Consider the following 56,801-nt stretch of genomic DNA (forward strand, 5'->3'; position numbering starts at 1 on the left):
GCTTCGACGATGGGCATGATCTGGTTGGGGTGAATGCTCCACATGCGCAGATAGCCGAACTCCCGGCGGGCACGGCGGGCGTCGTCGGCCGCCACGGTCGAGTCCTTGATTTCGGTGGTGACATTGTGGGAAGGCACCACGCCGTTGGCCAGGGCGGCGGCGGCGATGTCGGCCTTGGCCCGGGCCACCAGGGGGTGGTCGAACTGGCCGGGGCTCTTCATGGCACTGCCGGGAATGGCGCCGTGGTGGCCGGAGACGAAGTCCATGAGGCCGAAGTCCAGGCTTTCGACGCCGGGCAGGGCGGCAATTTCCCAGGCGTCCTTGAGGGCGCCGTGGGTTTCGATCAGCACGTGGACCGGAATGGGGCGGCTGATCCGGCACTGGGCCTCGATGCTGCGCAGGGCATCGATCTGGGTCCGCGCATCGTCGACGGAGCGAACCTTGGGAATGGTCAGGAAAGCGAGGTGCTGGCCGGCGTGGTAGACCAGGATTTCCAGATCCTGGCGCCAGTGGGGGTGGGTGATGTCGTGGATGCGCGCACCGACCCGGCCGAAGCGGTTGTCGCTGCCGCTGATGAGGCCGGCGGCCATTTCCGCATGTTCGGCTTCGGCACCGGCGTGGGCACCGTCTTCGCAGTCGCAGGTGATGTCGAAAACGGGTTGGTTGTTATGGGCCAGTTCCTGCTGCAGCTGCAGGGCCTTCTTCATGAGCTTTTCCGATCCGGCGTAGTGGTCCACCACAGGCAGGACGGGGAAGGGCTTTTCACCGGCGAAGAGAACGTCGTTGGGATGACGCAGGGTCATGGGCAAAGCTCCAAAGAAAAAGGCCGCGGCATTTTACCGCGGCCTTTGCAGCAAGTGGCTTGCTGTTGCTTACAGCATGGAAGCCACGGCAGCGCGCTCTTCTTCGAGCTCGGCCAGGGTGGCGTTCATCTTGCCGCGGCTGTACTCGTCGATCTCCAGGCCCTGGATGATCTTGTAGTCGCCGTTCTTGCACTCGCAGGGGAAGCCGTACACGACGCCTTCGGGAATGCCGTAGGAACCGTCGGAGGGCACGCCCATGGTGACCCATTCGTCGGAGCCCAGGACCCAGTCACGCACGTGGTCGATGGCGGCATTGGCAGCGGAAGCGGCGGAGGAGAGGCCCCGGGCTTCGATGATGGCGGCGCCGCGCTTGCCCACGGTGGGCAGGAAGACGTCGTTGTTCCACACGGCATCGTTCACCAGGTCCTTGACGTTGTCGCCGTTGGAGGTGGCGAAACGGTAGTCGGCGTACATGGTGGGGGAGTGGTTGCCCCAGACGACCATCTGCTTGAAGGAGGAAACGGCGCGGCCGGTCTTGGCAGCCAGTTGGGACAGGGCGCGGTTGTGGTCCAGGCGCAGCATGCCGTGGTAGTTGCGGGGGTTGGTGCGGCCAACCTTCTTGGCGGCGGAAGCGGCGATGTAGGCGTTGGTGTTGCAGGGGTTGCCCACCACCAGGACCTTCACGTCTTCCTTGGCGTTTTCAGCGATGGCCTTGCCCTGAACGGTGAAGATGGCACCGTTGGCGGTCAGCAGGTCGGCACGCTCCATGCCCTTGCTGCGGGGACGGGCGCCCACCAGCAGACAGACGTCGGCGTCCTTGAAGGCGACGTTGGGGTCGTCGGTGGCAACCATGCCGGCCAGCAGCGGGAAAGCACAGTCTTCCAGTTCCATCATCACGCCCTTGACGGCCTGCTGGGCTTGCGGCAGATCGAGCAGCTGCAGAATGACGGGCTGGTCTTTGCCGAGCATTTCGCCGGAGGCGATGCGGAAGAGCAGGCTGTAGCCGATCTGGCCGGCGGCGCCGGTAACGGCTACGCGCATGGGGGCTTTGGACATGGTGCGACTCCTGTGAGTACAGTCGTTGAACAAAATTCGTGAATTCGTCGCCGGCGCAGGCTCTCCGCGCCAAGCTTTGAAATAGTATGCCCTCGTTTCCGGGGTGTCAATGTTGCAACTTATGTCTTATATAAGATGTAAGTATTAGAATAGACTATTGACGTTTTTTGTGCTGAAATAACCAGATTATGACCCGCCAAGTTACGTCACTGTCGCCCACCTTCAGCCCTTTGTATCGTCAGATCAAGGAGTTGATGATGAGTAGCCTGGAAGCGGGGGAATGGGGTCCCGGCGATGCCATTCCCAGCGAATCCGAGCTGGCGTTGCGCTTTGGTGTGAGTCAGGGAACGGTGCGCAAGGCCATCGACGAGATGGCTGCCGAAAATCTCCTGGTGCGCCGTCAGGGCAAGGGCACTTTCGTCGCCACCCACAACGACCCCCGTTCCTTCTTCCGTTTTTTGCGCCTCGTTCCCAACGAAGGCGGCCTGCAGCAATCCCACAGCGAACCCATCGAATGCTGGCGTGCCAAGGCCGGTCAGGATGTGGCGCGGGTTCTCGGTCTCGAAGTCGGCAAGCCCATCACCATCGTCCGCCGGTTGTTGAGCTTTGATGCCGAGCCGGTGGTGCTGGACGAAATCTATGTGCCCAGCGATCTCTTTCCCGATCTCTCCCTGGAAATCCTCAAGGGCAGCGATCAATCCCTCTACAGCATGTACGAGTCCCGTTACGGCGTGCGCATGATCCGCGCCGAAGAGCGCATTCGTGCCGTGGCTGCGGACAAGAGCAATGCGGATTTGCTGCGGGTGCCGGAAGGTAGTCCCCTGCTGCTGGTGGAGCGAGTGGCATTTACCTACGGCAACAAGCCGGTCGAGTGGCGTCGCGGCTTTTACTCGACCCAGAAACACCATTATCTGAATGAACTAGGCTGAGGCAAGGAGGTCGGCGGCAACGGAAATTCGGAAACAAAGGGAAGTCGAAAAACACTATAATTTATAACTTTCATAAGGGTGCGGTGGCAGTTCAGTCGCCGTTTCGCAACAAGCAAGAGGGATGACGTTCATGGCAGAACTCAGTATCAAAAAGAAGCGTCCGAAAAATCTGGACCTGACAACGATCCGCCTGCCCCTACCGGGTATTCTTTCCATTCTCCACCGCGTCAGCGGCGCCGGCCTGTTCCTGTGTCTGCCCCTGCTGCTGTGGCTGTTCCAAAGCAGCCTGGCGACGCCCGAGTCGTTTGCCACCTTCAAGGCCGTCGCAGCCCATCCCCTGGTCAAGATCATCCTGCTGGGCCTGCTGTGGGCCTTCTGTCACCACTTCTGTGCCGGTATCCGCTACCTGTTCCTGGATGTGCACATGGGTGTTGATCTCGAATCCGCCCGTCTGACCAGCAAGATCGTCTTCGCCGTCAGCATCGCGCTGACCGTCATCCTGGGAGTTGCCCTGCTATGGTAAATCGCATTGTTGTTGGCGCCCATTACGGCCTGAAGGACTGGATTGCCCAGCGCGCCACGGCCGTCATCATGGCCGTCTATTCCGTCATCCTGTTGGCCGCCGTCGGCGCTATCGGCCCCAACACCTACGAAGCCTGGCGCGGCCTGTTCGCCAACGGCTTCATGAAGTTCATTACCTTCCTGTTTTTCCTCTCCCTGTTCTACCACGCCTGGATCGGCGTGCGTGACATCTGGATGGACTACGTCAAGCCCACCGGCATCCGCCTGGTGCTGCATGTCCTGACCATTTTCGCCCTGCTCGGCTACGCCGGCTGGGCCACTCAGATTCTGTGGAGACTGTAAGTAATGACTATCCCCGTGCATAAGTATGATGTGGTGATCGTGGGTGCCGGCGGTGCCGGTCTGCGCGCCGCTCTGCAAGTTTCCGAAGCCGGCCTCAAGACCGCCGTGCTGTCCAAGGTGTTCCCCACCCGTTCCCATACGGTTGCCGCCCAGGGTGGCGTGGCCGCCTCCCTCGGCAATGTGACCGAGGACAACTGGCACTGGCACATGTACGACACCGTCAAGGGTTCCGACTGGCTCGGTGACCAGGACGCCATCGAATTCATGGTAAAGAAGGCCAACGAAGTGGTCGTGGAACTGGAACACTTCGGCATGCCCTTCGACCGTCTGGACAGCGGCAAGATCTACCAGCGCCCCTTCGGCGGCCACTCCCAGAACTATGGCGAGAAGCCGGTGAACCGCTCCTGTGCCGCTGCCGACCGTACCGGTCATGCCATGCTGCACGCCATGTACCAGCGTAACGTCAAGGCCAACACCCAGTTCTTCGTGGAATGGATGGCCCTGGACCTGATCCGTGACGAAGATGGCGACGTGCTGGGCGTGACCGCCATGGAAATGGAAACCGGCGAAGTTCACATCTTCCACGCCAAGGCCACCATTTTTGCCACCGGCGGTGCCGGTCGCATCTACTACTCTTCCACCAATGCCTTCATCAACACCGGTGACGGCGTCGGTATGGCTGCCCGTGCCGGCATCCCCCTGGAAGACATGGAATTCTGGCAGTTCCACCCTACCGGCGTGGCCGGTGCCGGTGTGCTGATCACCGAAGGCGTGCGCGGCGAAGGCGGCATTCTGCGCAACGCTTCCGGCGAGCGCTTCATGGAACGCTATGCCCCCAACCTGAAGGATCTGGCCTCCCGCGACGTGGTGTCCCGTTCCATGGTGACCGAGATCAATGAAGGCCGCGGCTGCGGTCCCGACAAGGATCACGTGCTGCTGGACATTACCCACCTGTCCCCCGAGACCATCATGAAGCGCCTGCCCGGCATTCGTGAAATCTCCATCCAGTTTGCCGGTGTGGATCCCATCAAGGCCCCGATCCCCGTGGTGCCGACCTGCCACTACCAGATGGGCGGTATTCCGACCAACTATAAGGGCCAGGTCATTGTGCCGAAGGGCGACGAGAAGTCCGTTCCCGTGGGCGGTTTCTACGCTGCCGGCGAGTGCGCCTGCGCTTCCGTGCATGGCGCTAACCGCCTGGGCACCAACTCCCTGCTGGACCTGCTGGTCTTCGGCAAGTCCTCCGGCGAGTCCGTGGTGGAAGACCTGAAGGGCAATCCCCGCGCCCACAAGCCCCTGCCGGCCAACGCCGCCGACGTTTCCCTGGCCCGTATCGCCCGTCTGGACAACCAGAAGAACGGCGAGAGCGTGCACGAGGTTCGTCTGGCCATGCAGCGCACCATGCAAAAGCATGCCGGCGTGTTCCGCTTCAACGACCTGCTCAAGGCTGGCGTCGAGGAAATCAAGAAGGTCGCCGAACGGGCCAAGACCACCGAGATCAAGGATAAGTCCAAGGTCTGGAACACCGCCCGTACCGAAGCCCTTGAACTGGACAACCTGATCGAAGTGGCCAAGGCCACCATGATCTCCGCCGAAGCCCGCAAGGAATCCCGCGGCGCCCACGTGCGGGACGATGCCCTGGATACCGCCGAGACCCCGGCCGGCCGCGACGACAAGAACTGGCTCAAGCACACCCTGTGGTACTCCGAAGGCAACCGCCTCGACTACAAGCCGGTGAACCTGCAGCCGATGTCTGCCGACGTCGAGTCCATCGCTCTCGCCAAGCGGACCTACTAAGGCCAGGAAGGAATTACGCAAATGAGCGCCAATACCAAACGTACCGTTCAATTCAAGATCTATCGCTACGATCCGGATAAGGACAACGCACCTTACATGCAGGACATCACCGTCGAACTGGAACAGTCCGACAAGAAGCTGCTGGATGCCCTGGTGCGCCTGAAGGTCAAGGACGATTCCCTGGCTTTCCGCCGCTCCTGCCGCGAAGGCGTGTGCGGTTCCGACGCCATGAACGTCAATGGCAAGAACCGTCTGGCCTGCCTCACCGACGTGGACGAGCTGCCCCAGCCCATCGTGCTGCGGCCCCTGCCCGGTCTGCCCGTGGTGCGCGACCTGATCGTGGACATGACCCAGTTCTTCAAGCAGTACCACTCCATCAAGCCGTACCTGATCAACAACGATCCTCCTCCTGAGCGCGAGCGTCTGCAGTCTCCGGAAGAGCGTGAAGAGCTGAACGGCCTGTACGAGTGCATCCTCTGCGCCTGCTGCTCCACCTCCTGCCCGTCCTTCTGGTGGAACCCCGACAAGTTCGTCGGTCCGGCCGGCCTGCTGGCTGCTTACCGCTTCATCGCCGATACCCGCGACCAGGCCACCAATGAACGTCTGGACAACCTGGAAGACCCGTATCGCCTGTTCCGTTGCCACACCATCATGAATTGCGTTGATGTCTGTCCGAAGGGCCTGAACCCCACCAAGGCCATCGGCAAGATCAAGGAAATGATGGTTCGGCGTGCTGTTTAATGGATCGTGCTGAATACGAGCGCCTTCGCTGGCGCTGCATCCGCCGCGGCCTCCTGGAGCTGGACCTGACGCTGACCAAATTCCTCGACCAGGAATTCGACAAGCTGACGGAACCGGAGGTCGAAGCCTTCAAAAAGCTGGCGGAATTAGAAGATTGGGATTTCCTTGGCCTGATTGTTGGGGGCAAGGAACTTTCCGACCCGCATGAGGCTGCCGTACTGGCCAAATTGCGTAAGTGCTGAGTAAGGAAGGGGCGCCACCATGGCGCCTCGTCCTTCGCTAAAAAAGTAGTGATGACAACCACCACCACAGGGGCTGCAAAATGAGCGAACGCAAGGCTACTCTCAATATCGAAGGCCAAGGGCCGGTCGATTTCCCGATCATGTCTCCCACCCACGGCAACGACTGTATCGACATTCGTACCCTGGGCGGCAAAACCGGTCTCTTCACCTACGATTCCGGCTTCCTGTCCACTGCCAGCTGCAAATCCAAGATTACCTTCATCGATGGCGACAAGGGCGAGCTGCTGTACCGCGGCTATCCCATCGAGCAACTGGCCGAAAACTGCAACTTCCTGGAAGTCGCCTACCTGCTGAAGAACGGCGAACTGCCGAACGCTTCCCAGAAGACCGCTTTCGAAGACACCATCAAGAACCACACCATGGTGCACGAACAGCTGGCCAAGTTCTTCAGCGGCTTCCGCCGCGACGCCCACCCCATGGCCGTGATGGTCGGTGTGGTCGGTGCCCTGTCCGCCTTCTACCATGAAGCCATGGACTTCTCCGATGCCGAGCATCGCAGCATCAGCTTCAACCGCATCATCGCCAAGATGCCCACCATCGTTGCCATGGCCTACAAGTACACGACCGGTCAGCCGTTCATGTACCCGCGCAACGACCTGGACTACACCGCCAACTTCATGCACATGATGTTCGGCACCCCCTGCGAGACCTACAAGCCGAACCCCGTGCTGGTCCGTGCCCTGGACATCATCTTCACCCTGCACGCCGACCACGAGCAGAACGCCTCCACCTCCACCGTGCGTCTGGCCGGCTCCTCCGGTGCCAACCCCTTCGCCTGCATCTCCGCCGGTATCGCCTGCCTGTGGGGCCCTGCCCACGGCGGCGCCAATGAAGCCTGCCTGCAGATGCTGGAAGAGATCGGCGACGTCTCCCGCGTCGGCGAATACATCGCCCGCGCCAAGGACAAGAACGACTCCTTCAAGCTGATGGGCTTCGGTCACCGCGTCTACAAGAATTTCGACCCCCGCGCCAAGCTGATGCGCCAGGTGTGCAACGACGTTCTGAAGGAACTGGGCCTGGAAAACGATCGCCTGTTCAAGCTGGCCATGGAACTGGAAAAGATCGCCCTGGAAGATCCCTACTTCGTCGAGAAGAAGCTCTACCCGAACGTGGACTTCTACTCCGGCATCGTGCAGAAGGCCCTCGGCATCCCCACCTCCATGTTCACCTGCATCTTCGCCCTGGCTCGTACCGTGGGCTGGATGACCCAGTGGGAAGAGATGATCACCGATCCGGAATACAAGATCGGTCGTCCGCGTCAGCTGTACATCGGCGCCGCCAAGCGCGACGTCGCGCCGCTGGCCAGCCGTAAGTAAGACGAGAAAAGGGGCGGCGTGGCCGCCCTTTTTTTCAATGGTCGGCGGAAAATTCGCCGATTGCAGTGAGAGACAGACGTTCCAACAATAAAACCACACCACAGGTGATTGCCATGATGATGCAAAACTTCGGCACCTCCTACCTCTTCGGCGGCAATGCCCCGTTCGTGGAGGAGCTGTACGAGAACTACCTCGACAATCCCGCGTCCGTTCCCGACGAATGGCGCGAATACTTCGACAAGCTGGCCCAGCAGCCGGGTGCCGCTGCCCGCGATGTTCCCCACTTCCCCGTGATCGCCGCCTTTGCCGAACAGGGCAAGCGGGGTCCGGTGCGTACCGTGGTGGCCGCCGGTGACGACAAGAAGCAGGTTGCCGTCCTGCAGCTGATCAATGCCTACCGCTTCCTGGGCAACCGCTGGGCCAATCTGGACCCGCTCAAGCGCCAGGAACGCCCCGAAATCCAGGAACTGGAGCCGTCCTTCTACGGCTTCACGCCCGCCGACCTGAACGAGCCCTTCAATACCGGCTCCTTCCAGTTCGGCGCCGATCGCGCTCCCCTGGGCCAGATCATTGAGGCGCTGAAGGAAACCTACTGCGGTTCCATCGGCGTCGAATACATGTACATGAGCGACATTGCCCAGAAGCGCTGGCTGCAGGAACGCCTGGAACCCAGCCGCGGCAATGGCAACTACACGCCCGAGCGCAAGAAGCGCCTGCTCGACCGCCTCACCGTGGCCGAGACCCTGGAACGCTACCTGCACACCCGCTACGTGGGTCAGAAGCGCTTCTCCCTGGAAGGCGGCGAGTCCCTCATCGTCGCCATGGACGAAGTGATCCGCACCGGTGCCGCCACCGGCGTCCAGGAAATCGTCATCGGCATGGCCCACCGCGGCCGCCTCAACGTGCTGGTGAACACCCTGGGCAAGGCGCCCAAGATGCTGTTCGACGAGTTCGAAGGCAAGAAGGCCCAGGACCTGTCCTCCGGCGACGTGAAGTACCACATGGGCTTCTCCTCCGATGTGTCCACCGACCACGGTCCGGTGCACCTGACCCTGGCCTTCAACCCCTCCCACCTGGAAATCGTGAACCCGGTGGTGGAAGGCTCCGTCTATGCCCGCCAGCGTCGTCGCGGCGGTGACGATGCGGCCAAGGCCCAGATCCTGCCCGTCCTGATCCACGGCGATGCCGCCGTTGCCGGCCAGGGCGTGAACCAGGAAATGCTGAACTTCTCCCAGACCCGCGGCTACGGCACCGGCGGTACGGTGCACGTCGTGGTGAACAACCAGATCGGCTTCACCACCTCCGATCCCCGGGACTACCGTTCCTCCCTGTACTGCTCCGACATCTTCAAGATGGTCGAAGCCCCGATCTTCCACGTCAATGGCGACGATCCGGAAGCCGTGGCCCTGGTCACCCAGCTGGCCCTGGAATTCCGTCAGACCTTCAAGAAGGACGTGGTCATCGACATCATCTGTTTCCGCAAGCTCGGCCACAACGAGCAGGACGAGCCGATGGTGACCCAGCCCCTGATGTACAAGAAGATCCAGGCCCACCCCGGCACCCGCAAGCTGTATGCGGACAAGCTGGTGGCCCAGGGCGTGCTCTCCGCCGACGGTCCCGACCAGATCATCAAGGACTTCCGCGCCGCCCTGGACCAGGGCAAGCTGCTGTCCGACCCCGTGCTGTCCAACTACAAGCGTCAGCACGCCAACGACTGGGCGCCCTACACCAACAAGAAGTACACCGAGCTCGGCAACACCAAGGTGCCGAAGAAGGAACTGCAGCGTCTGGCCAAGCGCCTGACTGCCATTCCCGAAAACTTCACCATGCACTCCCGCGTCAAGAAGATCATCGAAGACCGGGCCCAGATGGGTGAGGGCAAGCTGCCGGTGGACTGGGGCATGGCCGAGAACCTGGCCTACGCCACCTTGCTGGCCCAGGGCTACGGCGTGCGCATCTCCGGCGAGGACGTGGGTCGCGGCACCTTCTTCCACCGTCACGGTGTGCTGCACGACCAGAACCGGGAAAAGTGGGACGCCGGTTCCTACATCCCCCTGGCCAACCTGCAGGAAGACCAGGGCAATTTCCAGAGCTTCGACTCCGTGCTGTCCGAAGAGGCCGTGCTGGCCTTCGAATACGGCTACGCCACCGCCGAGCCCAATGAGCTGGTGGTGTGGGAAGGCCAGTTCGGCGACTTCGCCAACGGCGCCCAGGTGGTGATCGACCAGTTCCTCTGCTCCGGCGAGGCCAAGTGGGGTCGTGCCTGCGGTCTGACCCTGCTGCTGCCCCACGGCTACGAAGGCCAGGGTCCGGAGCACTCCTCCGCCCGCCTGGAACGCTACATGCAGCTCTCCGCCGAGTTCAACTGGGAAGTCTGCTACCCCTCCAACGCCGCCCAGATCTTCCACCTGCTGCGTCGCCAGATGGTGCGCAAGCAGCGCAAGCCCCTGGTGGTGATGACGCCCAAGTCCCTGCTGCGCAACCCCAGCGCTTCCTGCTCCCTGGACGAGTTGGCCAACGGCACCTTCCAGACCATCATCGGCGAAACCGAGAAGCTGGAAGCGAAGAAGGTCACCCGTGTCATCGCCTGCGCCGGCAAGGTCTATTACGACCTGGTGGCCGCCCGCAAAGAACGCAAGCTGGAGAACATCGCCATCCTGCGCGTCGAGCAGCTGTATCCGTTCGACGACAAGCGCTTCGATGAGGAACTGTCCAAGTTCCCCAACGCCAAGGAACTGGTGTGGTGCCAGGAAGAGCCCCTGAACCAGGGTGCCTGGTACGCCAAGGCTCACCGCCTGCAAGTTGCCCTGAAGAAGGGTCAGACCCTGCACGTGGTGGCCCGTCCTGCTGCTGCTGCGCCGGCCGTGGGTTACCTGGCCAAGCACGTGGAGCAACAAAAAGCCCTGCTGGAAGAAGCACTGGGCAAACTGAACTAAAACCGAGAGACAAAGGAAACGTAGATCATGATTATCGACGTCAAAGTCCCGCAACTGTCCGAATCCGTTGCCGAAGCCACCCTGGTGTCCTGGCACAAGAAGGCAGGCGAAGCTGTCAGCCGCGATGAGAACCTCATCGATATCGAAACCGACAAGGTGGTCCTGGAACTGCCCGCTCCCGATGCCGGCGTGATCGTCAAGATCATCAAGGGCGACGGCGACACCGTGGTTTCCGGCGAAGTCATCGCCCAGATCGACACCGAAGCCAAGGCTGCCGCCGGCGCCGCTCCGGCTGCCGCCGCTGCTCCCGCCGTTGCCGCGCCGGCCCCGGTGGCTGCTGCCGCTGCTCCGGCTGCTGCTGCCGGCACCGCCAGCCCCGCCGCCCGCAAGATCCTGGACGAGAAGGGCATCGCTGCCGCCGACGTCTCCGGCACCGGCCGTGGTGGCCGTGTCACCAAGGAAGACGCCGTGGGCGCCCAGGCCAAGGCCGCCGCGCCCGCCGTGGCTGCCCCTGCCGTGTCCATCCCCCTGGGTGACCGTCCGGAGCAGCGCGTTCCCATGACCCGCCTGCGCGCCCGCATCGCCGAGCGCCTGCTGCAGTCCAAGAACGAAAACGCCATCCTCACCACCTTCAACGAAGTGAACATGGCCCCGGTCATGGCCCTGCGCAAGCAGTACGGCGACAAGTTCGAGAAGGAACATGGCGTGCGTCTGGGCTTCATGGGCTTCTTCGTCAAGGCCGCCGTGGCTGCCCTGAAGAAGTACCCGATCCTGAACGCCTCCGTCGATGGCAACGACATCGTCTATCACGGCTACATCGACATCGGTATCGCCGTGGGCTCCCCCCGCGGTCTGGTGGTGCCCATCCTGCGTGATGCCGACCAGATGTCCATCGCCGACATCGAGAAGAAGATTGCCGAATACGGCCAGAAGGCCAAGGACGGCAAGATCTCCATCGAAGAACTGACCGGTGGCACCTTCTCCATCTCCAACGGCGGCGTGTTCGGCTCCATGCTCTCCACCCCCATCATCAACCCGCCCCAGTCCGCGATCCTCGGCATCCATGCCACCAAGGACCGCGCCGTGGTCGAGAACGGTCAAGTGGTGGTGCGCCCCATCAACTACCTGGCCATGTCCTACGACCACCGCATCATCGACGGCCGCGAAGCCGTGCTGGGTCTGGTGACCATGAAGGAAGCCCTGGAAGATCCCGCCCGCCTGCTGCTCGGCGTTTAATGCGCATTGACTGACTGATCCAAGGAACGCAGAGCCGCGGGGCCACCAGCCTTCGCCCTCTGCGTTCTTTTCATGAACGAAAGGTTCTGACCATGTCCAAACAATTCGACGTTCTCGTCATCGGCGGCGGCCCCGGCGGCTATGTGGCTGCCATCCGCGCCGCCCAGCTGGGCTTCTCCGTCGCCTGCTGCGAATCCAATCCCTACGCCGATCCCAAGGGCGAACCCCGCCTCGGCGGCACCTGCCTGAACGTGGGTTGCATCCCCTCCAAGGCCCTGCTGCACACCTCCCACCTGTTCGAGGAAGCCGGCCACGCCTTCGCCGCCCAGGGCATCCAGGTGAGCGCACCCAAGATCGACGTGCCCACCATGATCGGCCGCAAGACCGCCGTGGTGACCCAGCTCACCTCCGGCATCAAGGGCCTGTTCAAGAAGAACAAGGTCACCCAGCTCAATGGCCACGGTTCCTTCGTCGGTCAGGGCGGCGCCGGTTGGCAGGTCAAGGTCGGCGACGAAGTCGTCGAGGCCAAGCAGGTCATCGTCGCCACCGGCTCCAAGGCCCGTCATCTGCCCGGCATCGCCGTGGACCAGAAGATCGTGCTGGATAACGAAGGCGCCCTGGAACAACAGTCCGTGCCCAAGAAGCTGGCCATCATCGGCGCCGGCGTCATCGGCCTGGAAATGGGTTCCGTGTGGCGTCGTCTGGGTTCCGAAGTGACCATCCTGGAAGCCTCTCCCGACTTCCTCGCCGCCGCCGACCAGGACGTGGCCAAGGAAGCCCTCAAGCTGTTCACCAAGCAGGGCCTCAACATCCAGATGGGCGTCAAGCTGGGCGAGACCAAGGTCAGCAAGAAGGGCGTTTCCATCGCCTACACCGACAAGGACGGCAAGGAACAGAAGCTGGATGCGGAGCGCCTGATCGTCTCCGTCGGCCGCGTGCCCAACACCGACGGCCTCAACGCCGAAAAGATCGGCCTCAAGCTCAACGAGCGCGGCCAGATCGAAGTGGACGGCCACTGCCGCACCAACCTGCCCGGCGTCTGGGCCGTGGGCGACGTGGTGTCCGGCCCCATGCTGGCCCACAAGGCCATGGAAGAGGCCGTCATGGTTGCCGAACTGATGGCCGGCCAGGCCGGTCACTGCAACTTCGACACCATCCCCTGGGTCATCTACACCAGCCCCGAGATTGCCTGGGTCGGCAAGACCGAACAGCAGCTCAAGGCTGACGGCGTGGCCTACAAGGCCGGCAAGATCCCCTTCCTGGCCAACGGCCGGGCCCTGGGCATGGGCGACCCCACCGGCTTCGTCAAGATGCTGGCCTGCGCCAAGACCGACCGCATCCTGGGTGTGCACATCATCGGCCCCAATGCCTCCGAACTGATCGCAGAAGCCGTGGTGACCATGGAGTTCGGCGGCGCCTCCGAAGACCTGGCCCGCATCTGCCACGCCCACCCGACCCTGTCGGAAGCGGTGCACGAAGCCGCCCTGGCCTGCGACAAGCGCCCGCTACACTTCTAAGCGGAAAGCATCCGGGCTGTGGCCCGGTGCAGACAAAAAAGGCGAGGATTGCTCCTCGCCTTTTTCTTTTTATATCAACCACATTAGTCGTGATCAGGAATTTCACCAGTATCTAAAAGGACCCTGAATTGCTCTTCATCAAGGGCAACTACACCTTGATTCCGAGCTTTCTCTATTTTCTTCGGGCCGGCGTTGTTCCCACAGCAGAGATATGAAAGATTTTTGGTGACTTCGGTACGGACAAGCATTCCATTATCGGATGCTAGTTTGCTAAGAATGCTTTTGCTTTCTTCCTTAAATCCGGTGAAGCACACCTCAGGTTTTCCGAGAGCGTTTATCTCTCGTTTGAAACGTCGACTGAGAGAGGGGCCTATGGGGGATGGGTGCAAGGATTGGTGATGCCTTAGTCTATTTTCGATCACGGCCTCGTCTGAAACGTATTCAAGTACGCGGCTCTTAAGAAATGTTCTTAGCTCTTTTTTGTTTTGACATATGCCTTGTATGTACTTGTCCGTTTCTGAAATGTTAAGGAGCACTCTTGCCGTTATATGGCCTTTGCTGTCTTGATAAATGAATTTGAGGGATTCCATTCGTCCTGGGCTCCACAATGACAAAAATGATTTTTGCATACTACCAGTGTCGTGGCGCATAGGACGTTATTGGGCTATTGCTTTAAAATTACACCTAGGCCAATTTTTAGAAGTTTGGCCATAACAACATCGCACCCCCGGTGCTCCCGACGGATTCCCCATGCCCCACCGTACTCTCAATGTTCCCGAGCGCGGCATGCTCGATGCCTATGAGGCCCTGCTGGCCTCCCGTGGATTCACTGCCGATGCGGCCCAGAAGGCGGCAGCCGAGCGGCTGCAGAAGCTCTATTACGAGCTGGTGGCCTTCAAGGCGGCGCGGCGCAACAAGCTCTACAAGATGTTCAATTCCCGCCTGGAAGTGCCCCGGGGCGTCTATTTCTGGGGTGGGGTGGGGCGGGGCAAGAGCTTCCTCATGGACTGCTTCTACGATTCCGTGCCCTACAAGCGCAAGAAGCGCATTCACTTCCACGGCTTCATGCAGCAGGTGCACAAGGACCTGGAAAGCCTCAAGGGTGAGACCGATCCCCTGGCCATCCTGGCCGGGCGCATTACTGCCGAGACCCGGGTGCTGTGCTTCGACGAGTTCCACGTTTCCGACATCGCCGATGCCATGATCCTGGGGCGGCTGCTGGAGAAGCTCTTTGCCAAGGGGGTGGTGCTGGTGATGACCTCCAACTACCCGCCGGAGAACCTCTACCCCAACGGCCTGCAGCGGCAGAACTTCCTGCCCACCATCGCCTTGCTCAAGCAGCAGTTGGACGTGGTGCAGGTGGAGGCGGGCATCGACTACCGCCTGCGTACCCTGGAGCAGGTGGAGATCTACCACTATCCGGCCGACGACGCGGCGGAAGCCAAGATGGCCGACTACTTCCGGGAGCTGGCCGGCGGGGAAGGGCAGGCCGGCGGCAGCATCGAGGTGCTGGGCCGGGAGATTCCGGTGCTGCGCCGTTCCGCCGGGGTGGTGTGGTTCGACTTCCAGGCCCTGTGCGACGGTCCCCGTTCCCAGAACGATTACCTGGAGCTGGCCCGGGCCTATCACACGGTGCTGGTCTCCCGTCTGCCCCGCATGAATTCCACCCAGCGCGACATGGCCCGGCGCTTCACCTGGCTGGTGGATATCTTCTACGACGCCAAGGTTAAATTCATTGCCACCGCCGAGTGCGAGCCGGAAGGGCTGTACACCGAGGGCACCCACGCCGGCGAGTTTTTCCGCACCGTCAGCCGCCTGGTGGAAATGCGTTCCCGGGACTACCTGGCCTTGCCCCATCTGGCTTGAGTTTTCGGGAGGGCGGGGCGACACTGGTGCCGCCCCTTTCCTGCCGTGCCGATCATTGGAGGTCTGCCGTGAAGCGTCTGCTGCTGGTTCCGTTGCTCGCCCTGGGCCTGTTCCTGGGGATGTTCTCCATGGCCTGGGCCCAGCAGGAAGTGGAGATTGTGCCCCTCAAGAGCCGCACCGTGGACCAGGTGCTGCCGGTACTGCAGCCCCTGGTGGAGCCGGGCGGCGCGGTGTCGGGCATGAACAACCAGCTCATCATCAAGGGCAGCCGGCGCAACCGGGAGCAGCTGAAGCAGGTGCTGGCCTCCATCGACACGCCGCCGCGCATGCTGCGCATTCGGGTCACCCAGAACCGGGACCTGGACAGCCGGGGCCGGGACGTGGGCGTCTCCGGCAACGTGGGCCTGGGCGGCAATGTGCGCATCATCCAGTCCCCCGGGGCCGCCGGCACCCTCAACGGCAGCGGCAGCCTCGGCCATAGCGGCGGCGGCAGCGTGCAGATCCAGCGGGGCGGCTCCAGCGTGACCACGGAGATCGTGGACACCCGCAGCACCCGCAGCAGTTCCGCCGGGCAGATGGTGCAGGTGATGGAAGGGGGCCGGGCCTTCATCCAGATGGGCCAGTCCGTGCCGGTGCCCCTGCGCCAGGCCGTGCTCGGTCCCAATGGCGTGGTGGTGACCGAGAGCACGGTGTACCGGGACCTGGGCCAGGGCTTCTATGCCGAGCCCCATCTGGCGGGGGATCGGGTGACCCTGGAAATCAGCCCCCAGAACGACACCCCGGGCAGCTACGGCCCCGGCAGTGCCAATATCCAGCGCCTCAGCACCACCGTCTCCGGCCGCCTGGGCGAGTGGATCGCCCTCGGCGGCATGGGCCAGGAATCGAGCGGACGCGACCGGGCCAACAGCACCCTGTCCACCCAGGACGTACGCGACAACCGGACCGTCTGGCTGCTGGTGGAAGAGATCAAGTAGTCCCGGCTTTCCTTTTTTTCCGCAGCCCCGGCGGCGGAACACAACAACCAAGAAGAACATGACCGATTTTCGCCAACATCCCTGCCGCCTGCCTCCGGAGCGCCTGTTCACGCCCTGTCCCGAGAGCCTGCTGGAATTCGCCACCACCGCCGAACTGGACGATCTGGCCGAGGAATTCGCCCACCCCCGGGCGGTGGAGGCCTTGAGCTTCGGTCTCGACATTCCCCGCCACGGCTACAACCTGTTCGTCCTCGGCGAGCCGGGCAGCGGCCGCCACGCCCTGGTGCACCGGGTGCTGGACACCCAGTTCCGCCATCGCGGCAACGGCGATGCCGCCTGGGACTGGTGCTATGTGCACAACTTCCAGGAGCCGACCCGGCCGCGCCTGCTGAGGCTGCCCGCCGGCCGCGGCAGCAAGCTGCGGGAGGACATGCAGAACTTCGTCTCCGGCCTGGCCCCGGCCCTCACCGCCGCCTTCGAGAGCGACGACTACCGGCGCCGCCTCAATGCCCTGGAGAGCGAGGCCAAGAAGCGGGAGGACACGGCCCTGCGCACCCTGGGCCGGGAGGCCATGAGCAAGGGAGTGGCCCTGCTGTCCACCGAGGAAGGCTTCACCTTCGTCCCCGCCAAGAGCGAGGACGAGACCATGAGTGAGGAGGAGTACGACGCCCTGCCCAAGGAGCGCCAGGAGGAGCTGGACGCCATCATCGAATCCTACGAGCCGCGCCTGCAGGACCTGGTCAGCCAGTTCCCCCGCTGGCAGCGGGAGCTGCAGGCCAAGGTCAAGGACATTTCCCGGGAGGCCCTGCGCCTGGCCGTGGGCCACGAGATCGAAGAACTCAAGCCCGCCTATGCCGACCTCGCGGAGGTGAGCGCCTTCCTCGACGCGGTGCTGCACGACGTGGTGGAAACCGGCGACAACCTGCGGGAATCCCAGAAGGGCGAGGGGGAGATGGAAACCCTGCTCTTCTCCGGCAGCATTTCCCTGCAGCGCTACCTGGTCAATCTGCTGGTGGACAACAGCGGCACCAGCGGCCGGCCGGTGGTGTGCGAGAGCCTGCCCACCTTCCAGAACCTGCTGGGCCGGGTGGAACACACCGCCCACATGGGCATGTGGGTTTCCAACTTCACCCTGATCCGGGCCGGCGCCCTGCACCGGGCCAATGGTGGCGCCCTGGTGCTGGATGCGGGCAAGCTGCTGACCCAGCCCTACGCCTGGGAAGGACTCAAGCGGGCCCTGCAGGCCGAGCGCCTGCGCCTGGAATCGCCGGAGGACCTCTTCGGCCTGCAGAGCACCCAGCAGCTCGAGCCGGAGCCCATGCCCCTGGACGTGAAGGTGGTGCTGGTGGGCGATCGCAACACCTACTACCTGCTCTCGGAAATGGACCCGGAATTCGGCGCTCTGTTCAAGGTGGCGGCGGACCTGGAAAACGACGTGGTGCGGGGCCCGGAGAATGCGCTGCTCTACGCCCGCCTGCTGGCCACCCTGGCCCGCCGCGACCAGCTGCGGGCCCTGACCCGGGCCGCCACGGCCTGGACCATCGAACGGGCGGCCCGCCTGGCCGAGGATTCGCGCAAGCTCACCACCCGCACCCGGGTGCTGGCCGACCTGCTGCGGGAGGCGGACTGGATGGCGGAGAAGGACGGCGCCCCCGACATCGACCGCCAGCATCTGGAGCGGGCCCTGGCGGCCCAGGTACGGCGCGCCGACCGGGTGCGGGAGCGGCAGCAGGAGGCCATCCTCAACGGCGAATTCATGATCGCCACCGAGGGCATGGAAATCGGGCAGATCAACGGCCTTGCCGCCATTGACATGGGCGAGCTGACCTTTGCCCACCCCATGCGGGTCACCGCCGCGGTGCGCATGGGCGACGGCGACGTCATGGACATCGAACGGGAAACGGAACTGGGCGGCCCCCTGCACAGCAAGGGCATGCTCATCCTCTCCGGCTTCCTCTCCAACCGCTTCGGCCGCCTGGCGCCCCTCTCGGTCAATGCCAGCCTGGTCTTCGAGCAGTCCTATGGCGAGGTGGACGGGGACAGCGCCTCTCTGGCCGAGCTGTGCGCCCTGCTGTCGGCCATCGGCATGCTGCCCCTGCACCAGTCCCTGGCCATGACCGGCTCCCTCAACCAGCTGGGCCAGGTCCAGCCCATCGGCGCCGTCAATGAGAAGATCGAAGGCTTCTTCGACATCTGCCAGGCCCGGGGCCTGACCGGCAAGCAGGGGGTGATCATTCCCGCCGCCAACGTCTCCCACCTCATGCTGCGTGCCGACGTGGTGGCGGCGGTGCGCCGCGGCGACTTCCACGTCTTCGCCGTGCGCCATGTGGATGAGGCCATGGCCCTGCTCACCGGCCTGCCGGCGGGCACTCCCGATGCCAAGGGCGAGGTGGCGCCGGACAGCGTCAGCGGCAAGGTGGCCACCCAGCTCATGGAACTGGCCCAGCAGCGCCACGGCCCGCCGGAAAAGCCCAAGGCGCCGCGCAGGAGCAAGGCCAAGGAAAGCCCGGCCAAGCCCAAGCCGGGCAAGGAGCCGGTGGAAGACGTGGCCGGCCACGGGGAGCGCGGGGCAGGGGAGGCCTGAGCCCATGGGCGATCCGGGGCAGGGGATGGAGCCCCTGGTGGCAGAGGGTGCGGTCACCCCGGCGGAACTGCAGGCCGCCGCCGAGGTGGTGGAACATGCCTCGCCTCTGGTGCGGGGCCTGCTCATCGCCGCCGGCAGCCTGTGCGTCGTGCTGGGGGTGGTGGGCCTGTTCCTGCCCCTGCTGCCGACCACGCCCTTCATGCTGCTGGCTGCCGCCTGCTACGCCCGGGCGTCCCTGCGTTTCTACCGCTGGCTCACCGGCCATCGCCTGTTCGGCCCGCCCATTCTGGAATGGCGGCGGCACCGGGCCATTCCCTACCGGGCCAAGCGGGCCGGAGTGCTGCTGATGGCCCTGACCTTTTCCACCTCCATCCTGCTGGTGGTGAAAAATCCCTGGGCCCAGGCCGGCCTGGGCGCGTTCGGCCTTTTCATGTGCCTGTGGCTGTGGCGCCTTCCCTCCCGGGACCGGCCGGGGGCCTGAGTGCCGTGGGCCGCCAGGGCCGGCGGATCGTGCTTTCCCTCCTGCAGGGGGCGTGTGGGCAGGCCCACAGGCCGGCGATGCAGGCCGGCTATAAGGACTATTTCCCGATTCAATTGGCTTGTGCCGCCGCCCCTTGCTAAGGTGGATTCACGTTTGATGCCACCACCGTGAAGGAGCCAGCCATGACCCGGATGATCGAAGAAGCCCGTTGCATCTTCACCCGGCTGTGGGCCGATGCGGTGTGGGGGAACCGGCCGGCCGCCCTCTCGTTCCGCCCCGCCAGACCGCGTCGCGCCGCGCGGCCCATGCCCCACCCCCAGCCGGCCCCCTGAGGCCGTCCCCGCGGCCCCATGGCGCCGCCAGAAGCCGCGCCAGATAAGCCTCTCCAGGTGGTGCCGTGGGGTGGCCGGCAAGGTGGCCATGCCTGGAGGCGGTGCCGCTGACAGGCACGGCCGGGGCCGGTCCCGGCCGGCTATCCCCGGTGCCACTTTTTTCATCGGCCGGCGGCTGCGCTAGACTGGCGGGAAATTCCCTTTGCATGAAGGTTCGGCCCATGGTTATGCCCCTGGTGGTGGCGCCCCATCCGGAACTGGCTCCCTGGATCTACCACATCCTGGTGATGCCCCTGGACGGCTGTCTCTCCCGTCTGCCCTCGGCCCTCAGCCCCGGCCTGCTGCTGTTCGCCCGGGGCGGTGCGGCGCAGCCCCTGGCCGACGGCAGCTGCCGGGCCGTGCCCCGTGCCAGCCTGACGGGGCCCTATCTGGGCCCCCGGGAGTCCCGGGCGGCGCCGGGCAGCGTCTTCCTTTCCGTCATGTTCCGCCCCGGCGTCATGGCCGAAGCCCTGGGGCCCGGCGTCGGCGAGCTGCGGGACCGCATCGTGCCCCTGGATGAAGTGCTGCCGCCCCTGCTGGTGCGGCAGATGCTGGAAACGGTGGATGCCAGCGACTCCCCGGCCGACTGGGTCGCGGCGGTGCAGGGCCTGCTGCGCCGCTGCCTGCGTCCGCGGCGCGACCCGGCGCGGCTGGCCGACCTGCTGGGCGCCTCCACCCACCTGTTTTCTCCCGCCGGCCAGATCGCCGCCCACCTGGGCATCGGCCTGCGCCAGCTGGAACGGCGGGTGGCCCACGGTTACGGCGCCAATCTGCGGGAGCTGCGGCGGGTGGCCCGCTTCGGCTTCTCCCTGGCCCGTCTCCAGGCCCAGCCGCCCCGGCGGGGCGAATTGACCCGCATCGCCCAGGACTTCGGCTACTACGACCAGGCCCACATGGACCGGGATTACCGGGACATGGCCGGCGCCTCCCCGGGGGAGCTGCTGCGCGCCGTCGCCGATGGGGCTCCCGGATACTGGTGGTACCGCCTGGGGCAGCGGGACTTCCGCGACCTCTTCCTGCCCGACGATGTCGACTCCGTACAAGCCGGACTCTTTTCCCCCGCCTAGACTGGCCACCGTTTCCCTTGTCTGGAGAAAACGGTGCAACACGCTCCCACCCTGTACGGCGACGGCTATCTGCTGACCCAGGTCGACACCCTGACCGAAGCGGTGCGCAGCAACAGCCTCTGGTATCTCAGTTTCGGCCTCGCCTGCTGTGCCGTGGAAATGATCCACGCCGCCGCCTCCCGCTACGACATGGACCGCTTCGGCATGATGCCCCGGGCCAGCCCGCGCCAGGCGGACCTGATGATCGTCGCCGGCACCGTCACCAACAAGATGGCCCCGGCCCTGCGCAAGCTCTACGACCAGATGGCCGAGCCCCGCTACGTCATCTCCATGGGCTCCTGCGCCAACGGCGGCGGCTTCTACCACTACTCCTACTCCGTGGTGCGGGGCTGCGACCGCATCATTCCGGTGGACATCTACATCCCCGGCTGCCCGCCCACCGCCGAGGCCCTGCTCTACGGCCTGACCCAGCTGCAGAACCTGGTGCAGCGGCGCAAGCGCCTCATCCACCGGGCCGAGGAGGCGCGGGCCGCGGAGGCAACGAAAGGCGCCTAGGGCGGCCCGGGCGGCCATGAAAAAGGCCGGCTCCGGGGAGCCGGCCTGGCAGCAGTTGCCCTGGTACTGGCGCGGCTAGATGTTGAGCACGATGCGGCCGTCGATGTGGCCGGCCTTCATGCGGCCGAAGATGTCGTTGATGTTCTCGATCTTGTCGGTGCTGTAGTGGGTCTTCACCTTGCCTTCGCCGGCAAAGGCAAGGGCTTCTTCCAGGTCCTTGCGGGTGCCGACGATGGAGCCGCGCACGGTCTTGGCGTTGAGCACCACGTCGAAAATGGGCAGGCCGAAGTCGCCGGGGGGCAGGCCCACCAGGGACATGGTGCCGCGCTTGTGCAGCATGCCCAGGGCCTGGCTGAAAGCACTGCGGGAGACGGCGGTGACCAGGATGCCGTGGGCGCCCTTGATCTGCTTCTGGATTTCCGCCACCGGGTCCACCTGGGCCGCGTTGAGGGTGACGTCGGCGCCCAGGGTCTTGGCCAGGGCCAGCTTTTCGTCCGCCACATCGACGGCGATGACGTGGAAGCCCATGGCCTTGGCGTACTGCACCGCCATGTGGCCGAGGCCGCCGATGCCGGAGATGGCGACCCAATCGCCGGGCTTGCATTCGAGCACCTTGAGGCCCTTGTACACCGTGACGCCGGCGCACAGCACCGGGGCGGCGGGGGCGAATTCCAGGGTGTCGGGCAGCTTGCCGACATAGCCCGGATCGGCCAGCACGTATTCGGCATAGCCGCCGTTCACCGTGTAGCCGGTCATCTGCTGGGAATCGCAGAGGGTTTCCCAGCCGGTGATGCAGTGTTCGCAATGGCCGCAGGCGGTGTGCAGCCAGGGGACGCCGACCCGGTCCCCTTCCTTGACGTGGGTGACGCCGGCGCCGACGGCGGCCACGTAGCCGACCCCCTCATGGCCGGGGATGAAGGGCAGGGAAGGCTTCACCGGCCAGTCGCCGTCGGCGGCGTGGAGGTCGGTGTGGCAGACCCCGGAGGCCACCACCTTGACCAGCACCTGCCCTGGCGGCACCTCGGGCACGGGCACTTCCTCGATCACCAGGGGCTTGCCGAATTCGTGGACGACGGCGGCTTTCATCATCTGGGCCATGACGCTTCTCCTCAATGGATGGACGATGTCTCCATCATAGGCCTTGGCGCCGCCGGTTTTCTGATGCGGGTCAAATCTCGATGCCGCACAGGGCCAGCACCGCCAGGAGCCCGGGGCTCAGGTGCCGGTCGGCATGGACCAGCACCTGCAGGTCCCGCTCCAGGTTGAGGAAAGGGGCTGCCACCGGGGCCAGCCAGCCGGCCTGGAAGGCATCCTCCAGCTCCAGGCGGGAAAGGCAGCCCAGGCCCAGGCCGGCCCGCACGCACTGGCGGATGGCCTCCGGCTGTTCCAGTTCCAGGGCCACCCGGGGCGTCAGGGTGGCGTTGGCCAGGGCCCGGTCGAACACCTCCCGGGTGCCCGAGCCCCGCTCCCGCAGCACCCAGCCGGCCCCGGCCAGGTCCGCCGGCGTGGCGGTGCCGCCGGCCAGGGGGTGGCCCGCCGGGGCAAAGACCTGGAGCCGGTCCGGGCGCCAGGAAAAGCGCCGCAGGCGGGGCTCCTGCACCGGCCCTTCGACGAAGCCCAGGTCGATGCGGAAGGCCAGCAGGTCGGCCCGCACCTGTTCCGTGTTGTGCAGGGAGAGGCGCACCCGGCCCTGGGGATGGCGCCGCTGCAGTTCCGCCACCAGGGGCGGCAGCAGGTGGTTGCCGATGGTCAGGCTGGCCCCCAGGTGCAGGTCGAAGGCGGCGGACCCGGCGGCACCGGCCTCGATCTCCCGCACCTGGTCCAGCACCTGCTGGGCCCGGGGCAGCAGCTGCCGGCCCGCCTCGTTGAGTAGCAGCTGGCGCCCCACCCGGTCGAAGAGCTGCACCGAGAGCTGCCGCTCCAGGTCCGCCAGGGCCATGCTGGCGGCGGACTGGGTCAGGGCCACCGCCTCTGCGGCCCGGGTGACGTGGCCGTGGCTGGCCACGGCGGCGAAGACTTCCAGCTGGCGCAGGGTGATTCTCATCGGCTTGGCTGATGTATTGAATAAGAATTATCGGTTTTACCTATTGTATGAGCGGGGGCTAATGTTCGCCAGGTTCGTTTTCGAGAAAGAAATTCATGGCAAACCTGCGGCAGTGGAGACAGTGGAGGCAGTGGATTCCCGGCCTGGCCCTGGCGGCCGCCATCAGCGTGGCGGCCCTGGGACTGGCCCAGGGCGCCGGCCTGGTGCGCTACGGCGCCAGTTCCCTGACCCTGGCCATCCTCATCGGCGCCGTGCTCGGCAACGGCTGGCCGGCCCTGGCCCAGGGCGCCCGCCGCGCCGGCCTGGGGCTGGCCCAGCGCAACCTGCTGCGGGCCGGGGTGGCCCTTTACGGCTTCAACCTCTCCTGGCAGCAGATCGTCGCCGTGGGCAGCGCCGGTCTGCTGGCGGACGTGCTGCTGGTGGCTTCCACTCTGGCCCTGGGCTGTTTCATCGGCATCCGCCTGCTCGGCCTGGACCGGGAGACGGCCCTGCTTACTGCCGCCGGCAGCGCCATCTGCGGCGCCGCGGCGGTGGTGGCGACGGTGCCCGTGCTGCGCCTGGACGAAGCCCGCACGGCGGAAAAGACGGCGGTGGCGGTGGGCACGGTGGTGCTCTTCGGCACCCTGGCCATGGGCCTCTATCCCCTGCTGTATGCCTGGATCGGCCCCCAGCATCTGGACTTCGGCCGCTACGTCGGCTCCACCGTGCATGAAGTGGCCCAGGTGGTGGCCATCGGCGATGCCCTGGGGCCGGAGGTGGCCCGTGGTGCGGTGGTGGTGAAAATGATCCGGGTGCTGCTGCTGGTGCCCTTCCTGCTCCTGCTCGGCGCCTATCTGGCGCGGCGGGGCGGGGCCGAGGCGGAGGGGGCGTCCCGCCGCAGTTCGGTGGCGGTGCCCTGGTTTGCCGTGGCCTTCATCCTGCTGGCCGGGGTCAATTCCCTGCAACTGCTGCCCGAAGGGGCGGTGGCGGCCCTGCGCCAGTGCGGCATGGTGCTGCTAACGGCCGCCATGGCCGCCCTGGGCCTGGAGACCACCCTGGCCCGCATGGGCCGGGCCGGCCTACGGCCGCTGCTGCTGGGTGCCGCCCTCTTTGTCCATCTGGTGCTCGGCGGCGGCCTGCTCAACTGGCTCCTGGGCTGAGGCGGCCCGGGTCAGGCGGCGGTAAACCAGCCCCGCCGCCAGGGTCAGCAGGCCGCAGGCCGCCAGGGTGGGGCGGATGCCCACCTGATGGGCAACGCTGCCGACGATGAAGCTGCCCAGGGGGGCGATGCCGAGGAAGGCCATGGAGAAGATGGCCATGACCCGGCCCCGGTAAGCGTTGTTCACCCGGGTCTGGATCAGGGTGTTGCTGCCGGCGATGGTGATGATGACGCAAAAGCCGATGCTCATGATGATGGGGTAGGCCACCTGCTGGGAGGGGCTGAGGGCGAAGCAGGTGAGGGCGGCCCCCACCGCTGGGGCGGCCAGGGCCACCTTGCCTTCCAGGCCGCCCGTGTCGCGCCGGCTGGCGAGGAAGAAGCTGGCCACCAGGGAGCCGGCGCCGGCGCAGCCCATGAGCAGGCCGAAGGTGCCCGCGTCGCCGCCGAAAATCTCCTTGGCGAAGAGGGGCATCATCACCGCATAGGGGGTGGCCAGGAAGCTGATGCAGGAGACCAGCAGCAGGGAACGCCGGATCGGGCCATGCCCGCGCACATAGCGGATGCCCTCCTTCAGCGCATCCAGGGCCGGCGCCGGCCGACTGGGGCCCTGGGCCGGCAGGCGGATGGCCGAGAGAGCCAGCAGCACCGCCAGGTAGGAAAGGGCATTGAGCAGGAAGCACACCGCCTCCCCCATCAGCACCACCAGATACCCCGCCAGGGCCGGGCCGACGAAGCGGGCTGAGTTCATGAGGAAGGAATTGAGGGCGATGGCGTTGGGCAGGTCCTCCTTGTCGTCCACCAGCTGCACCGCGATGGCCTGCCGCGCCGGCACGTCCAGGGCATTGATGCAGCCCAGGCAGAGGGCCATGAAAATCAGCAGCCCCGGCGTGATCCACTCCATCCAGGCCAGCACCGCCAGCACCAGGGCCTGCACCATGGAAAGGCTCTGGCTCAGCAGAAGCAGGCGCCGCCGGTCTACCCGGTCGCTCCACACCCCGGCGAAGGCGGAAAAAAAGAGGATGGGAATCTGGCTGGCAAAGCCCACGCTGCCCAGCACGAAAGCCGAATTGGAAAGCCGGTAGGCCAGCCAGGCCATGGCGATCTGCTGCATCCACGTCCCTGCCAGGGAAATCAGCTGGCCGACGAAATAGAGCCGGTAATTGCGGGAATTGAGGGCGCGGAGAAAGGCAGGCATGGCGGGGCGTCAGGGGAGCGTGCCCGACATGCTAACGAAAAGGGGCGGGGGAGGTTGTGACGAATGGTAAAGCGGGAGGAGCTAGCGACCAAGAATGGATAGCCGAATCGTTGGAACGTGGAACCAACAAGCAAAGCTCTTATTGACTGTCCTGTTCGACTGCAGGGTTAAGTATACGGTGAGCTCAAGTCAGCAACTTCAAATGCCTCGTCATACAGATCATCTGTCATGAAGAAGGTTTTTGCGAGATTGTGCATATGTTCGACCTCAATCATTCCATCTAGTCGGAAAAACTTCTCGTAGCTGTCGCCTTTAACCTTTCTCGACTTCTGAAGAAACAATTCAAGGTCTTCATCTGAGAACTCGATCATTGCTCCATCAAGGTGACAAACGTGGGTCTTGAAGTCATGCGATAGGGCATGAAGATAGTGAGCATGTCGAGTACCTGGGGTGTACTGCCATGTTTGAAGCTGTAGCAACTCTCCACTCGAATCATTCGTTTTGTCGAGCTGCATCAGTAGGGTTTCGTAGTGCCCATTCTCCATGCGCTTCGGAAAATAAAACTTGCTTCGCATCAGCCCCTTGCTCAGTGCTATGTTGACTGCCTTTCGAAAAGGTACGCCGAATATAGGTGCGCTGCCGCATATGGGAGAGTAGTAAGTTACCCGGAGAGCCGCCAGTTCCCACAGTGATGCATGACTAGCAAGATAGTTTGCAGTCATTAGGTTAAAAGGTGCGGGAAATAGTGGGAGGTTGTCGCCTGCTAAGAATAGATTGTGGCGTTCCCCATGCTTGCTAACGGTGATGTTCTTGCAGGGAAGAAGACCGTCTTGTGTAAGCAACGGTTCAACTAACGATGCAAAACGAGCTTTACTTTCGAGATGAGCATTCATGCGAGGGCCCACTGCTCCATTCTTATGCATAGCATCCCTTCGGAGCGATGGGTTCCGTGGCGATGGAATGAAGGTAAGTATTGGGCGACATTAATGAGCAGCACCTTGCGGTGGTATAGCTTCAAATTGATCGGTTGCATCAAGAGCGGCTAAAGCCTTTGATACTTCTGATGAAATATTCCTTAAACCCTTCTGATAATTTTCAGGGAGTCCACCAGCCTCAATTTCTTCAGCAGTCTCGGTCGATATTTTTTCAAAAATTTTTCGTAAAGCTTTTGGGTTTGGGTGAGTTGTCGCGATGGCTAGGCAAAGGTCGAGCATTCCTCGAAGCTGACCAGAAAGCCAAGCAAAAATGTCTTTGTCTGACATGCGGGACTCCGTATGATGATGAGATAAAAATGGAGTGGCTAGTAAATAGTTAGATGGTAAAACTGCCATACAGCTGGTAGAACGCCACATAAGTCAGAACTAAATCGGCGGCAATATTCGAGGGGATAGATGGTAGTCATACGCGGCACTCGTTCAATGTCGCGGTCATTTTGCCAGTCGTTAAGCCAAATGTCATGCGAGCAAGCCTTGCGACTGCTTGCACATGAAAAAGGCCCGGGGCAACGCCGCCGGGCCTTGGGTTAGAGCACCCACCGGCCACCCAGGCGGGCGGCGGCGGGGTTGGTGCTTCAGTTGAGATCGAAGCGGTCGGCGTTCATCACCTTGGTCCAGGCGGCGATGAAGTCGCGGACGAACTTTTCCTGGTTGTCGTCCTGGGCGTAGACCTCGGCGTAGGCGCGCAGGACCGAGTTGGAGCCGAAGACCAGGTCGGCCCGGGTGGCGGTGAACTTGGTGGCGCCGCTGTGGCGATCGACGATGGCGTAGCTGTTGCGGCCCGTGGGTTTCCAGGTGTAGGCCATGTCGGTCAGATTGACGAAGAAGTCGTTGGAGAGCACGCCGATCCGCTCGGTGAACACGCCGTGCTGGCTGCCACCGTGGTTGGCGCCGAGAACGCGCAGGCCGCCGACCAACACGGTCATCTCGCTGGCGGTGAGGCGCAGCAGTTGGGCCTTGTCGAGCATCATCTCTTCCGGCGTCACCACGTAGTGGGTCTTCTGCCAGTTGCGGAAGCCATCGGCCAGGGGTTCGAGCACCTCGAAGGATTCCACGTCGGTCATGGCCTGGGTGGCATCGCCACGGCCCGGGGCGAAGGGCACGTCGACCGGGAAGCCAGCGGCCTTGGCGGCCTGTTCCACGCCCACATTGCCGGCCAGGACGATGACGTCGGCGATGCTGGCGCCGGTCTCAGTGGCGATCTTTTCATAGACCGCCAGTACCTTGGCCAGGCGGGCCGGTTCGTTGCCTTCCCAGTCCTTCTGCGGCGCCAGGCGGATGCGGGCGCCGTTGGCGCCGCCCCGCTTGTCGGAGCCCCGGTAGGTGCGGGCGCTGTCCCAGGCGGTGGCCACCATCTCGCCGACGGAGAGGCCGGCGGCGGCGATCTTGGCCTTCACCGCGGCCACGTCGTAGTCCCGGCGGCCGGCGGGGATCGGGTCCTGCCAGATGAGGTCTTCCTGGGGCACGTCCGGGCCGAAGTAGCGGGCCTTGGGGCCCATGTCCCGGTGGGTCAGCTTGAACCAGGCCCGGGCGAAGGTCTCCGAGAAATAGGCCTGGTCGTCGCGGAAGCGCTCGGCGATCTTGCGGTATTCCGGGTCGAACTTGAGGGCCATGTCGGCGTCGGTCATGATGGGCTTGCAGCGGATGCTGGGGTCTTCCACATCCACCGGCATGTCTTCTTCCTTGATGTTGATGGGCTCCCACTGGTGGGCGCCGGCGGGGGACTTCTGCAGCCACCAGTCGTAGCCGAGCAGCAGCTTGAAGTAGCCGTTGTCCCACTGGGTGGGGTTGGTGGTCCAGGCGCCTTCGATGCCGCTGGTCACGGTGTCGCGGCCGATGCCGCGGCTGCTGTGGTTGTTCCAGCCCAGGCCCTGTTCTTCCAGCTCCGCCGCTTCCGGGGCGGGGCCCAGGTTGGCGGCGCTGCCGTTGCCGTGGGCCTTGCCGACGGTGTGGCCGCCGGCGGTGAGGGCCACGGTTTCTTCATCGTTCATGGCCATGCGGGCAAAGGTGGTGCGCATGTCCCGGGCGGTCTTCAAGGGATCGGGCTTGCCGTCCACGCCTTCGGGATTCACATAGATGAGGCCCATCATGACGGCGGCCAGGGGGTTTTCCAGGTCCCGCTCGCCGGAATAGCGGCTGCCTTCGGCGCCGGTGGGGGCCAGCCATTCCTTCTCGGAACCCCAGTAGATGTCTTTTTCCGGATGCCAGATGTCTTCGCGGCCGAAGGCGAAGCCGAAGGTCTTCAGACCCATGGATTCATAGGCCATGTTGCCGGCCAGGATCATCAGGTCGGCCCAGCTGATCTTGTTGCCGTACTTTTTCTTGATCGGCCAGAGCAGGCGGCGGGCCTTGTCCAGGTTGGCGTTGTCGGGCCAGGAATTGAGGGGGGCGAAGCGCTGGTTGCCGGTGCCGGCGCCGCCCCGGCCGTCGGCGATGCGGTAGGTGCCGGCGGAGTGCCAGGCCATGCGGATCATGAGGCCGCCGTAGTGGCCCCAGTCGGCCGGCCACCAGGGCTGGCTGTCGGTCATGAGGGCCTTGAGGTCATTCTTCAGGGCAGCCACATCCAGCTTCTTCAGTTCTTCACGGTAGTTGAAGCCGGCACCCATGGGATTGGTCTTGGCATCGTGCTGGTGCAGGATGTCCAGGTTCAGGGCCTTGGGCCACCATTGCATGGTCTGGCTGCCGGCGCTGGTCTGGGCACCGTGCATGACCGGGCATTGGCCGGCGGGCTTGGTTTGATTCGTGTCGTTTGCCATTTTTTCCTCCTTGGGTGAACCGTTGATGATCGGATATGAGGCAGTCTAGTGAATCGGTTGTAATTATTAAAATTGATTAATTGAATATTCGAAATAGCCAATGACTATGGTGAAGGATGGCGGAAAAAGCGACTGCCCGGGCCGACCTGTCCGGGCAGTATAGTCCGCCGCCCAAAAAGAAAACGGCCGCATTGCTGCGGCCGTTTTGGCGTCTGCAAGCGGCGGCATCAGGGCCGCCACGGGATGGCCGGGAGTCGGCCTTATACCTTGACGAACAGGGTCACCAGGGGCTCGTCGCCCACCTGGCAGCTCCAGTGGCCGTGCACCTTGGGATCGAAGGTGGCGCCGGCGGGCAGGGTGTCGGCGGAATAAAAATGCTCGCCGGCCTTGAAGTTGCGGCTGCTGCCGTCCTGCAGGCCGATCTTCATTTCGCCGCCGAGCACGAACAGCCACTGTTCTTCGGTGGTGCAGTGGAACTGGCTGCGGAAACCCACCGGGCTCTGGCGGAACTGGCAGGCCTTGGCCGGGGTGAGGGCGGAGAGCATGGCCTGGGGCGTGCCTTCGCTGAGGGGCACTTCTTCCTCGCGGAAGCGGGCGTAGCCGTCGTGATCGGTATACAGGGTGACTTTGGTGAAGGTGCTCATGGCTGGCTCCGGCGGAGTGGAGGGAATGGAAAGTGGTGGGGGAGTAGTGGGAGAGTGGTGGTAGAAGCGGGCGCCGTCCGGCGCGGTGGCTCCGTTCAGCGCTTGGGTCCGTGGAAATAGGGGAGCAGGGCCTTGGCCGCCTCGATGCGCTGCTCGGTGCTGGCGCCGGCGTCGTTCATCACCGCCAGGAGAAAGTCCCGGGGATCGCTGAACTGGCTGCCCAGGCTGGGAGCGGCCAGGGACGCGGCTGTCGCGGCAGGTGCCGTGGAGAATGGCTTGGCTGTTGGCTGTGCGGGCGGTTCGGCCAGCGGCTCGTTAGCCACGGCCGCAGCGGACTCCGCCTGCAGTTGTGCCAGGGCCCGTTGGAAATCCGTGGTGCTGATGCTTTTCAGGGCGGCCAGCATGTCCGCCTGCTTGTCGGCGTTGGGGGCCATGGGCAGCCAGGTCTCGTCGGCGAACATGGCGCCCATGGTGGGGTCGATGAAGGCGCTCCAGCCCTCGTTGGCCAGCCGGGCCGGAGGCAGGTGGGGGCAGTCGTTGCCCTCGCCACCGTCGACCGGGTAGCAGCGCCGGGCGGCGGCGGGCACGTCGGCCAGATACTTGTGCACCAGGGCCTGGAGGAAGGCATGCAGCGCGGCAACGGGCTGGGGCTCGGCCAGGGACAGCCACAGCTGGTAGCCCGCCGGACCGCCGACGGCCACGGCCGGGGCCGGCAGTTCCAGCTCCTCGGTGAGGGCCTGGCAGAGGGCGGCGGCCTGGGGCCAGTGGGCGCTGCGGGCAAATTCGATGACCAGGGCCCGGGCGTAGCCTTCCGGGCTGGTCAGGTGCAGGGCGATGGCGGCCTCGCCGGCCGGGGCCCGTTCCAGGTCGGCGGCGGCGAGGCGGCGGGCCGGGGCGGTGACGGCCGCGCCCGGAGGCAGGACGTGGCCGCGCTGTTGGGGCAGGCAGTAGAGGCGTTGCAGTTGGTCGATCAGTCGCATGGCGGATATCGGTTGGAAGGCGGTTGGTGTGCAGGGCCTGGGGCAGAGTGCGATTGTCAGTCCACCTGCCGGCGCGGGTCCAGCACCGCGGCCAGCCGGTCGGCGGCCAGGGTGATGGCGGTGACCGCCAGGGTCAAAAGCAGGCCCGGATAGAGGCTGATCCAGTACTGGCCCGAGAGCAGGTAGGCAAAGCCGTTGGCGATGAGGCGGCCGAGGGAGGGCTCGGTGGCCGGGGCCCCCAGGCCGAGGAAGGAAAGGGTGGCTTCCAGGGAAATGGCGGCGGCCAGCTGCAGGGGCAGGATCACCAAGAGGGGCGGCAGGCAGTTGGGCAGCAGATGGCGCCACAGCAGGCGGGCGTGGGAGAGGCCCTGCAGGCGGGCGGCGGCCATGTAGTCCTTGCCCGATTCCACCAGGGCGGCGGCCCGGGCGCTGCGGGCGAAGTAGGCCCATTGGGAGGCGGCCAGGGCCAGGGCCACCTTGGGCAGGCCCGGGCCGGATAGGGCCAGCAGGGCCAGGGCGATGAGCAGGGCGGGGAAGGACAGCTGCAGGTCGGCCAGGGCCAGCACCAGCCGCTCCCAGCGGCCGCCGAAGTAGCCGGCGGTCAGGCCCAGGGCGGCCCCCAGGAGGCAGGCCAGGCCGGTACCGGTGCCCGCCACCAAGAGGCTCAGGCGCAGGCCGTAGACCATGGCCGAGAGCAGGTCCCGACCCTGTTCGTCGCTGCCCAGGAGATAGGTGCCGCCGGCTGCGGCGGCGCTGCCCGGGGGCAGGCGGGCGTCCAGGATGTCCAGGGCCGCCGGGTCGTAGGGGTTCTGGGGCGCCAGGAAGGGGCCGGCGAAGGCAGCCAGCAGGGTCAGGGCGAGCAGGAGCAGGGCCAGCTTGCCGGCGGGGTTGGCGGCGAAACGGGCGAGGAAAGTGCTAGAGCGGCACCCCGCGAGGCGGGCCAGAGTGCGGGCCGCAACGCCGCCGCCAGCGGAAGTGGAAATGGGAGTGGAATCGGGACGGGACTCGCTCATTGCCGCCCCTCCCGCACCCGGGGGTCGAGCCAGCCATAGAGCAGTTCCACCAGCAGGTTGAGGACCACGAAAAGGGCGGCAGCGAAGAGCAGGTAGGCCACCACCACGGGGCGATCCAGGGCGTTGATGGCGTCCATCAGCAGCTTGCCCATGCCGGGCCAGCCGAACACCGTCTCGGTGACCACGGCGAAGGCGATCAGGGCCCCCAGTTCCATGCCCAGCACGGTGACCACGGGAATGAGGGTGTTGGGCAGCACATGGCCCGTCACCACCCGGCTTTCCGTCAGGCCCTTGGCCCGGGCGAAGCGCACGTAGTCCTGGGCCAGGGCTTCCCTGCTGCCGGCCCGCACCAGGCGCACCACCAGGGCGGCCTTGTAGAGGGCTAGGTTGAGGGCCGGCAGCAGCAGGTGCCGCCAGCCGTCCAGGGTGAAAACCGACAGGGACAGGCCCAGCACTTCCCGGGTCTCGCCCCGGCCCCCCGGCGGCAGCCATTGCAGTTGCACGGCGAAGACCAGGATCAGCATCAGCCCGACCCAGAAGGCGGGCAGGGCGAAGCCCAGGGTGGAGGCGGCACCGATGAGGCGGCCGGCGAGGGAGGTCGGCCGGAGGCCGGCCCACAGGCCCAGGGGAATGCCCAGCAGCAGGGCCAGGAGGAGGGCGCTCGCGGCCAGTTCCAGGGTGGCCGGCAGGCGTTCCAGAATCAGGGAGAGGGCCGGCACGCCGTGGATGAAGGAGGTGCCCAGGTCGCCCCGGGCGGCGTTGCCGAGGAAGGTCAGGTACTGGCGCCAGAGGGGCTGGTCCAGGCCCAGGGCGGCGATGGTGCGGGCCGTGTCCGCCGGGTCGGCCTGGGGATCCACCAGCAGTTCCACCGGGTTGCCCACCACGTAGAGGGCGGCGAAGACCAGGGCGGAGACCGCCAGCAGGACCCAGGCCCCGTGCAGCAGACGGCGGAGGATGAAGGTCACGGTGCGGGTCTCGTCCGGGGTTGGGGCAGCTCGGCGTGCCTGCCGGCCTAGCGGGGCCGCACCTGGGCGGCGAAGGTGAATTCGTCGATGCGGGCCGGGTAGGCGAGGCCCGCGCGCAGGGCCCAGGTGGCGACCTGATGGTGCAGGGGGATTACCGGCAATTGCTGCATGGCCTGATCCATGGCCGTCTCGGCGGCACGGCTGCGGCGGGCCGGGTCGGTGCTGGCCAGGGCGCTGCGGATGTCCGCATCCACCCGGGCGTCGCTGAAGCGGCCCCAGTTCCAGGCGCCCCAGCCGCTCTTCTCGTCCGGGGTGCCGAGCAGGGTGCGCAGGGCGAAGTCGCCGGAGAGGGAGCCCCAGCCGAGCAGGGCGGCGCTGAAATCGGCATGGCGCAGACGGCCGAAATAGGCGGCCAGGGGCAGGGTTTCCACCTTGGTCTTGACCCCGATGCGGCCGAAGAACTGGGCCAGGGTCTGCAGGATCTGTTCGTCGTTGAGGTAGCGGTTGTTGGGGCCGTGCAGGGTCAGGGCGAAGCCCTGGGGGTAGCCCGCTTCGGCCAGCAGGCGCTTGGCCCCTTCGGGATCGTAGGGCTCCGCCGCCGGCTGCTGGCCGTGGCCGGGAATGCCCGGCGCCACCAGGCGGCTGGCGGGCACGCCGAGGCCGTCCAGGGTGCGGGCGGCGAGGGCCTCCCGGTTGATGGCCCGGGAGAGGGCCTGGCGCACCTTGAGGTCTTTCAGGGGATTCTTTGCCAGGGGCTTGCCGGCCAGGTCGGTGACGAAGGGCGAGGCGTCGCGGAAGAGGTCCAGTTGCAGGAACAGGGTGCGCCAGGAGACGCGCTGCTCCAAGCGGAAGCGGGCGTCCTTCTTCAGCCTGGCCACATCGGTGCCGGGCACGCCTTCGATCATGTCCACCTGGCCCGCCAGCAGGGCGGCGAGGCGGGCGGCATCCGCCGGCAGGATGCGCAGGGTGAGCGTATCCCACGCGGGCTTCTCGCCCCAGTAGCCGTCGAAACGGGCCAGTTCCACCGCCTCGCCGCGGCGGAACTTGACCAGGCGGAAGGGGCCGGTGCCCACCAGGGCCTTGCCGCTGTTGAAGTCATCCGTCGTTGCCTTGGCCGCGGTCTTCTTCGAGACGATGAAAATGGAGGCCAGGTCCAGGGGCAGGGGGCCGTAGGGCTGGGCCGTGGTCAGGCGCAGGGTGTGGGCGTCCACCACCTTCTTGCCGCTGATGGCCCTGGTGAAGCCGGTGAAGGGGCCCGGGCTCTGGGTGAGGCTGGCGGGGCGCTCCAGGGAGAAGACCACGTCCTCCGCCGTGAGGGGGCTGCCGTCGTGGAATTTCACCCCGGGGCGCAGCTTGAACTCCCAGGTGGTGGGATTGATGGCCTGCCAGGACTGGGCCAGGCCGGGCACCAGCTGGCCGTCCTTGTCCACCGCCACCAGGGTCTCGAAGAAGTGGCTGGCCACGGCGATGTTGGGGGCGGCGTTGAGGTAGTGGGGGTCCAGGGAGGAAACGTCGGCGGCCAGGCCCACGCTGAGTCCGGCCGCCCGCAGGGCCGGGCTGGCGAGGAGCAGCAGGGGAAGCAGGAGGAACAGCAGCAGACGACGGGCCATGGGGTTTCTTCGGGGCGTAGGAATGAAGCGCGTTGGATGAGGCCGACAACGGAATGATGGGGCCATGGAGGCGCCAGTCTACCGAGGCCGGCGGCTGGGGGAAAGGACGGCGGCCATCGCGGAGCGGCGTTGCTGCGGCATCAGCCGGCGGTGGTAAGTGGTGGAAGGCGACAGTCGCCGGGCGCTGCCGGGTGTGGGGGCAAGGTGCGGCGGATGAAAGGGACCGGCTGGCTGGCGGGGAAGGCGGCAGCAAAGCGGGCGAGATAGATGGGAAAACAACACGGGCGCCAGTCCCGGGGTTGCTGCTTCCAGACTATCGGCCTGGAAGCAAGTAGGGACGGACATTCCGGCCTGTCGTGGCTGAAGAATGGCGTCCTGCCTGCCTCCCAGGGCATGCCATAAAAGCATTCCGCCCCGCCCGGAGCCGGCTGCCGGCAGGGGCGCCGGCAGGCCGGGTGTCAGCGGCGGCTCAGCAGCAGGCCGCACTCCAGGTGGTCGGTGTAGGGGAACTGGTCGAAGGCTGCGGCCGCGGCGATGCGGTGGGTGTCGTGCAGGGCCGCCACGTTGGCCTTGAGGGTCTCCGGGTTGCAGGAGATGTAGAGGATGTGGTCGAAGCCCCGCACCAGTGCCAGGGTGCCGTCGTCCAGGCCGGCCCGGGGCGGGTCCACGAAGACGGTGGAGAAGCGGTAGCCCTTCAGGTCGATGCCGGCCAGGCGGGTGAATTCCTTGGTGCCGCTGTAGGCTTCGCTGAATTCCTCGGCGGAAATGCGCACCACCTTGACGTTTTCCACCCGGTTGGCTTCCAGGTTGTACTGGGCGGCATGGACCGAGGTCTTGCTCATTTCCGTGGCCAGCACCCGCTCGTAGTGGGGCGCCAGGGCGATGGTGAAATTGCCGTTGCCGCAATACAGCTCCAGCAGGTCGCCGCCCAGGGTGTCGGCCTGGGCACAGGCCCAGGCCAGCATCTGCCGGTTTACCTCGCCGTTGGGCTGGGAGAAGGCGCCCTCGATCTGCTGGTAGCGCAGCTGGCGGCCTTCCAGTTCGAAGCTTTCCTCGACCCAGTCCCGGCCCAGGACCAGTTTCTGCCCGCGGCTGCGGCCGATGAGCTGGATGTTGAGCCGCTGCGCCAGGTCCCGGGCGGCCGCTTCCCACAGGGGGCGCAGGGGCCGCTTGTACACCAGGGTCACCAGCAGTTCGCCGCTCAGGGTGGAGAGGAAGTCCACGCGGAACAGGTAGTCCTTGAGCAGTTCGCTGGCCTGCAGTTCGTCCCGCAGCCGCGGCATCATCTCGCAGATGGTGGCGGAGGCCACGGGGAAGGTTTCCAGGGGCACCGCTTCCCGGGGATTGTCCGGGTTGAACATGGCGTAGGCCACCTGGCCCTCGCGGCGGACGATCTGGAACTCGGCCCGCAGCCGGTAGTGCAGGGGGGCGGAGCGGGCGATGTGGGGCTCGGGCAGATCGAAGGGGGCGAAGTCGGCCCGGTAGCGGGCGATCTTTTCGGCCAGCAGGGCGTCGTAGGCGGCGGGGTTGATTTTGCGTAGCGGCATGGTCTTGGCAGGGCGGCAGTCACGGTGCGCCGGCGGCATGACAGGGGGCGTGACCGGGTGGGTGTTCGGGTCGGGCGGGCCGGCGCAGCCGCAATATACACAACTCGCCGGGGCCTTTCAGGATTTTGTGCCGGGGCGGCGGGGGCGGCCCCGGGGCCGCCCTAGAGCTTGAGCCGGTGGCTTGCCGCCAGGGCCTGCAGCCGGGCCTGGGCCTGGGTGAAGTCAAAGTCGCGCACGGCCCGGGCCAGGGGCGGGAAGTCCTCGCCCAGGGCGCCGTGGAGCAGGGCCTCGTGTTCGTCCAGGAGCTTTTCGCAGGCGAAATCGTCGTTCGCCAGCTGCTGGGCCAGGCGGGCGCAGACTTCCTCCACCTGCATCCAGTTCACCGTGGCCTTGGCCGCCGGCACTTCCTGGGTGGCCAGGACGGCGGCGATGGCGTCCACCAGCGGGGGCAGGCTGTCGGCGATCTTGCCCAGCAGGTCCTGCAGCAGATCCGGGGGGTTCCGCTGGCGGATGGCGTGCTCCAGCCTTTCGGCCAGGTCGCGCAGGGGCATGGCGCCGATCTGGGCGCTGACGCCCTTGAGGGTGTGGGCCTCCCGTTCGGCCCCGACCCAGTCCCCGGCATCGATGGCCCGGGCCAGCCGTTGCGGGGCGTCGCGCTGGCCGCTGACGAACTTGTCCATGAGGCGCAGGTAGAGGCCTTCCCGGTCCAGGGCCTGGTGCAGGCCCAGGGTCGCATCCAGCCCGGGGATGCCGGCGAAGGGCTGGCGGTCGGCCTTGGCTGGGGCCGCGACCGGCGGCGCCGGCGTGACGGTGCCGGGCAGCGGCGCGGCGGCCTGCGGGGCCACGACGGGCGCGCCGGGGGCCAGCCACTTGAGCAGCTTGCCCAGCAGGTCCCTCGGGTCCACCGGCTTGGCGATGTGGTCGTTCATGCCCGCCGCCAGGCAGCGTTCCCGGTCCTGCTCCATGGCGTTGGCGGTCATGGCCAGGATGGGCAGGACGGCGGCGGGGAACTGCCTGCGGATTTCCCGGGTGGCGGCGATGCCGTCCATGACCGGCATCTGCATGTCCATCAGGATCACGTCGTAACGCTGCTGGCGCACCTTTTCCAGGGCGCTGGCGCCGTCGTCCGCCACATCCACCACCATGTTGGCGCCGGCCAGGAATTCGCTGGCCACTTCCTGGTTCAGCTGGTTGTCCTCCACCAGCAGTACCCGCAGGCCGGCCAGGGGCGCCAGGTCGGGCAGGGCCTCCGGGTCGGCCACGCTGTGGGGGCCGTCCTCGTGGTCGAGGATGCGCATCACGGTGTTGAACAGCTGGGAAGGACTGACCGGCTTGATGAGGATTTCCTCGATGCCCTGGAGGCCGCTCTCGCCGGCGCTGCGGGCCAGCTCATCGCGGCCGTAGGCGGTGATCATCAGCACCAGGGGCGGCTGGGGCAGCTCCAGGCGGCGGATTTCCCGGGCCGTGGCGAGGCCGTCCATTTCCGGCATCTGCCAGTCGAGGAAGACGATGTCGTAGGGCTCCCCGGCGGCGCTGGCCCGCTGCAGTTCGGCCAGGCAGCGGTTGCCCGAATCGGTGTCGCTGACCTGGAAGCTCATGCTGCGCAGCATGTCGCAGACCACGTCCCGGGCATGGTCGTGGTCGTCCACCACCAGCAGGCGGCGGGTCCGCAGGTCGGGCCGGGGCTGGGCCCGGTGGCGGGCGGTGCTGCTCCGGCCCAGGCGGGCGGTGAACCAGAAGGTGGAGCCCCGGCCCGGCTCGCTCTCGGCCCCCACCTGGCCACCCATCAGTTCGGCCAGGCGCTTGGCGATGACCAGGCCGAGGCCGGTGCCGCCGTACTTACGGGTGGTGGAACTGTCGGCCTGCTGGAAACTGTTGAAGAGGGTGGGCAGTTCCCCGGCTTTGATGCCGATGCCCGTGTCGTGCACGGCAAAGCGCAGCAGCACCTCCTGGCCCTGGTCTTCCTCCAGGCCGACGTGGATGGCCACCTCGCCCCGTTCGGTGAATTTCACCGCGTTGCTGGCGTAGTTGATCAGCACCTGGCCGATGCGCAGGGGGTCGCCCACCAGGTGGCGCGGCACCTCGTCGGCCATTTCGATGACGAACTCCAGTCCCTTGCTGGTGGCCCGCTCCGACATCAGGCTGGAGACGTCCTCCAGCACCTTCTCCAGGTCGAAGTCGATCTGCTCGATGTGCAGCTTGCCGGCCTCGCTTTTCGAGAAGTCCAGGATGTCGTTGATGATGCCCAGCAGGTGCTGGCTGGAATGCTGGATCTTGCGCAGGTATTCGCGCTGGCGTTCGTCCAGGTCGGTCTTCAGGGCCAGGTGTGTCATGCCGATGACGGCATTCATGGGGGTGCGGATTTCGTGGCTCATGTTGGCCAGGAAGTCGGCCTTGGCCTGGGCCGCCGCTTCGGCCAGGGCTTTGGCCTGGGCCATCTCCGCCAGGATGCGGCGCTCCTCGCCGATGTCTTCCACGGTGCCGGCCATGCCCTTTTCCGGGGCGTTGCGGTCGATCACCTGGGCCATGATGCGGCCCCAGAAGCGGCTGCCGTCCTTGCGTACCAGCTCCAGTTCCTCGCGGAAGTAGCCGTGGCGGGCCAGGCCCTCCCGCACCCGCTCGCCCACGGCGAGGAAGGTGGCCTCGTCCGGGTACCAGATGCGGGTGCTCTGCTCCAGGATTTCCCCCGGCTCGTAGCCGAGAATTTCCTCGATGGTGCGGTTGCAGCGGCGGATGATGCGGTCCCGGGTGAGGATGATGCCGATGCGGGCGGCGTCGAACACCGCCTGCTGCTCCTGGTTGGCGTCCCGCAGGGATTTGGCCAGCCCCACCAGCTCGGCGGTGCGCTCCTCCACCAGCACCTCCAGGTGGTCCCGCTCCTGCCGGATGGTCTCGTTCTGGGCGGCGATGTGCTGCTGCAGCAGGTTGAAGTTCTGCAGCAGCATGCGGATCTCGCCGCTGCCCTGGACCTCCACCGGCTCCAGGGGAATGTGGCCGGCCCCGGTTTCGCCGATCTGGCGGGCGGCCCGTTCCAGGGGCGCCAGGGAGCGGCGCACTCCCAGCCACACCAGCAGGGCCACCAGCAGGGTGATGAGGGCGGCGCCGCTGTAGATGCGCGTGGTGGCCCGCTCCAGGGGAGCGAAGGCTTCCCGGGTCGGCAGGTAGGACACCACCATCCAGTTGGCGGTAGGCACCATGGTGGCGGCGCTGATGATTTCCAGGCCCTTGGAATCCACGGTCTGGCCCGGGCCGGTGTAGCCCTTGAGGCGCCGGTCCAGCAGGGGGTTGATGCCGGGAGCCGGCAGCTTTTCCAGGACCCGGGTGGGGTCGGTGCTGGCGGCGAAGATGCCCTGGTCCAGGGCGTAGACGTGGAAGCCGCCGCTCTGGCCGTTACGAACTTCGTCGGTGAGGTGCAGGGGGCTGCCCGGGGCGATCACGTCGGCACCGCAGAGGGCGCCGAGGAAGGTGCCGTCGGCGGCGATGACGGGTACCGCCACCAGCAGCACCGGCTTCTTGGCGAAGCGGCCGAACCAGACCCGGATGGCCGGCTTGCGGGTGTCCCGGATGCTGATGAAATAGCTGCTGTCGTTGTAGGGCGTGCCGACGTGGCCCCGTTGCGGATACTCGGCGGTGCGGATGCCGTTGGCGGCGATGAAGTAGATGTCCCGGGAAAAGATGCGGCTGGCCACCGTCTGCTCATTGAGGAAGGTCTGGATCTGCCGGGGCGAGTTGAGGGACTGGGCAACCAGGTGGCGGGCCAGGCCGTCGATGACGTCCAGGCGCAGCCGCAGTTCCGCTTCCAGGGTCCGGGCGAGGAAGTCGGCGCCGGTCTTCTGCTCCTGGCCGATGAGGACCACCGAATCCCGGCGCAGGGCGTCGGCCACGTAGTAGGCGAGGGAACCCATGCCCAGGGCGAAAATGAGGGCGCAGAAGAGGGCTGCCTTGATCTTCAGGGGCAGGCTTTCGATTTTTCGGCGCATCCGCGTTGCTAAATTGCCCATCCGCACTCCCGCTCAGGCTCGATCCTGGTTCCGTCCGCCATTCGGACAGCGGCGGCGGCCTTTGATTCACCAGGCATGGCCGGGCCGGCTCGCCGCCCATGGTTCCAGTGTCAAAAATTCGGGGGCGTCTTGTCAATCGGCATATGCCGAATGCGAGGCGGCGATTGTCCCGGGGGGCGCCGGGAGCAAAAAAAAACGGGGCCTGGGGCCCCGTTTCGTGGTTGCGGCAGGTTTGGCTCAGACGGCGGCCAGGGCCTGTTCCAGGTCGGCGATGAGGTCGTCGATATGCTCGATGCCGATGGACAGGCGCACCGTATCCACCGTGACGCCGGCCTTGGCCAGTTCTTCCGGGTTGAGCTGGCGGTGGGTGGTGGAGGCCGGGTGGCAGGCCAGGGACTTGGCGTCGCCGATGTTCACCAGGCGGGTGAACAATTGCAGCGCGTCCTGGAAGCGGGTGCCGCCCTCGATGCCGCCCTCGACGCCGAAGGTGAGGATGCCGGAGGGCTTGCCGCCCAGATATTTCTTGGCCAGGGCGTGGTCCGGGTGGTTTTCCAAGCCGGCGTAGTTCACCCACTTCACCTTCTTGTGGCTCTGCAGGTATTTGGCCACGGCGATGGTGTTGTCGGTGATGCGCTCCATGCGCAGGGCGGCGGTCTCGATGCCCTGCAGGATGAGGAAGGCGTTGAAGGGGCTGATGGCGGCGCCGGTGTTGCGCAGGGGTACGACCCGGGCGCGGCCGATGTAGGCGGCGGGGCCCAGGGCTTCGGTGTACACCACGCCGTGGTAGGAAACATCGGGCTCGTTGAGGCGCTTGAAGCGGGTCTTGTGCTCGGCCCAGGGGAATTTTCCGCTATCGACGATGATGCCGCCGATGGAATTGCCGTGGCCGCCCAGGTACTTGGTCAGGGAATGCACCACGATGTCGGCGCCGAACTCGATGGGACGCAGCAGGAAGGGGCTGGCCACGGTGTTGTCCACGATCAGCGGAATGCCGTTGCGGTGGGCGATCTCGGCCAGCTTCTCGATGTCGGTGATGTTGCCCAGGGGGTTGCCGATGGTTTCGGCGTAGATGGCCTTGGTCTTGCCGTCGATCAGCTTCTCGAAGGAGGCCGGGTCCCGGTAGTCGGCGAAGCGCACCTGGATGCCCAGCTGGGGGAAGGTGTGGGCGAACAGGTTGTAGGTGCCGCCGTAGAGGGTGGCGGTGGAGACGATGTTGTCGCCGGCTTCGGCGATGGTCTGGATGGCGTAGGTGATGGCAGCCTGGCCGGAAGCCAGGGCCAGGCCGGCGATGCCGCCTTCCAGGGCGGCGACGCGCTTTTCCAGGACGTCCTGGGTGGGGTTCATGATGCGGGTGTAGATGTTGCCCGCCACCTTCAGGTCGAACAGGTCAGCCCCGTGCTGGGTGTTGTCGAAGGCGTAGGAGGTGGTCTGGTAGATGGGTACCGCCGCCGCCTTGGTGGTGGGATCGGGGGAATAACCGGCATGTACGGCCAGGGTTTCGAGCTTCGGCATCAGGAGTCTCCCTTGTTTGGATGATCGGTGGGGCGGCCCCTCGGTGGCCGCCATGACAGTGGATGAGAGTCTAGCACTAAAAAAGCGGTTTTCTAGATCGATTGGGTATATGCAAACTACGAGTTGGTTCCTAGGGACTTTCCCGGGAAGTACCTAGGACGAACCCTGGGGGCGCCGAATATTACTTTCGTTTTATGCGCAAAGGCATAAAATTAAATCAAGCCAACCACTATAAGAAAAGAGGTGTGCCATGCGTCCCCTCGACCTTATCCGAGCCTTCTTCAGCGGTAGTCCCTTCTCCCGGCGGGAACGGGAGGAAGTGCGCAGCCAGATCAACTTCTGCCGCGTGGCGGCTGAATGGACGGCGGTGCGCCGCGAAGTTACCGCCTGGGTGGTGGACGGGCGTACGCCCGGGCCCATGTGGTGCGAGCGCCTGCCCCGGCTGGAAGAACGGCCCCTGGGCCGCTGGATCGCCAGCGGCGCCCGGCGCAACTTCGGCGATCTGGGTTCCTTCTCCGATTTCGCCCGCATCCACCGCCAGGTGTGCGAGGACGTGCGGACCATCGCCCGGGCCCAGGCCCAGGGTGACGAGCAGGAGGCCAGCCGCAGCTTCCACCACGACTTCGAGCCTCACTACCGGGAGTTGCGCAGCTGGCTGGTGCATCTGGCCGACCTGTTCGACGCCGGCTGCGCCCAGGGCATGGAGGAAGAGTTTCAGTTCACCCAGCCGGCGATGATGCGGTAGAGGGCGGCGGGCAGGCCGACGCAGAGCAGGGCGAAGACGGTCAGTTTCAGTTCGGCCCACTGGCCGTCCCAATAGCGGCCCTGGAACCAGGCCCACCAGTCGGGGAGGGCGGCCAGTCTCAGGTCTTCGGCAAAGTCGGCAGCGTCGTCGAACATCATGCGCCAGATGTCCCGCAGGGGCGGCACCGACAGGGCCAGGCAGGCCAGCAGCAGCCAGGGATGGTCCACCCAGGGGATGAGGCTCTGCAACACCCGCGCCTAGCCCCGCTGCAAGGTCTTCAGTTCGTACAGCAGGTCCAGTGCCTCTCGCGGCGAGAGGCTGTCCGGATCGATCTCCCCCAGCCGCTCCAGGGCCGGGTGGGCCGGAGCTTCCGGCCCCTCGTCGGGCGCCGGGACGGCGGCGAAGAGGTCCGGCTGCAGCGGGTCCACCGCGGCACGGGTTTCCAGCTGCCGCAGTTCCTTCTTGGCGGCCCGCACCACCGCATTGGGAATGCCGGCCAGGGCCGCCACCTGAATCCCGTAGCTCTGGTTGGCCGGGCCTTCTTCCACGGCATGGAGGAAGACGATGCGGTCGCCGTGTTCCACCGCGTCCAGATGCACATTGACCAGGGCCGGGTATTCGTGGGCCAGGCGGGTCAGCTCGAAATAGTGGGTGGCGAACAGGGTCAGGCTGCGGTTCTTTTCCAAGAGGTGGCGCAGGATGGCCATGGCCAGGGCCATGCCGTCGAAGGTGGAGGTGCCCCGGCCCACCTCGTCCATCAAGACAAGACTTTGTTCCGTGGCGTTGTGCAGGATGGCGGCGGATTCGGTCATTTCCACCATGAAGGTGGAGCGGCCCGAAGCCAGATCGTCGGAGGCGCCGATGCGGGTGAAGATCTGGTCCATGGGCCCCAGGCGGGCCGCCTTGGCCGGCACGTAGCAGCCGACGTGGGCGAGCAGGGCGATCAGCGCCGTCTGCCGCATGTAGGTGGATTTACCGCCCATGTTGGGGCCAGTGATGAGCAGCAGGCGGCGTTCCGCTTCTTCGCTTTCCCCCAGGTCCAGGTCGTTGGGGATGAAGGTGTCGCCCTGGGTCTGCAACTCGTTTTCCACCACCGGGTGGCGGCCCGCTTCCAGCCACAGGCCGGGCCGGTCGGTGAATTCGGGGCGGCACCAGTTGCGGGCCACGGCGGTGTCGGCGAAGGAGGCCAGCATGTCCAGCTGGGCCAGGGCCCGGGCCACCGCCTGCAATTGGGGCACCACCGGCTGCAACTGATCCAGCACCTGCTCGTAGAGCCACTTTTCCCGGGCCAGGGCCCGGTCCTGGGCGGAGAGGGCCTTGTCCTCGAAGGCCTTCAGTTCCGGGGTGATGTAGCGTTCGGCGTTCTTCAGGGTCTGGCGCCGGCGGTAGTCGTCCGGCACCTTGTCGGTGTTGGCGTGGGTGACTTCGATGTAGAAGCCGTGCACCCGGTTGTATTCCACCTTGAGGGTGGCGATGCCGGTGCGTTCCTTCTCCCGGGCTTCCAGGTCCACCAGGAAGGCGCCGCAGTTGTCGTTGAGGGCCCGCAGCTCGTCCAGCTCGGCATCGAAGCCGGTGGCCATGACGCCGCCGTCCCGCACCATGGCCGCCGGTTCCTGGGCGATGGCGCGCATGAGCAGGTCGATGGCCTCCACCGGCGCTTCCAGCTGGCCCCACAGCTCACCCAGCAGGGGCGAGGGATGGCCGGCCAGGGGGCGGCGCAGTTCCTCCAGGCAGGCGAGGGAGTCGCGCAGGCTGGAGAGGTCCCGGGGCCGGGCGTTGCGCAGGGCGATGCGGCCGGCGATGCGCTCCACGTCGGCAAAGCCCTTCAGGCCGGAACGCAAATAGCTGGACAGGGCCAGGTGGTCTTCCAGCAGGGCGCCGATGGCGTCGATGCGGGCCGCCGGCACCGCCCGGTCGCGCCGGGGGTGGTGCAGGGCGTGGCGCAGGTAGCGGGCGCCCATGGCGGTGATGCAGGAATCCAGCAGGGAAAACAGGGTGGGGGAGGCTTCGCCCCGCAGGGTCTCGGTCAGCTCCAGATTGCGGCGGGTGGCGGCGTCCAGCCCCAGATAGGCGGACTCCCGCTCCACCATGAGGCCCTGGACGTGGGGCAGGGCCTGGGTCTGGGTGGCCTGGGCGTACTGCAGCAGGGCCCCGGCGGCCCCCAGGGCGGGGCGCAGGTCTTCGGCGGCGAAGGCGGTGAGGCTCTGCACCTTGAAGTGTTCCAGCAGCAGGCGCTTGGCCGCTTCGGCGTCGAAATGCCAGTCGGGGCGGCGGGTGGTGGCGGCGCTGATGTTCACTTCCGGCACCAGAGAATCGGGCAGCAGCACTTCGGCCGGGCGGATGCGTTCCAGGGTGGCGGCCAGCTTTTCCGTGGCCACTTCGCTGACGCGGAATTCACCGCTGGCCAGGTTGAGCCAGGCCAGGCCCCAGACGCCGCGGCCGCCGGTCAGGGCCATGAGCAGGGTGTCCCGCTTCTCGTCCAGCAGGGCGGCGTCGGTCAGGGTGCCGGGGGTGACGATGCGGGAGACGGCCCGCTCCACCGGGCCCTTGCTGGTGGCCGGATCCCCCACCTGTTCGCAGATGACCACGGATTCGCCCATCTTCACCAGCTTGGCCAGGTACTGCTCCACGGCGTGGTAGGGCACCCCGGCCATCTTGATGGGCAGGCCGGCGGACTGGCCCCGGGTGGTGAGGGTGATGTCCAGCAGGCGGGCGGCCTTTTCCGCATCCTCGAAGAACAGCTCGTAGAAATCCCCCATGCGATAGAAGAGCAGGGTGCCCGGATGCTGGCTCTTCAGCGCCAAATACTGCTGCATCATCGGGGTGTGGCCGGAGGGATCGCTGTTCTTCTTGGTTGCCATGGGCTTCGAAAAAATGGATGGGCGCGGCAGGGGCCGCCGAAGGGGCGGATTATCCCGTGTCTGGCGGCGGGGGGGAAGGTCGGGGGGAGAAGTCTGGCCGAATTTCCCTTGGGGCGGGAGGGGGACTTAAGGTTGGCTTAATCCTGGCTGCCAATACTGCCTCCCGTATTCACTTTGGGAGACCCAAATGTATTTCCCCAGACCCCTGGCCATGGGCGTCGCCCTGGCGCTCCTGGCCGGCAGCACCCTGGCCGCATCGCCCACCTCGCCTGCCGAACTGCAGGCCGCCTGGCTGGCGGAGGCCCGGCAGTCCAATCCCGCCTTGCGCGCCTTTTCCGCCGAGCGGGGCCGCAGCTTCTTCAGCACTACCCATGGCAGCGACTGGAGTTGCGCTTCCTGCCATACCAGCAACCCGGGCCAGGGCGGCGCCCATGCGGTGACCCGCAAGCTGATCGAGCCCCTGGCCCCGGCGGCCAATCCCCGTCGTTTCAGCGATGCCGCCAAGGTGGACAAATGGTTCGGCCGCAACTGCAAGGATGTGCTGGGCCGGGCCTGCACGCCCGAGGAGAAGGGCGACCTGCTGGCCTATCTGCTGACCGTCAAACCCTGAGGATCCATGCCATGAAAACACTACAGAGCCTGTCCCTGGCAACGCTGCTGCTGGCCGGCGGCGCCTGGGCCGGCGACCATCGTTATGCCCTGTCCCCTACCTACGCGGCGGAGTGCGGCAGTTGCCACGTCGCCTATCCGCCGGCATTGATGGATGCTGCCGGCTGGAAAGTGACCCTGCAGCAGCTGGAGCGCCATTTCGGCAGCGACGCCAGCCTGGAGCCCCAGGCCCAGCGGGAGATCGCCAGCCTGCTGCAAGCCCAGGCCAGTACCCGCAGCGCCCATGAGGGCAAGGGAGCGGCGCCGCGTCTGACCACCACCGCCTGGTTCCAGCGCAAGCATCGGCCCGAGGAGCTGCGCGGCTACCCGCTGCCCAAGGTGCCGGCCGGCGCCAAGGCCACTCCCATGGCCCAGTGCCAGCAATGCCATCGCCGGGCTGAACAGGGCGATTTCGGCGAAGGCTCCCTGCAGCCGGCCGATGGCCGTCGATGAGGAACCGCCATGACTATCCATGAGCAACAACGTATTACCGCCGCCAACGCGTCGGATTCCTTCCCCGGCAGAATCCTGGTGTGGGATATGCCGGTGCGCCTGTTCCACTGGAGCCTGGCCCTGGCCTTCACCATCGCCTTCATCACCAGCGAGTCGGAACGCTGGCAGCTGATTCACATCGCCAGCGGCTACGTGGTGGCGGCCCTGATTGTCTTCCGCCTTCTGTGGGGGCTGGTGGGCAGCCGTTACGCCCGCTTCAGCCAGTTCGTCAGGGGCCAGGCGGCGATCCGCGAGTATTTGCTCGGCATGCTGCGCTTGCGCCCGCCGCACTACACCGGCCACAATCCCGCCGGCGCCCTGGCCGTGCTGGCGCTCCTGGGCCTGGGCCTGCTGACGGCCGCCACCGGCTGGATGACCTTCAACGAGGTGGCCGGGGACTGGCTGGAAGATTTCCATGAAGGCGTGGCCTCGGCCATGCTGGGGCTGGTCTTCGTTCATGTGGCAGCCGTGCTGTGGAGTAGTCTGCTGCACCGGGAAAACCTGGTCGCCGCCATGTGGCACGGTTACAAGCAGGGCCGGCCGGAAGACGGCATTGCCCGCCGTCACCTGCCGGTGGCCGTGGGGCTGCTGGCCCTGATCGGCGGCGCCATTGCCCTGGCGCTGGCGTGATTGGATAGGGCGCACAATAGAGAGGTCCGGCAGCAATCATGCGAATTCTCATCGTGGAAGACGACCAGGCCCTGGGGGAAGGCATCCAGATGGGCCTGCGCCAGGGCGGCTGGCAGGCCGACTGGGTGCAGGATGGCGAGGCTGCCGGCCACGCCCTGGCCAGCGAGCCCTTTGCCGCCCTGGTGCTCGACCTGGGGCTGCCCAAGGTGTCCGGCCTGGAGGTGCTGCGCCAGCTGCGGGCCCGGGGCGATGCCATGCCGGTGCTGATCCTCACCGCCCGGGATGCGCCGGATGACGTGGTGGCCGGCCTCGATGCCGGGGCCGACGACTACATGATCAAGCCCTTCAACCTGCAGGAACTGGGCGCCCGCCTGCGGGCCCTGACCCGCCGCCGCGGCGGCCGCGCCGTGCCGGAAATCGTCCATGGCAATCTGCGCCTGGACCCGGCCGGGCGGCGGGTGACCCTGGCGGGGCAGGCGGTGGAACTGTCGGCCCGGGAATTCGACCTGCTGCACGAACTGCTGGCCCAGGCCGGCCGGGTGCTGACCAAGGCGCAGATCGAATCCCATCTCTATGCCTGGGGCAGCGAGCTGGAATCCAATGCCATCGAAGTGCACATCCATCACCTGCGGCGCAAGCTGGGGGCCGACCTGATCCGCACCGTGCGCGGCGTCGGCTACCTGATCCCCGAAGCCGGCCGGAGCCCGGCGCCATGATGCGCACCTATTCCCTGCGCCTGCGCATTCTCTTCGGCATCCTGGCCGCCGTTGCCCTGGTGTGGAGCGTGGTCGGGGCCATCGCCTACCGGGAGGCCCGGCACGAGGCCGAAGAACTGCTCGATGCCCACCTGGCCCAATCGGCCACCCTGCTGTTCGCCTTTCTCGGCGACGAGGCCGACGACATCGGCGAACGACTGCCCCGGCACCGTTACGACAAGAAGGTGGCCTTCCAGGTGTGGGATGGCGAGCGTCTGCTGACCCGGTCCCACCGGGCGCCCGACAGCCGTCTGTCGCCGCGGGAGGAGGGCTTTTCCGATGTGCATATCGACGGCAAGGCGTGGCGCGTCTTCAGCGTGCGCGATGCCCGCCGCCACTACCTGATCCAGGTTGCCGATGCGGCCGAAAGCCGGGCGGAGATCAGCAACGAGGTGGCCAGCCATCTGCTGCAGACCATGGGCGTGGGCCTGCCGGTCCTGGGCCTGGTGCTCGGCATTTTCGTCCTGCTGGCATTCCGCCCCCTGTCCCGTCTCGCCGATTCCATCGGCGCCCAGGCGCCCCAGCGCCTCCAGCCCATATCCCTGGCCGAGGCCCCGCGGGAAGTGGTGCCGATTCTGGAACGTCTCAACCGTTTGTTCGAACAGGTCCGGCGTGCCCAGGACGATGAGCGCCGTTTCACCGCCGATGCGGCCCACGAATTGCGCACGCCCCTGGCCGTGCTGCAGACCCATGCGGAAGTGGCCCAGGCCGCCGGCGACGACGAAACCCGGCAGCGGGCCCTGGCCCATCTGGTCAGCGGCAGTCGCCGGGCAGCGCGGCTGGTGGATCAGCTGCTGACCCTGGCGCGGCTGGACGCCCAGGCCGAATTGCCGGACCAGGAAGCCTGCCCCCTGCGCCGCCTGGCGGTGGAAACCGTGGCCTCCCTGGCCCCGGCCGGCTTCGACAAGGGGGTGGAGCTGGAGGTGGAGGAGGGGCCGGAAATCAGCGTCACCGGTTCGCCCCTGCTGCTGCAGGTGCTGCTGCGCAACCTGCTGGATAACGCCATCCGCCATACGCCCGCCGGTGGCCGGGTGCTGGTCTGCTTCCAGGCGCAGGGGGACGGCGGCGCTGATGCCGTCCTGCATGTGCGCGACAGCGGCCCGGGCATTCCCGCGGAGCAGCGCCAGGAGGCCCTGGCCCGCTTCCGCCGGCTCGATCCGGGCGCCGGTGACGGCCACGGCCTGGGCCTTTCCATTGTCACGCGGATCGCCGAACTGCATGGCGCCCGCCTCAGCCTGGGAGCCGCCGCCGATCTGGGGGGGCTGGACGTGGCGATTGCTTTCCCGGGCCGTGCCCGGCAGCCGTTTCCTCCCCTGGGTGATTGACTAGCTGACTTGAACCAGTGCGTCATGCACACTGAGTGGTCCCGTCCCATTCCCGCAAGGATGACTGTGAATACCTCGCCCATTGCTGCCTCCTATATCGATGTGGACCTGCGCCAGGTCATCTACGCCCTTTCCGACGCCCTCGACCTGGTGGGCATCGACGACGTGGCCCACGGCAAGCGGGTGGGCATCATGGCGGCGGCCTGCGCCCGGGTCATGGGGCTGGACCGGGGCGACACCACCTTTCTCTTCGACCTGGGGCTGCTGCACGACATCGGCGTTTCCTCCACCCGCACCCACAATCACCTGGTCAGCGAATTCGACTGGCAGATGTCCCAGGAACACTGCAACGTCGGCTGCGAGCTGCTGCGGGACTTCGGGCCCCTGGCCGCCATGGCCGAGCCGGTGCATTACCACCACACCCACTGGCAGGACCTGCAGGGGCGGGCCGACGTCTCCCGCCAGGTAGCCGAGCAGGCCAACCTGATCTTCCTGGTGGACCGGGTGGATGCCCTGACCGCGCCCTACTACAGCAGCGGCAACGTGCTCATGCAGGCGCCGGCCATCCGCCAGAAAATTCGCGACAGCGCCGGCACCTTCTTCGCCCCGGAGCTGGTGGAAGCCTTTCTCCAGGCCTCTGCCGCCGAGGCCTTCTGGCTGCGCCTGGAGCCCCGGGGCATCCAGTCCGCCCTGGAGGACATGCTGGCCCAGGGTCAGCCCTGCCGCGCCTCCCTGGCCCAGCTGAAGCAGCTGGCCGGCATCTTCTCCCGCATCGTCGATGCCAAGAGCCCCTTCACTGCCGAGCATTCCCTCGGTGTCGCCCGTCTGGCCCGGCACCTGGCCGAAGCCATGGGCGTACCCCAGGCCAACTGCGAGCGCCTGGAAATCGCCGGCCTGCTGCACGACCTGGGCAAGCTGCGGGTGCCCGACGAGGTGCTGGACAAGCCGGGCCAGCTCGACGAGCGGGAACGCAAGATGATCAACGCCCACAGCTTCGAGACTTACCAGATCCTGCACCGCATCCGGGGCTTCGAGGAAATCGCCGCCTGGGCCTCCTATCACCACGAGGAGCCGGACGGCAGCGGCTACCCCTTCCACCTGACCGTGGACGCCATGTCCCGGGAGGCCCGCATCCTGCGGGTGGCGGACATTTTCCAGGCCATGGCCCAGGACCGTCCCTACCGGGCCGGCCTCTCGGCCGATGCCGTGCTGCAGTTCCTCCAGGAACTGGCGCACCAGGGCCGCATCGACGCCGAGGTGGTGGCGGTGGCGGCCCGGGACATGGCGGCCGCCATGCGGGCGGCCCGGCCTGCCGCCGCCTGATGCCGTCGGAGAGCGGCTCCGGTGCTTGGCCCGAAGGGGCCTGGAATGCGACCATGACGCCATTGCGGCGTCGTTAGAAAAGGTGAATGACGATGGATGTGGTCTATCTGGTCTACGGCCTGGCCTTCCTCCTCATGGGCGTGGTCATCGTCGTCCGCTACGACCACCGCAGCCATCTGCAGCTGTCCCGCATCCTGTGGATGCTGGCGGCCTTCGGTTTCGTCCACGGCTTCCTCGAATGGACCGACCTGTGGCGCGAAGTGCGGGGCGACGTGCCCTGGCTGGCCGCGACGCGCCCCTTCCTGCTGCTGCTTTCCTACCTTTTCCTGTTCGAGTTCGGCCGCAACCTGGTGCTGGCCTCCCTCGCCCCATCGCCCTGGCAGGCCCGTGTACGCTGGCTCCTGGGGCCCTGGCTGTATTTCCCCATGCTCCTGGGCGTCGCCCTCGGCGCCGGCCTCAGCGCTGCGCCGCTCCTGGGCATGACCATCTGGTCCCGCTACCTGGGCGGCTTTCCCGCCAGTCTGCTGACCGGCATCGGCTTCTACCTCTACTGCCGGCAGGTCCTGCTGGAGACCATGCCGGCGGCGGAGCAGCGCTCCATCCGCCTGGCCAGCAATGTGGCGGCCGGGGCCTTCATCCTCCATGCCGTGCTGGGGGGCATCGTGGTGCCCCGGGCCGACTGGTTCCCGCCGTCCCTCATCAACCAGCAGGCCTTCCTCGAACTGTTCCACGTCCCGGTGCAACTGCTGCGGGCGGCCTGCGCCGTGCTGGTGGCCCTGGCGGTGATGGGCCTGCTGAAGATATTCCAGCTGGAGAGCCTGCAGCGGCTGCAGGATGCCCTGGCGTCGGCGGAGCAGGCGAGCCGGGCCAAGTCCGAGTTCGTCGCCAACATGAGCCACGAGCTGCGCACCCCCATGAACGGCGTCCTCGGCATGGCCCAGGTGCTGCGGGAAACGCCCCTGGACGAGGAGCAGCGGGAATACGTGGAGGTCATCAACAGCAGCGGCGAATCCCTGCTGGCCATCATCAACGACATCCTGGACCTGTCGAAGATCGAAGCCGGCCGGCTCGACCTGGAGAGCCGGGACTTCGACCTGGGGCAGCAGCTGGCCCAGGTGATGGAACTGTTCGCGCCCCAGGTGCGGAGCAAGCGCCTGGAGATGCACCTGCATGTGGAGCCGGACGTGCCCCTCAAGCTGCGCGGCGATCCGGGGCGATTGCGCCAGATCCTGGTCAATCTGGTGGCCAACGCGGTCAAGTTCACCGCCCGGGGCGAGATCACCCTCTCGGTGTGGCGGGAAGGGGAGAGCGGCGGCAACGTCATCCTGCGCTTTGCCGTCAGCGACACGGGCATCGGCATCCCGGCGGAAAAGATTCCCCAGCTGTTCGCCCCCTTCACCCAGGTGGACGGTTCCATCGCCCGCAAGTTCGGCGGCACCGGCCTGGGGCTTTCCATCAGCAAGCACCTGGTGGAAATGATGGGCGGCTGCATCGGCATCAACAGCCAGGCCGGCCAGGGCGCCACCTTCTGGTTCACCGTGGTGCTGGCCCGGGGCGAGGCCTAGGCCGGCACCGCCACCGTTTCAGCCGGCGTCCGGATAGAGCCCGCACAGGGTGCGTACGGCGGCCCGGATCGCTTCTGGCCGGGTGTTGCCGAAGCCCATCAGCAATCCCCGTGAGGCGCCGGCCCCGGGGCCGACCCGGTAGGCCGACAGGGGCGTGACGCCGATGCGGTGGGCGCGGGCGGCGGCGGCCAGGGCCAGGTCGTCCACCCGCCCGGGCAGATGGGCCAGCAGGTGCAGCCCGGTGGCGGCATGGGTGACGGAAAACCGCGCTTCTCCGGCTTCCCTGAGGGCCTCGAGCAGGGCGGCCCGCCGCTCCCCGTAAAGGGCCCGGGTGCGGCGGATGTGGGCGCCCAGGTGGCCGTTGCCGATGAATTCGGCCGCCGTGGCCTGGATCGAGGCGGGTACCCGGTGGTCGGTGCCGTTGCGCACCGTCTGCAGCACCTCCACCAGTTCGTCGGGCACCACCAGATAGCCCAGCCGCAGGCCCGGGGCCAGCAGCTTGCTCAGGGTGCCGATATAGATGACCCGGCCGTTGCGTGCATCCAGGGCCTTCAGCGCCGGGGTCGGCGCCCCTTCGTGGCGGAACTCGCTGTCGTAATCGTCTTCCAGGATGAAGGCGTTGGCCTCGTCGGCCCATTGCAGCAGGGCCAGACGTCGCTCCAGGCTCATGGTGACGCCCAGGGGATACTGGTGGGAGGGCGAGACCAGGGCCAGCCGCGCCTCCGGCGCCCGCCGGCGGCCGTCCTCCACCTCCAGGCCCGCGTCATCCACCCGGATGCCCACCGCCGTCACGCCGGAGAGGACCAGGCTGCGGTAGGCGGCGTCGTAGCCGGGGTTTTCCACCCACACCGAATCCCCCGCATCGGTCAGGGCCAGGGCGGCGATGGCGATGGCCGCCTGGGCGCCGGGGGCGATGATGATGTTGTGCGGGCGGCAGACCACGCCCCGGGCGGCGCCCAGGTATTCGGCCAGGGCCACCCGCAGGGCCAGCAGCCCCTGGGGCTCGCCGTAGGACAGGTCGGGGGCCGGATGGCGGCGCCAGAAGCGGCCGTCGAGGCGGCCCCAGAGGGCGTAGGGAAAGGCATCCAGGGCCGGCAGGCCCGGCGTCAGGGGCCAGGCGGCCTGGGCCATGGACATGGAGTCGGGGCCGCGCAGACAGCGGGCGCGCTGGGAGCCCGGCGTGCTTGCAGGTCCTGCCGCCGGCCGCCGTGGGGCAGCGTTTCTGGCGGAAGCGGCAGACGCGATCGAAGCGCTGCCCCCAGGAGCCGGTGCCCGGGCCGGGCCGGCGGCGTGGGCTGCCACATAGGTCCCCGATCCCTGGCGCGCCTCGAGAAAGCCTTCGGCGATCAGCTGCTCGTAGGCGCCGGAGACGGTGATCCGGGACAGCTTCAGTTCCGCCGCCAGCACCCGGGAGGCGGGCAGGCGGATGCCGGCCTGCAGGGTGCCGTCCGCCACCCCCTGGCGGAAGAAGCGCACCAGCTGCTCGCGCATGGACAGCCGGCTGCCCGCCTCGGGTACGAAGCGGTTCCAGATCGGGTAGGCGGTGGCACGGGTTCTCATGGGGAGTTTCTCAGCTTGGTGGGAAGCGCAGTTCGGTGAACGGGAATCGGGAAAAGCGGCGTCGGCAGCGGCTGGAGAAGCGCGGCAGGCGACATCCGGCACAGTCCGGGCTATGGCAAAGTGGTCTTATTAATTATCAAAAGTGGCAATTTATACAAGGCCATTTTGCCGCCACACTGGCGGGGCTGACAAGGCCAACCGACGCCCCAGGAGACCGCCCGTGAACACCCAATCCCTCAAGCCCGCCGACCTGCTGCACCCCACCGTGGCGGCCCTGATCTCGGTCATCGTCAATTACGGCGGCACCTTCATCCTGGTTTTCCAGGGCGCCAAGGCGGCCGGCCTGAGCCCGGAGCAGACCGCCTCCTGGATCTGGTCCATTTCCGTGGGTGTCGGCCTGACCGGCGCCTGGCTGAGCTACCGCTACCGGGAGCCCATCATCACCGCCTGGTCCACCCCCGGCGCCGCTTTCCTCATCGCCGTGCTGCCCACCACGCCCTATGCGGAAATGATCGGCGCCTACATGCTCTCCGCCGTCGGCTTCATGGTGCTGGGCGTCTCCGGCTATTTCGAGCGGGTGGTGAAGATGATTCCCCCCGGCATCGCCGCCGGGCTGCTGGCCGGCATCCTGCTGCGCTTCGGCATCGGCGCCTTCGGCGGCGCCGGCATGGACCCGCTGCTGGTGGGGGTGCTGGTGCTGACCTATGCCCTGCTGCGCCGCTTCACCGCCCGCTATGCCATCGTCGGCGTGCTGGTGGCCGGCATCCTGCTGCTGCTCGGGCTCGGCCAGGCCAGCTTTGCCGGGGTCTCGCTGAAGCTGGCCCTGCCGGTGTTCACCACGCCCGCCTTCTCGGTGAATGCCCTGCTCAGCGTGGCCCTGCCGCTCTTCGTCATCACCCTCACCGGCCAGTACATGCCGGGCATGCTGGTGCTGCGCAACGACGGCTTCAAGACCAGTGCCAGCCCCATCCTGGCGGTGACCGGTCTGGGCTCCCTGCTGATGGCTCCCTTCGGCTCCCATGCCTTCAACGTGGCCGCCATCACCGCGGCCATCTGCACCGGCAGGGAATCCCACGAGGAGCCGGGCAAGCGCTACATCGCCGGCCTGGCCTGCGGCGTGTTCTACACCCTGGTGGGCATTTTCGGCACCACCCTGGCGGCCCTCTTCGTGGTGCTGCCGCCCACCTTCATCACCACCCTGGCCGGCCTGGCCCTGCTCGGCGCCATCGGCGGCAGCCTGGCCACGGCCCTGGTGGATCTGCGGGGCCGGGAAACGGCCCTGATCACCTTTCTCGCCACTGCCGCCAACGTCACCCTGTTCGGCCTGGGGGGCGCCTTCTGGGGCCTGCTCGCCGGCCTGGCGGCCCACGCCCTGATCCACGGCGACCTGCGCCTCCTGCGCGGCATGCCCCGCCTTGGCCAGTCCGCGGCCGGGGACGGGCGCTAGGCCGGGCGGGAACCAGCAATGGCGCCGGGGCTGCCGGCGCCTCGTCCATCAGCAACAGAGAAAGGTAACGAGAGATGAACAACCCAAATGATCTGCCCCGGCCGCCATACGACCAGGCCCCCGGAGCGCTGGGCCGCATCGACCCCGAAGCGGCCCGCTACGTGGCTGCCGAATATGCGCGGCAGCGGCATTCGATCGAACTGATCGCCTCGGAGAACATCGTCAGCCGCGCCGTGCTGGAAATGCAGGGCTCGGTGCTCACCAACAAGTACGCGGAAGGCTACCCGGGTCGGCGCTATTACGGCGGCTGCGGCCCGGTGGATGGTGTGGAAGCCCTGGCCATCGCCCGGGCCAAGGGCCTCTTCGGCTGCGCCTACGCCAACGTGCAGCCCCATTCCGGCAGCCAGGCCAATCAGGCCGTCTATCTGGCCCTGTTGCAACCCGGTGACACCATTCTCGGCCTGGGTCTGGCCGCTGGCGGCCACCTCACCCACGGCGCGCCCATGAACCAGTCGGGCAAGTGGTTCCGCGGCGTCGCCTATGGCGTGCGGGCGGACGACCACCGCATCGACATGGCGCAGGTGGAGCAGCTGGCCTATGAATATCGACCCAAGCTGATCATCGCCGGCGGGTCCGCCTATTCCCGCATTCTCGATTTCGCCGAGTTCCGCCGCATCGCCGACCGGGTCGGGGCCCGGCTGCTGGTGGACATGGCCCATTTCGCCGGCCTCGTCGCCGGCGGCGCCCATCCGTCGCCCCTGCCTTACGCCGACGTGGTGACCTCCACCACCCACAAGACCCTGCGCGGGCCCCGGGGCGGCCTCATCCTGAGCAACGACGCGGCCCTCGGCAAGGCCATCGATTCCGCCGTTTTTCCCGGCCTGCAGGGCGGACCCCTGATGCACGTGATCGGCGCCAAGGCGGTGGCCTTCGGCGAGGCCCTGCAACCGGAGTTCCGCAGCTATGCGGGCCCGGGTGGTGGAAAACGCCCAGGCCCTGGCCGATGCCCTGGCAGCCGGCGGCCTGCGCATCGTCTCCGGCGGCACCGACACCCACCTGGCGGTGGCCGACCTGCGCCCTTTGAATCTGACCGGCAATGTGGCGGAGAAGGCCCTGGAGCGGGTCGGCATCACCCTCAACAAGAACGCCATTCCCCACGATCCGCAAAAGCCCATGGTCACTTCCGGCATCCGCGTCGGCAGCCCGGCCGGCACCAGCCGGGGCTTTCGCACCGCCGAGTTCCGCCTGATCGGCGGTCTCATCGTGCATCTGCTCGAAGCCCTGGCCGCCAATCCGGAAGCGCCGGACCCGGCAGTCGCCGCTGCGGTCCGGGCCCAGGTGGCGGAACTGTGCCGCCGCTTCCCCTTGCCTTACTGAGGCTGACTCACGTACCCGGGCCTTCCTGCCGTGACGGTGAGCTGGCCTGGCACCTAGGCGCAGCCTTCGCAGAAAGCGTAGGGCCGTTCGCCGTCGCCCTGCAATTGCAGGCGCCCGTCCTGGCGCAGCAGCATGCCCTGGCGCACCATGGTGCTGACCGAGCGGGAGAGGTGGCCGGCGCTGCAACCGATGCGCCGGGCCAGCAGGTGCATGGGCAGGGTGGCCTTGCCGCTGGGCTTCTGCCCGCTCCGGATGCCGTTTTCGCCGCAGCGCAGATA

The 56,801-nt window shown here is 66.4% G+C and carries 48 protein-coding genes and 1 pseudogene (2 of these 49 only partly in view); 28 read left to right on the top strand and 21 right to left on the bottom strand.

From position 1 onward, the window contains the following. Positions 1-803: the 5' portion of an HpcH/HpaI aldolase/citrate lyase family protein gene (locus OEL49_RS05515; protein ID WP_014237265.1), read on the bottom strand. Its footprint begins 205 nt before the window's first position; 803 of the gene's 1,008 nt are visible here — the first part of the coding sequence; it begins with the start codon at positions 801-803; its stop codon lies beyond the left edge, outside the window. Positions 804-872: 69 nt separating this feature from the next. After that, entirely contained in the window at positions 873-1,859 is a 987-nt protein-coding gene (locus OEL49_RS05520; protein WP_014237266.1) for a malate dehydrogenase, read from the bottom strand. A 188-nt stretch (positions 1,860-2,047) separates the two neighbouring features. Between OEL49_RS05520 and OEL49_RS05525 the strand changes: the two genes are divergently transcribed. The 10 genes from OEL49_RS05525 to lpdA all read left to right on the top strand — a co-directional run bounded on the left by OEL49_RS05525 (position 2,048) and on the right by lpdA (position 13,497). Beyond that, entirely contained in the window at positions 2,048-2,788 is a 741-nt protein-coding gene (locus OEL49_RS05525) for a GntR family transcriptional regulator (protein WP_014237267.1), read from the top strand. Between the two features lie 130 nt (positions 2,789-2,918). Beyond that, complete coding sequence (sdhC, locus tag OEL49_RS05530) at positions 2,919-3,311, top strand: succinate dehydrogenase, cytochrome b556 subunit (protein ID WP_014237268.1); 393 nt, start codon at positions 2,919-2,921, stop codon at positions 3,309-3,311. Continuing rightward, the gene (gene sdhD / locus OEL49_RS05535) at positions 3,305-3,652 is read left to right on the top strand and encodes a succinate dehydrogenase, hydrophobic membrane anchor protein (RefSeq protein WP_014237269.1); all 348 of its coding nucleotides are present in this window, start codon (positions 3,305-3,307) and stop codon (positions 3,650-3,652) included. Before sdhC ends, sdhD begins: the two co-directional genes overlap by 7 nt. Positions 3,653-3,655: 3 nt before the next feature. Further along, positions 3,656-5,449, top strand: a complete 1,794-nt coding sequence (gene sdhA / locus OEL49_RS05540; RefSeq protein WP_014237270.1) for a succinate dehydrogenase flavoprotein subunit — start codon at positions 3,656-3,658, stop codon at positions 5,447-5,449. Positions 5,450-5,470: 21 nt separating this feature from the next. Next, complete coding sequence (locus OEL49_RS05545; protein WP_014237271.1) at positions 5,471-6,190, top strand: succinate dehydrogenase iron-sulfur subunit; 720 nt, start codon at positions 5,471-5,473, stop codon at positions 6,188-6,190. Further along, positions 6,190-6,432 (top strand): succinate dehydrogenase assembly factor 2, encoded by a 243-nt coding sequence (locus tag OEL49_RS05550; protein WP_014237272.1) that lies wholly within the window; start codon positions 6,190-6,192, stop codon positions 6,430-6,432. Before OEL49_RS05545 ends, OEL49_RS05550 begins: the two co-directional genes overlap by 1 nt. A gap of 80 nt (positions 6,433-6,512) precedes the next feature. Beyond that, positions 6,513-7,808: a citrate synthase gene (gene gltA / locus OEL49_RS05555; protein ID WP_014237273.1), complete on the top strand. Its 1,296-nt coding sequence runs from the start codon at positions 6,513-6,515 to the stop codon at positions 7,806-7,808. A gap of 113 nt (positions 7,809-7,921) precedes the next feature. Then, positions 7,922-10,744 (top strand): 2-oxoglutarate dehydrogenase E1 component, encoded by a 2,823-nt coding sequence (locus tag OEL49_RS05560; protein ID WP_014237274.1) that lies wholly within the window; start codon positions 7,922-7,924, stop codon positions 10,742-10,744. Positions 10,745-10,771: 27 nt separating this feature from the next. Continuing rightward, the gene (gene odhB, locus OEL49_RS05565) at positions 10,772-11,980 is read left to right on the top strand and encodes a 2-oxoglutarate dehydrogenase complex dihydrolipoyllysine-residue succinyltransferase (RefSeq protein ID WP_287874174.1); all 1,209 of its coding nucleotides are present in this window, start codon (positions 10,772-10,774) and stop codon (positions 11,978-11,980) included. A gap of 92 nt (positions 11,981-12,072) precedes the next feature. Continuing rightward, positions 12,073-13,497 carry a dihydrolipoyl dehydrogenase gene (gene lpdA, locus OEL49_RS05570; RefSeq protein ID WP_014237276.1) on the top strand — a complete coding sequence of 475 codons (1,425 nt, stop codon included), beginning with the start codon at positions 12,073-12,075 and terminating at the stop codon, positions 13,495-13,497. A gap of 83 nt (positions 13,498-13,580) precedes the next feature. On the opposite strand, the gene OEL49_RS05575 is transcribed toward lpdA, so the two are convergent. After that, the gene (locus tag OEL49_RS05575) at positions 13,581-14,087 is read right to left on the bottom strand and encodes a BRCT domain-containing protein (RefSeq protein ID WP_287874175.1); all 507 of its coding nucleotides are present in this window, start codon (positions 14,085-14,087) and stop codon (positions 13,581-13,583) included. Between the two features lie 160 nt (positions 14,088-14,247). On the opposite strand from OEL49_RS05575, the gene zapE reads away from it, so the two are divergent. The 7 genes from zapE to OEL49_RS05610 all read left to right on the top strand — a co-directional run bounded on the left by zapE (position 14,248) and on the right by OEL49_RS05610 (position 21,395). Continuing rightward, positions 14,248-15,363: a cell division protein ZapE gene (zapE, locus tag OEL49_RS05580; RefSeq protein WP_287874176.1), complete on the top strand. Its 1,116-nt coding sequence runs from the start codon at positions 14,248-14,250 to the stop codon at positions 15,361-15,363. Positions 15,364-15,431: 68 nt separating this feature from the next. Then, entirely contained in the window at positions 15,432-16,337 is a 906-nt protein-coding gene (locus OEL49_RS05585; protein ID WP_287874177.1) for a secretin N-terminal domain-containing protein, read from the top strand. A 58-nt stretch (positions 16,338-16,395) separates the two neighbouring features. Further along, positions 16,396-18,921 (top strand): Lon protease family protein, encoded by a 2,526-nt coding sequence (locus OEL49_RS05590; protein WP_287874178.1) that lies wholly within the window; start codon positions 16,396-16,398, stop codon positions 18,919-18,921. Positions 18,922-18,925: 4 nt separating this feature from the next. Further along, positions 18,926-19,402: a YbaN family protein gene (locus OEL49_RS05595; RefSeq protein WP_205230253.1), complete on the top strand. Its 477-nt coding sequence runs from the start codon at positions 18,926-18,928 to the stop codon at positions 19,400-19,402. Between the two features lie 182 nt (positions 19,403-19,584). Continuing rightward, positions 19,585-19,734, top strand: coding sequence for a hypothetical protein (locus OEL49_RS05600; protein ID WP_205230254.1), 150 nt, complete (start codon positions 19,585-19,587; stop codon positions 19,732-19,734). A gap of 221 nt (positions 19,735-19,955) precedes the next feature. Continuing rightward, positions 19,956-20,840, top strand: coding sequence for a helix-turn-helix domain-containing protein (locus tag OEL49_RS05605; RefSeq protein WP_287874179.1), 885 nt, complete (start codon positions 19,956-19,958; stop codon positions 20,838-20,840). 51 nt (positions 20,841-20,891) lie between these two features. Continuing rightward, entirely contained in the window at positions 20,892-21,395 is a 504-nt protein-coding gene (locus tag OEL49_RS05610; protein ID WP_235832431.1) for a NuoB/complex I 20 kDa subunit family protein, read from the top strand. A 75-nt stretch (positions 21,396-21,470) separates the two neighbouring features. Here the strand turns inward: OEL49_RS05610 and adhP are convergent, their stop codons facing one another. Next, positions 21,471-22,493 carry an alcohol dehydrogenase AdhP gene (adhP, locus tag OEL49_RS05615; RefSeq protein ID WP_287874180.1) on the bottom strand — a complete coding sequence of 341 codons (1,023 nt, stop codon included), beginning with the start codon at positions 22,491-22,493 and terminating at the stop codon, positions 21,471-21,473. Positions 22,494-22,563: 70 nt separating this feature from the next. Next, positions 22,564-23,439: a LysR substrate-binding domain-containing protein gene (locus tag OEL49_RS05620; protein WP_287874181.1), complete on the bottom strand. Its 876-nt coding sequence runs from the start codon at positions 23,437-23,439 to the stop codon at positions 22,564-22,566. A 95-nt stretch (positions 23,440-23,534) separates the two neighbouring features. On the opposite strand from OEL49_RS05620, the gene OEL49_RS05625 reads away from it, so the two are divergent. Beyond that, positions 23,535-24,578: a YeiH family protein gene (locus tag OEL49_RS05625; protein WP_287874182.1), complete on the top strand. Its 1,044-nt coding sequence runs from the start codon at positions 23,535-23,537 to the stop codon at positions 24,576-24,578. Here the strand turns inward: OEL49_RS05625 and OEL49_RS05630 are convergent. From OEL49_RS05630 to OEL49_RS05685, 12 genes are all read right to left on the bottom strand, one after another. Then, entirely contained in the window at positions 24,498-25,772 is a 1,275-nt protein-coding gene (locus tag OEL49_RS05630) for an MFS transporter (protein WP_287874183.1), read from the bottom strand. The two genes, OEL49_RS05625 and OEL49_RS05630, sit on opposite strands and share 81 nt — an antisense overlap. Positions 25,773-25,939: 167 nt before the next feature. Then, positions 25,940-26,665: a hypothetical protein gene (locus OEL49_RS05635; RefSeq protein WP_287874184.1), complete on the bottom strand. Its 726-nt coding sequence runs from the start codon at positions 26,663-26,665 to the stop codon at positions 25,940-25,942. A gap of 90 nt (positions 26,666-26,755) precedes the next feature. Continuing rightward, the gene (locus OEL49_RS05640) at positions 26,756-27,034 is read right to left on the bottom strand and encodes a hypothetical protein (protein WP_287874185.1); all 279 of its coding nucleotides are present in this window, start codon (positions 27,032-27,034) and stop codon (positions 26,756-26,758) included. Positions 27,035-27,342: 308 nt separating this feature from the next. Continuing rightward, positions 27,343-29,523, bottom strand: coding sequence for a catalase/peroxidase HPI (gene katG, locus OEL49_RS05645; RefSeq protein WP_287874186.1), 2,181 nt, complete (start codon positions 29,521-29,523; stop codon positions 27,343-27,345). A 260-nt stretch (positions 29,524-29,783) separates the two neighbouring features. Further along, positions 29,784-30,167, bottom strand: coding sequence for a hypothetical protein (locus tag OEL49_RS05650; protein ID WP_287874187.1), 384 nt, complete (start codon positions 30,165-30,167; stop codon positions 29,784-29,786). 95 nt (positions 30,168-30,262) lie between these two features. Continuing rightward, entirely contained in the window at positions 30,263-31,147 is an 885-nt protein-coding gene (locus OEL49_RS05655) for a hypothetical protein (RefSeq protein ID WP_287874188.1), read from the bottom strand. Positions 31,148-31,203: 56 nt separating this feature from the next. Continuing rightward, complete coding sequence (locus OEL49_RS05660) at positions 31,204-32,160, bottom strand: ABC transporter permease (protein ID WP_287874189.1); 957 nt, start codon at positions 32,158-32,160, stop codon at positions 31,204-31,206. Then, on the bottom strand, positions 32,157-33,125 hold the full coding sequence (locus OEL49_RS05665) for an ABC transporter permease (protein ID WP_287874190.1): 969 nt from the start codon (positions 33,123-33,125) through the stop codon (positions 32,157-32,159). Before OEL49_RS05665 ends, OEL49_RS05660 begins: the two co-directional genes overlap by 4 nt. Before the next feature lie 47 nt (positions 33,126-33,172). Next, a complete protein-coding gene (locus OEL49_RS05670; RefSeq protein WP_287874191.1) occupies positions 33,173-34,735 on the bottom strand; it encodes an ABC transporter substrate-binding protein in 1,563 nt (520 codons plus the stop codon). Positions 34,736-35,193: 458 nt separating this feature from the next. Continuing rightward, positions 35,194-36,282 (bottom strand): tRNA (uridine(54)-C5)-methyltransferase TrmA, encoded by a 1,089-nt coding sequence (gene trmA / locus OEL49_RS05675; protein ID WP_287874192.1) that lies wholly within the window; start codon positions 36,280-36,282, stop codon positions 35,194-35,196. Between the two features lie 161 nt (positions 36,283-36,443). Further along, the gene (locus tag OEL49_RS05680) at positions 36,444-40,262 is read right to left on the bottom strand and encodes a response regulator (RefSeq protein WP_287874193.1); all 3,819 of its coding nucleotides are present in this window, start codon (positions 40,260-40,262) and stop codon (positions 36,444-36,446) included. 258 nt (positions 40,263-40,520) lie between these two features. Next, positions 40,521-41,795 (bottom strand): O-acetylhomoserine aminocarboxypropyltransferase/cysteine synthase family protein, encoded by a 1,275-nt coding sequence (locus OEL49_RS05685; protein ID WP_014237298.1) that lies wholly within the window; start codon positions 41,793-41,795, stop codon positions 40,521-40,523. Between the two features lie 250 nt (positions 41,796-42,045). On the opposite strand from OEL49_RS05685, the gene OEL49_RS05690 reads away from it, so the two are divergent. Next, positions 42,046-42,540: a CZB domain-containing protein gene (locus OEL49_RS05690; RefSeq protein WP_014237299.1), complete on the top strand. Its 495-nt coding sequence runs from the start codon at positions 42,046-42,048 to the stop codon at positions 42,538-42,540. Here the strand turns inward: OEL49_RS05690 and OEL49_RS05695 are convergent. Both OEL49_RS05695 and mutS read right to left on the bottom strand, forming a co-directional pair. Continuing rightward, positions 42,510-42,788 carry a hypothetical protein gene (locus OEL49_RS05695; RefSeq protein ID WP_287874194.1) on the bottom strand — a complete coding sequence of 93 codons (279 nt, stop codon included), beginning with the start codon at positions 42,786-42,788 and terminating at the stop codon, positions 42,510-42,512. The genes OEL49_RS05690 and OEL49_RS05695 overlap by 31 nt on opposite strands. 9 nt (positions 42,789-42,797) lie before the next feature. Beyond that, positions 42,798-45,401, bottom strand: a complete 2,604-nt coding sequence (gene mutS, locus OEL49_RS05700) for a DNA mismatch repair protein MutS (protein ID WP_287874195.1) — start codon at positions 45,399-45,401, stop codon at positions 42,798-42,800. Positions 45,402-45,588: 187 nt separating this feature from the next. On the opposite strand from mutS, the gene OEL49_RS05705 reads away from it, so the two are divergent. The 7 genes from OEL49_RS05705 (at position 45,589) to OEL49_RS05735 (ending at position 52,139) form a co-directional block, all read left to right on the top strand. Then, positions 45,589-46,011 (top strand): DUF1924 domain-containing protein, encoded by a 423-nt coding sequence (locus OEL49_RS05705; RefSeq protein ID WP_205230268.1) that lies wholly within the window; start codon positions 45,589-45,591, stop codon positions 46,009-46,011. Between the two features lie 11 nt (positions 46,012-46,022). After that, positions 46,023-46,502 (top strand): cytochrome C, encoded by a 480-nt coding sequence (locus OEL49_RS05710; RefSeq protein WP_205230269.1) that lies wholly within the window; start codon positions 46,023-46,025, stop codon positions 46,500-46,502. A 9-nt stretch (positions 46,503-46,511) separates the two neighbouring features. Then, entirely contained in the window at positions 46,512-47,171 is a 660-nt protein-coding gene (locus tag OEL49_RS05715; RefSeq protein WP_287874196.1) for a cytochrome b/b6 domain-containing protein, read from the top strand. 38 nt (positions 47,172-47,209) lie between these two features. Then, positions 47,210-47,887, top strand: coding sequence for a response regulator transcription factor (locus OEL49_RS05720; protein ID WP_014237305.1), 678 nt, complete (start codon positions 47,210-47,212; stop codon positions 47,885-47,887). Then, positions 47,884-49,251, top strand: coding sequence for an ATP-binding protein (locus OEL49_RS05725; protein ID WP_205230271.1), 1,368 nt, complete (start codon positions 47,884-47,886; stop codon positions 49,249-49,251). The genes OEL49_RS05720 and OEL49_RS05725 overlap by 4 nt, the downstream gene beginning before the upstream one ends. A gap of 60 nt (positions 49,252-49,311) precedes the next feature. Then, a complete protein-coding gene (locus OEL49_RS05730; RefSeq protein WP_014237307.1) occupies positions 49,312-50,574 on the top strand; it encodes an HD-GYP domain-containing protein in 1,263 nt (420 codons plus the stop codon). An 86-nt stretch (positions 50,575-50,660) separates the two neighbouring features. Continuing rightward, on the top strand, positions 50,661-52,139 hold the full coding sequence (locus tag OEL49_RS05735; protein ID WP_205230273.1) for a hybrid sensor histidine kinase/response regulator: 1,479 nt from the start codon (positions 50,661-50,663) through the stop codon (positions 52,137-52,139). An 18-nt stretch (positions 52,140-52,157) separates the two neighbouring features. On the opposite strand, the gene OEL49_RS05740 is transcribed toward OEL49_RS05735, so the two are convergent. Next, on the bottom strand, positions 52,158-53,699 hold the full coding sequence (locus OEL49_RS05740; protein ID WP_287874197.1) for a PLP-dependent aminotransferase family protein: 1,542 nt from the start codon (positions 53,697-53,699) through the stop codon (positions 52,158-52,160). Between the two features lie 220 nt (positions 53,700-53,919). On the opposite strand from OEL49_RS05740, the gene OEL49_RS05745 reads away from it, so the two are divergent. Together OEL49_RS05745 and glyA are read left to right on the top strand one after the other, a co-directional pair. Continuing rightward, positions 53,920-55,146 carry a benzoate/H(+) symporter BenE family transporter gene (locus OEL49_RS05745; protein WP_287874198.1) on the top strand — a complete coding sequence of 409 codons (1,227 nt, stop codon included), beginning with the start codon at positions 53,920-53,922 and terminating at the stop codon, positions 55,144-55,146. A gap of 74 nt (positions 55,147-55,220) precedes the next feature. Beyond that, positions 55,221-56,523 (top strand): annotated as a pseudogene (gene glyA, locus OEL49_RS05750) (serine hydroxymethyltransferase). A 53-nt stretch (positions 56,524-56,576) separates the two neighbouring features. Here glyA and OEL49_RS05755 read toward each other — a convergent pair. Continuing rightward, positions 56,577-56,801: the end of a Crp/Fnr family transcriptional regulator gene (locus OEL49_RS05755; protein ID WP_287874199.1), read on the bottom strand. Its footprint extends 492 nt past the window's final position; only the last 225 of its 717 coding nucleotides appear in the window; the start codon falls outside the window, past its right edge — the gene reads right to left on this strand; it ends in the stop codon at positions 56,577-56,579.

Origin of the sequence: Azospira sp. (assembly GCF_030247495.1) — a bacterium.
GTDB classification, from domain to species: Bacteria; Pseudomonadota; Gammaproteobacteria; order Burkholderiales; family Rhodocyclaceae; genus Azospira; species Azospira oryzae.

Bases quoted from the DNA above. Each gene is read 5' to 3' on its own strand.
- OEL49_RS05520 (WP_014237266.1), bottom strand. From the start codon at position 1,859: ATGTCCAAAGCCCCCATGCGCGTAGCCGTTACCGGCGCCGCCGGCCAG.
- OEL49_RS05525 (WP_014237267.1), top strand. From the start codon at position 2,048: ATGACCCGCCAAGTTACGTCACTGTCGCCCACCTTCAGCCCTTTGTAT.
- sdhC (WP_014237268.1), top strand. From the start codon at position 2,919: ATGGCAGAACTCAGTATCAAAAAGAAGCGTCCGAAAAATCTGGACCTG.
- sdhD (WP_014237269.1), top strand. From the start codon at position 3,305: ATGGTAAATCGCATTGTTGTTGGCGCCCATTACGGCCTGAAGGACTGG.
- sdhA (WP_014237270.1), top strand. From the start codon at position 3,656: ATGACTATCCCCGTGCATAAGTATGATGTGGTGATCGTGGGTGCCGGC.
- OEL49_RS05545 (WP_014237271.1), top strand. From the start codon at position 5,471: ATGAGCGCCAATACCAAACGTACCGTTCAATTCAAGATCTATCGCTAC.
- OEL49_RS05550 (WP_014237272.1), top strand. From the start codon at position 6,190: ATGGATCGTGCTGAATACGAGCGCCTTCGCTGGCGCTGCATCCGCCGC.
- gltA (WP_014237273.1), top strand. From the start codon at position 6,513: ATGAGCGAACGCAAGGCTACTCTCAATATCGAAGGCCAAGGGCCGGTC.
- OEL49_RS05560 (WP_014237274.1), top strand. From the start codon at position 7,922: ATGATGATGCAAAACTTCGGCACCTCCTACCTCTTCGGCGGCAATGCC.
- odhB (WP_287874174.1), top strand. From the start codon at position 10,772: ATGATTATCGACGTCAAAGTCCCGCAACTGTCCGAATCCGTTGCCGAA.
- lpdA (WP_014237276.1), top strand. From the start codon at position 12,073: ATGTCCAAACAATTCGACGTTCTCGTCATCGGCGGCGGCCCCGGCGGC.
- OEL49_RS05575 (WP_287874175.1), bottom strand. From the start codon at position 14,087: ATGGAATCCCTCAAATTCATTTATCAAGACAGCAAAGGCCATATAACG.
- zapE (WP_287874176.1), top strand. From the start codon at position 14,248: ATGCCCCACCGTACTCTCAATGTTCCCGAGCGCGGCATGCTCGATGCC.
- OEL49_RS05590 (WP_287874178.1), top strand. From the start codon at position 16,396: ATGACCGATTTTCGCCAACATCCCTGCCGCCTGCCTCCGGAGCGCCTG.
- OEL49_RS05595 (WP_205230253.1), top strand. From the start codon at position 18,926: ATGGGCGATCCGGGGCAGGGGATGGAGCCCCTGGTGGCAGAGGGTGCG.
- OEL49_RS05600 (WP_205230254.1), top strand. From the start codon at position 19,585: ATGACCCGGATGATCGAAGAAGCCCGTTGCATCTTCACCCGGCTGTGG.
- OEL49_RS05605 (WP_287874179.1), top strand. From the start codon at position 19,956: ATGGTTATGCCCCTGGTGGTGGCGCCCCATCCGGAACTGGCTCCCTGG.
- adhP (WP_287874180.1), bottom strand. From the start codon at position 22,493: ATGGCCCAGATGATGAAAGCCGCCGTCGTCCACGAATTCGGCAAGCCC.
- OEL49_RS05620 (WP_287874181.1), bottom strand. From the start codon at position 23,439: ATGAGAATCACCCTGCGCCAGCTGGAAGTCTTCGCCGCCGTGGCCAGC.
- OEL49_RS05625 (WP_287874182.1), top strand. From the start codon at position 23,535: ATGGCAAACCTGCGGCAGTGGAGACAGTGGAGGCAGTGGATTCCCGGC.
- OEL49_RS05630 (WP_287874183.1), bottom strand. From the start codon at position 25,772: ATGCCTGCCTTTCTCCGCGCCCTCAATTCCCGCAATTACCGGCTCTAT.
- OEL49_RS05635 (WP_287874184.1), bottom strand. From the start codon at position 26,665: ATGAATGCTCATCTCGAAAGTAAAGCTCGTTTTGCATCGTTAGTTGAA.
- OEL49_RS05640 (WP_287874185.1), bottom strand. From the start codon at position 27,034: ATGTCAGACAAAGACATTTTTGCTTGGCTTTCTGGTCAGCTTCGAGGA.
- katG (WP_287874186.1), bottom strand. From the start codon at position 29,523: ATGGCAAACGACACGAATCAAACCAAGCCCGCCGGCCAATGCCCGGTC.
- OEL49_RS05650 (WP_287874187.1), bottom strand. From the start codon at position 30,167: ATGAGCACCTTCACCAAAGTCACCCTGTATACCGATCACGACGGCTAC.
- OEL49_RS05655 (WP_287874188.1), bottom strand. From the start codon at position 31,147: ATGCGACTGATCGACCAACTGCAACGCCTCTACTGCCTGCCCCAACAG.
- OEL49_RS05660 (WP_287874189.1), bottom strand. From the start codon at position 32,160: ATGAGCGAGTCCCGTCCCGATTCCACTCCCATTTCCACTTCCGCTGGC.
- OEL49_RS05670 (WP_287874191.1), bottom strand. From the start codon at position 34,735: ATGGCCCGTCGTCTGCTGCTGTTCCTCCTGCTTCCCCTGCTGCTCCTC.
- trmA (WP_287874192.1), bottom strand. From the start codon at position 36,282: ATGCCGCTACGCAAAATCAACCCCGCCGCCTACGACGCCCTGCTGGCC.
- OEL49_RS05680 (WP_287874193.1), bottom strand. From the start codon at position 40,262: ATGCGCCGAAAAATCGAAAGCCTGCCCCTGAAGATCAAGGCAGCCCTC.
- OEL49_RS05685 (WP_014237298.1), bottom strand. From the start codon at position 41,795: ATGCCGAAGCTCGAAACCCTGGCCGTACATGCCGGTTATTCCCCCGAT.
- OEL49_RS05690 (WP_014237299.1), top strand. From the start codon at position 42,046: ATGCGTCCCCTCGACCTTATCCGAGCCTTCTTCAGCGGTAGTCCCTTC.
- mutS (WP_287874195.1), bottom strand. From the start codon at position 45,401: ATGGCAACCAAGAAGAACAGCGATCCCTCCGGCCACACCCCGATGATG.
- OEL49_RS05705 (WP_205230268.1), top strand. From the start codon at position 45,589: ATGTATTTCCCCAGACCCCTGGCCATGGGCGTCGCCCTGGCGCTCCTG.
- OEL49_RS05710 (WP_205230269.1), top strand. From the start codon at position 46,023: ATGAAAACACTACAGAGCCTGTCCCTGGCAACGCTGCTGCTGGCCGGC.
- OEL49_RS05715 (WP_287874196.1), top strand. From the start codon at position 46,512: ATGACTATCCATGAGCAACAACGTATTACCGCCGCCAACGCGTCGGAT.
- OEL49_RS05720 (WP_014237305.1), top strand. From the start codon at position 47,210: ATGCGAATTCTCATCGTGGAAGACGACCAGGCCCTGGGGGAAGGCATC.
- OEL49_RS05725 (WP_205230271.1), top strand. From the start codon at position 47,884: ATGATGCGCACCTATTCCCTGCGCCTGCGCATTCTCTTCGGCATCCTG.
- OEL49_RS05730 (WP_014237307.1), top strand. From the start codon at position 49,312: ATGACTGTGAATACCTCGCCCATTGCTGCCTCCTATATCGATGTGGAC.
- OEL49_RS05735 (WP_205230273.1), top strand. From the start codon at position 50,661: ATGACGATGGATGTGGTCTATCTGGTCTACGGCCTGGCCTTCCTCCTC.
- OEL49_RS05740 (WP_287874197.1), bottom strand. From the start codon at position 53,699: ATGAGAACCCGTGCCACCGCCTACCCGATCTGGAACCGCTTCGTACCC.